The organism is Aphanothece sacrum FPU1 (genome assembly GCF_003864295.1).
Taxonomy (GTDB): domain Bacteria; phylum Cyanobacteriota; class Cyanobacteriia; order Cyanobacteriales; family Microcystaceae; genus Aphanothece_B; species Aphanothece_B sacrum.
Window position 1 is genome coordinate 57,672 of record NZ_BDQK01000002.1, and the last position, 51,626, is coordinate 109,297.

Sequence of the window (51,626 nt, forward strand, 5' to 3'; positions counted from 1 at the left end):
AAAGGATGGTTATTCTTATGCGACATAGACCTTGCCCCTCATTTCCTCTCATCGCTAATCGGAGTACCGATGTAGCGAGAGTCTCCATGAGGGCGGAAAGATGAAAAAACATTATTTGAAAAAACTGGAAGTGGAGGAACTCCTCTAGAAAAAGCGGAAGCTTCCCCTGAAAATGAAGTAACTTGGCTGGAGGGTTATCGAGACAGCACGGAAGATAATACTATTATCGTGGCTCGTAAGGGTTCAGATGTGGTGGAGATTTTAACCATAGAAAGCCCCGAAAAAGAAGATTTAATTACCGTTCTACGCCAATATCCTAACGCTAAAAATTTCCTCCTCGCCCCCCCTGGAAAGGCAGTTCCTTCGGGAGAGCGACTCCTCATCCAAAAGAGAGCAACCGCTACCATCACAAAAGTTGATGGGCCTCCTACTTTGGATAATCCTCTCTTAATCATTGGGATGGGGGCCGAAGATGATACACCCCCTAGTCTTAATCAGGATATTGAGGAACTACAAACCCGTCTGAAAGCTTTGGGGTATTATCAAGGAGAAATTGATGCAAACTTCGGTTTTAATACTGATCTAGCTGTTAAAGCTTTCCAAGCTAAGGAGTTTGGAGAAAGTGAAGCGGACGGCAAAGTAGGCCGGAAAACTTGGGACAAACTCTGGGGGAAAGATAGACCAGAAACTACCATCACTGCTTCCTCTTCTCCTGCTATTCGTGGGAAAAATTATCTTAAATTAAACAAGACCAGCAAAAAAGATGAGTTCGGATGCTTTGTTCTCAAAATGGAATACTTTAAAGATGGTAATCTGAAAGATTCTATGAGCGTATGTTCTGGTACTCGTGGCGCACAGTTTTTCAAAACGGGGCCTAATAGCGTACCCAAAAGCTTTCAACCTCTACCCGAAGGAAAATGGCGCATCGAGAACATTAAATGGGCAGGAGGGCCGCAACACAAGGATGATTACTCAGGAAAATTTGTATTCCCTGATCCTGGAGTTGGGCCTGTTTCGACTCCACTAACCTATGTGAGTCCCGGTTTCACAAGGCGAAGTGCGATCGAAATTCATATTGACTGGAATCGTCGCCCAAAATCGCCAGGAACTGCTGGTTGTGTGGGACTATATAATATTGCCGATTATCAACGATTTGTCCGTTGGTTAAGGGAGACAGACCCACGAGACTTCTATGTTGATTGGGGTTTAGGTACTTGTCCAAAACCTTAGAATTGGGCAACCTAAGCTTTGCGGTTTAAATGCACAACAGCTTAATCCTAATTCACGCGCATTAGACTATGAATAATTTTAAATCTCACCCTCCCATTGAACTTAATAATTGTAGTAAAGAAACCATCCTTAATTACTTTGAAAATGCTTGGAAATTAGAAGATATTCTGATGCAAAGTATTATTGAAGAAAAGACATTTTATGTTAATCCCGATGATTTAAGGAATCCTCTAATTTTTTATTTAGGTCATTGTCCTGCATTCTATATTAACAAATTATTTCAGGTTAATCTATTAGAAAAATCTTTAAATTCAAATTATGAAATCTTATTTGGATTTGGAGTAGACCCGGAAACACCGGATGAATTAAAGGCTGCTATTGCTGATATTAAATGGCCCGAAGTTTCTCAGGTTTGGGAATATCGTAACCAAGCATATCAAATCATTTTAGAGTTTATTAAAAATGCCCTGTTTACTTTTCCTATTAGGCAAAATGATCCTCTTTGGGCGTTAATAATGGGTATGGAACATCAGCGTATTCATATTGAAACTTCTTCTATGTTAATTAGACAACTTCCTGTTGAGAAAGTTGAACGCCCCCAAGGTTGGGAATATGCCCCTTCTCACAGTAAGATTTCTCATAATGAAATGATTGAAGTTTCTGGGGGAATAGTTGACATTGGTAAACCTGAAGATTCTCCTATTTATGGTTGGGATAATGAATACGGTTATCGTCAAGTTGAAGTTAATATTTTTCTGGTTAGTAAGTATATGATAACCAATGGAGAATTTAAAGAATTTGTTGATAATGGTGGTTACGAAAATAAAGCTTACTGGGATGATGAATCTTGGCAATGGAAGAATCATTATCAAGTCAAATATCCTAAATTTTGGTTAGTTGATAATCAGGGTAATTATCAATATCGAGCTATGTTTGATGTGATGGAATTACCTTTAGATTGGCCCGTAGAAGTTAATCATTATGAAGCAATGGCCTATTGTCGCGCTCAAAATCAACCAACCCGTTTAATGAGTGAAGCTGAGTATAATTTAGCAACTTATGGAAGTCATAAAAATGATAATTATGATCCGAAAAAAGATAATTTTGATAATTACAATCTTAATTTAAAATTTGGCTCACCTAGTCCAGTAGGAATGTTAGAAACAGCAAAAAATAGCTTTGGAATTTATGATTTGCGGGGGAATGTTTGGGAGTGGTTAGAGGATGATTTTAATCCATTACCAGGATTTAAAGCTCATTTTCTCTATGAAGATAATTCTACTCCCTTTTTTAATAGCCAACATAAAATGATGTTAGGGGGATGTTGGATAACGAATGGAACAGAAGTGTTACAATATTACCGCAATTGGTTCCGTTCCAATTTTTATCAACACGCTGGTTTTAGAATTGTTAAAGATGTTAAAAAACTGTTTTAATACCGTGAGGTATTTTGTTACTCTAGAGTTAGGGAAAACATTAATAATCAAATCAAATTCACCTGCGACCCAAGAGGAGATTTCTGTAAATGGCTTCGACTGACTTTAAAGATTACTATGCCCTATTAGGAGTGAGTAAAAGTGCTACTGTGGAGGAAATTAAAAAAGCCTTCCGCAAATTAGCCGTTAAACATCACCCAGACAGAAACCCTGGAGACAAAGCAGCCGAAGAACGTTTTAAAGAAATTAGTGAAGCTTACGAGGTGCTGTCAGATAAGGAAAAACGCCAAAAATATGACCAATTTGGCCAATATTGGAAACAAGCTGGCGCAGGTGCAACAGGAGGATGGCCTCAAGGCAATGGGGGCGTAAATGTGGGGGATTTTGATTTTAGTCAATATGGTAATTTTGACGAATTTATCAATGAATTATTAGGCCGTTTCTCTACTCCTGGAGGCCCCAGAGGAGGAAATTATACTTATCGCACTAATACGGGCAACCCTGGTTATGGAGAAGGTTTTGCCCAACAACCTTCAGGGGGCGACCAAACGGCTAACCTGCGTTTAAGCTTGTTAGAAGCGTTTCGCGGAGTACAAAAAAGGCTGAATTTAGGTAATGAAATCATCGATGTTCGTATTCCTGCCGGGGCAAAAACGGGCAGTAAAGTGCGTATAAAAGGAAAAGGGAGTGCTAACCCCTATAATCAACAACGGGGGGATTTATACCTCAATATTGAACTTGAACCCCATTCATTTTTCCAGTTTGAGGATGATAATTTGGTTTGTGAGGTTCCTATTACTCCTGATGAGGCGGTATTAGGGGCATCTATAGAGGTTCCTACCCCTGATGGACAGGTGACGGTTAAGGTTCCTCCTGGTATTCGTTCGGGGCAAACTTTACGGTTACGGGGGAAAGGTTGGGTTCATCCCAAGGATGGACGAGGGGATCAATTAGTTAAAATTGTGATAGATACGCCTCAAAGTTTAACTCAAGCAGAACGGGAATATTACGAGAAAATTCGTGATATTCGCACTTATAATCCCCGTAATCACTTACAACGGATTAGTCTCTGATATCCTGATGATGCTAATTACTATTGCAATATATAAAGTAATAGGAATTAGATTCATACTAGTAAAATAATTGGCAAAGGTTTGTTAAATAAAATTCTACGAGATGCCGAATTAACTAAAGAAGATTTGATCAAACTTTTAGAATAAATATATACCAATGCTATTTGATTTGTCAGAAAATGGGGTTCTACGGGACAAACTATGCTAAACTAATAATTAATAAAAGGCTAAAGCCTTATCCTATAGAAACAAAGTCCATCTTCGTGAACTAAATTATAGGTGTGGAACGCCACCTCTTGCCTGTTTTGTATAGCTTAACTATGAACGAGTTAAAGTCTATTATTTGTGATAATTTAGCATAACTTGTCCGGTAGAACCATTCTACAAACAACGGAAATTAGTCTTAGGTTCATAGTAATTATGTACAGATAAAACTTCTAGTAAGAATATTTCGATCAAGTGATTGTGTTACCTTAGTCAATAGTTTTGCTGACTAAGGCTTAGGCGTTTATGACTAATTCCCCTCCTGAACCCCCTGAAAACCCTACTCCCATACCGAGTTTACTAAACTTTCTTAGGCGACCTTCAACCCTCATGGTTGGCGGTATATTGTTAACATTAGGCATCGGTGTTTATGGAGGTATTAATTATTTTGTTTATCAGAAGTTATCTCCTCTAGTTTCGACTCAATTAAGTGAACTGCTACAACGAAAAGTCAGCATTGGAGAAGTAAAAAATTTCTCCTTTAATTCTATTCGCTTTGGTATTTCTGAGATTCCTACGACACAAACTGATCCAGATTATTTAAAGATTAAAGAGATCAATATTGGTTTTAATCCGTTACCTTTATTATTAGGACAACCTCTTAAATTAGATATTACTGTTGATAATCCTAATCTTTATGTGGCAGAAGATAAAACAGGTCAATGGATAAAATTACCAGAGATGGAGAAAGGAGAAGAAGTTGAGCTTCCTATTGATATTGAGGCAAGTTTTAAGCTTAATAAGGCTGATATCAGGGTTCATCCTTATGGGATAAAAAAACCGCTTAATTTAGCTATTAATGGTCAAGGGGGATATGTTTATAAGGCTAAAGATGATCAACAAATTAGTTATGATGTGATTGCTAATTTATTGGATAGTGAGATTATTCTTAAGGGAGAAACTGCTTTAAATAATGGAAAAACTGCAGCTAATTTACAGGTTAATCAGTTAAATTTACCTCAGTTGGTAGCTTTAATTCCTAATTCACCGCTAATGTTAAAAAGTGGAAAATTTAATAGTAATGTAAATCTATCACTTCCATCTTTAGAGAAAATAGAAGGGACTCAAGGGTCAGGTAAAGTTGATATTTCGGGTCTTGTTGCTAATATTAAACCTCTTAAAGTTCCTCTTAAAGTTAATGTTAATTTAGATTTTCTGGGTCAAACTGTTCAATTTAAACAGACAGAAATTAGTTTAGGTAATCTTGTCACTCAAATTAGTGGGGGGGTTAATTGGAAAGAAGGTTATAACTTAAATGTTAATGTCAAACCGATTACTATAAAAAATATTCTTAAATTAATTCCGAGTCAATTACCTATTAATATTGGGGGAGAAATTCAAGGCAATATTAAAGTCAATGGTTTGATTAAAAATCCTATTGTTACAGGCAGTATTAATAATACAAAATCTTTGATCATTGATCAAGTCCCTATTAAAACTATTAATGCTAATTTTCAGGCTAATTTGCATCAATTTATTCTCAAAAAAGTAGAAATAAATCCAACTGTTGGGGGACAAATTATTGCTAAAGGTAAAGTTGAAACTGGTATTCTGAAAGCTATTGAGAAAAAACAACCGATTGATTGGCAAAAAATGCCTTTAGAATTAGGATTAAAAGTTAACTTACCAACTCAAAAGTTACTAACTCCTTATTATAAATCATCTCAAGCAGTTAGTTTAGGAAATATTTCAGCCAGTGGAATAGTAAAAGGAACATTAGGAAAACCATTAGGTAAATTTCAATGGCGATCGCCTAATTTATTAACAGTATCAAATCGGTCAATTTCAGGGAAAGGAGATCTTCTTTTAGCAGGAGAAACTGTCTTATTACGGGATGTTACTTTACAAGGTGAGGGAGGAAATATTACTCTAAATGGAGTCGGTAACTTAGCAAAAAGACAATGGCAAACAGTTATAAAATCGGAGACATTTTCTTTAGTTCCTTTAGTTAAAGTAGTCTGTTCTTTTAATCGTTGTCCTGATCAACTTTTAGCAAATTCTATCACTTTAAGAAACGGAGATATTCGCTTAACAGGTAACTTTGATAAGATTAATTTAGAAACAGTAAACGCCTTGGCTAATTTAACATTGATAGTAGATAATGGAGCAATTGCTATTAATAGTAATCTCTCTCAAGGTAATTTAACAGCAAGAACATTTTTAACAGGTATTTCTCTTGCTTATTATGTGCCTAATTTATCAGTTCCGGTAAAAATAGACAATACCAATATTAATTTTTCAGGTAATATTGCTCAACTGTTTAAAAATGATACTTTTAATATTAATCCTCTTACAGCAGAAGGTAATATTAAATTAACGGTTGCTGGCAGTCCAGTTAATGCTAATTTACAATTAAATCAGGGTATTTTACAAACAGTTACTAACATTGGTCAACTTGAACTTAATCCTATTATTCCTAATTTACCCCTAACATCAAATTTAGTTAGAAGTAATATTAATCTGACTGGTAATGTCAATTCTTTGTTAGCTTCTTTAGGTAAAACACCTGATTTTAGTAGTTTTCGAGGCGATGCAGAGATACAACTTGCTATAGAAAATAGTCTAGTTAATGTCAGAGGAAATTTACAGAATGGGATAGTAAAAGGTCTAGTTAACTTAGGTTCATTATCCCTGAATAAAATTATTCCTAGTTTACCGATTTCCACTCAATTAGTTAGGGGAAATATTGAAGCATCAAGTCAACTAAATTCCTTACTCTCTACCACTCCAAATTTAAACAGTATACAAGCAAATATTAATTTACAATTAGCGGCAGCAAAAGGCATAATTAATACCAATACTCGTTTAATCAACAATCAATGGAATAGTGACATTAGTGCATCTCGTCTCAATATTGCCACCATTCTCAATCAAATTGTTCCTAAAGCTCCTCAAATTGACTTGGATAACTTAAATGCTAAAATGAAGCTTTCAGGCAGTTTAAACAGTATTTTTGAGGAAACAGGAACTATTCCTATACAAGCTAAAACTATTACTTTAAACAGTAATGGACAAACTGTAAATGCTAACGGAACGATTATTATTTCTAATCTAAATACAAGACCAGATGCTCAAGTTAATCTCTCTGTTGATGCTAATTCTCAACTGAATAAGTTACCACTAAATCAATTGATTTCTTTAATTCCAGTTGAACGAAACTTGCTACCAGAAAGCGTAAAATTAGAAGGAATAGTAGACTTTAAAGGTCGCTTTATAGGTAAACAATTATTGACTAATGCTAATACTCCAGGAAATATCAAATTATTAGGAGATGTAAAACTAACTAATTTTGCTATTAATAATCGCAAATTTGAAAATAGTTTAACCGGATACTTAAAAGCTATCATAGGCGAAAAAATTGCTTTAAACTTAAAGGGTTCAGAAGATATTATTGCTGCTAGTGTAATACCTTGTACCCGTGCTGAATGTCTCTTTCCTTATCTTCCTAATTCTTTTGAATTACGACAAACCACAGGGAAAGAACTCCCTATTATTGCTCAGGGAAACTTACAAGGTGATCGCTTTATTGCCAAAATAGAACAATTTCCCTTAGAATTATTTAAACTAGAACCAACGAAAAATAATGGCATTCCTGGATTTATTTCTGGTGCTGTTAATAGTCGTATTGATATTAATCTGTTTACCTTAGAAGGAACAGGAAATATAAGAATTGATAACCCCAGATTAGGGTTTATTGAAGCTAATGAAATAACAGCAAATCTCAGTTATAAAGATAATTTAGCCCGATTAGAATCAGGAAATCTAAAACTAGGAAGAAGTAACTATGATTTACAAGGATATCTTAACTTAAAATCAGGAGCATTGCAAGGCAATTTGAATGTAGATAAAGGTCGAGTAGAAGATATTTTAACTGCTTTAAAAATATCTAGTGTTGATCGATTTTTAGATTTATTACAACTGAAACCAATTGATTATGCTAAAGCAAAGCAAATTCCTCCTCAATCTGTTGGAGATGCTAATAGTACTATCGCTGAGCAAGTCAATTTATTAGCGGTAATTGATCAAACAATTCGTGAATTAGCGGCTCAAAATCAAGCAGGAGGTATACCCACAGAATTAGATATTAGAGGATATTTTAACACGAAAGTCGCCTTAACTGGAACAATTTATAAACCAATTTTTAACTTAAAGTTAACAGGTCAAAATTGGCAATGGAATCCACAAAAAGCTTTTCCTGATATTGTAGAACCATTAGGATTAGTAATTCGAGATCAACAAATTATTCCGATTAATAATATTAAAATTGCCACCAGGTTAGAATATGGAAAACTCACCATTGAACAAGCTCAAATTCAAATCAAAGAAAGCTTAGTCGGACTTCAAGGAAACTTTTCATTACAAGAAATTAACGCTAATTGGAACGTGGAAAATCTATCCTTTGATACTATCAATAACTTTTTCAAAATGCCGCCTGATGTTTCTGGTTCCCTCAATTCGACAGGAACAGTTCAAGGGACAATTTTTGCTCCTAAAATACAAGGACAATTTGCTTTTGTTGATAGTTCATTTCGCGGAAGATCTTTAAATGAAACCATTGAAGGACAATTTAGTTATCAAAATGCTCGTTTTAAACTATTAACAAATGAACCCTCTATTGTTTATGCGTCTATTGATATTCCTTTTCCTATTTATCCAGGAAATGATTCCTTTAATGTTGATGTTCGTTTAGATACGGACGCGTTTACATTAGTCAGAATTTTTAGTCAAGATAAAGTAGCATTAGTGAATGGAGAAGCAGGATTTACTTTGCAAGCACAAGGACGACTTGACTTAACAGAAGGATTCCGACTTTATGAATTCAATACTGATAATAAACTTATCCTAAATCAAGCTGTTTTTGCAAGTGCTGCTTTTCCTCAACCATTAACAGTAACTGGACAAATTGATATTGATGATAAACTAATAAAGGTTGAGCAATTACAAGGAACATTTGCTGATAGTAAACTAACCATTGCAGGGGTTTTACCCTTATTTATTCCTGAATCTAAAGCAAATAATCCACTAACCGTTGCCATTGAAAAAGGAGAAATTAATCTTGAAGGGTTGTATCGTGGAGAAGTAGATGGCCAAATTAACGTAACGGGGGCCGCTATTCAACCTATTCTTGGAGGTCAAATTCAATTAGCAAATGGACAAGTTTTTATTCCTAAAAATGAAACTGAAACGCAAGAAAGAACGGTGGTAAACTTTAATCAATGGGTTAAACCTATTCGTCAAATTCCCAGAAATAATGAACCGATTCCTCTTCTTCCTCAGTTAAATAATTTTCAAGTTAGTTTACAAGGATTATATATAGAACAAATACCATTATTTCGCTTTGAATTTGGAGGTAATTTAATTGTTAATGGTTCCTTAAATAATTTTGATTCCTTACAACCACAAGGTAATATTCTTGTTAGTCGAGGTTTTGTTAATTTCTTAGAAACTCGCTTTTTTATAGAACGTCGTCGTCTTAATCAAATTAGTTTTAATCCTCAACAGGGTTTATTAAATCCTGATCTTGATCTTATGATGAGAACCATTGTTTCAGAAGTTCCTAGTACCAGTAGAGAATTAAGGGGTGCAGAAACCACAGAAATTCCTGATGATAGTCTCAATAAAGTGCAACGGGTTGATATTAATTTAGGTTTGAAGGGTTCTCTTGCTCAGTTAATTCCTAGTTTGAGTAAAAATGAATCTCAAGTATGTCAAATTCAAGATGCTTTACAACCAATTCGTACCTCTGCTACATTATCTGATGAAGAGTTAGAAAAAGTTGCAAATTGTTTACAAATTCTCGCTGCTCAAGGTAATGGTAATCAAAAATTACTCAGTAATCCAGTCATACAATTAAGTAGCAGTCCTCCTCGTAGTCAAGGAGAAATTGTTCGTTTATTAGGGGAACAATTATTTATTTTAACAGAAACGTTACAAGGACAAAGCACGGAACAATTGATTCAATTTGGAGTTGTTCAATTAGCTTTACCTATGGTGTTTCAAAATGTACTTTATGATATTGAAAGTGCAGTTAGTGATACTATAGGTAGCACTGATTTTAGGATAGTTCCGTTTTTAGAAACTATTTATGAGGTAGAAGATAAAGGATTTGTTCGTCTCTCCTACGATTATGGTTTTAATGAGTTTCGGGTACGGTATGAAAAACGATTTTAAATGATTCACTAATATTGAAAAAAGGAGAACTGTAACCGATGAAAAAGCAAATATTAGAAACTATCAATAAACTTAAAGAGCAATTGGACGAGAATTTGCTAAAACTGAAAGAGTTCCTAAAGAATTTCATCGCTACCTTAAAGAATCTCAAGACTTGCGTAACTTAGGAAAGCACGGTTTAGCCGTTGCTTGTCCACTGCTTGCCATGCCTGAAAATATTCTAGAGATACAACTTTGTCCCAAACCCCCTAAACGACTTGACAGCTTGATAGGGGTAAAGTTAGGTAATAAATGGGACTTTATGAAGAAAACAGGAAAAGCCAAGGGGAAAGACGCGATCATCCGAGTTTGCTTCTATGCCACGCGGTTGCTGTTTCAAAGACTCAGAGACTACATAGTCTTCTAAGACCCTCCTAAAAAAGCCCCTGACTCCCACCAGGGGTTTTTGCTTATGATAAAGTTTTATGTATAGAGATGATTGCTTACCAGTTTTTAACTGTAACTCTTTTTTTGTTCCCTTTAGGGTCAAAATGTAAAGAATCTTTACTCAGATACAAAAATTAATGAACTTTTTTAACGTTAAAGCAAAATTTAACATTGCCTTGCGCCTTCTTCCCTAAAATATAATCTTACAAGTCAAGCCATCCTATTCACAAAAAAGCAGGAGGACTCAAGCAAAATGGCAGAAACTGGATACACCCAGATGGTCAAGGCATACAATGATGACCCCTTTACTGGTCATTTATCAACCCCTATTTCTGACTCAGGGTTTACAAGAGCTTTAATTAACAATCTTCCCATCTATCGCAAAGGACTCTCTCCCCTAGCGCGGGGTTTGGAAGTAGGACTTGCTCACGGTTATTTCTTAATTGGGCCTGAAGTTGTTTTAGGACCTGGCCGTGATTTTTCGGCTGACCCCTATCTCTCCGCTTTATTAACTGCTGTAGTGATTGTGGTCATCGGTACTATTGGACTCAATGCTCATGGTCTAGTATCTCTCAAGAGTGCCACTGAATGTGAGCCTGGAACAGATGCAATGCAAACCTCTGAAGGTTGGAGTTTATTTGCCAGTGGTTTCTTCCTTGGTGGCGCAGGCAGTGCATTTATGGCCTATTTCTTACTTGAGAAGTTTTCCACCATTGATGCAATTTTCCGTGGCTTCGTTAACTAAATGCCCGAAACCTTATATAACTCAGTTTTTAGGGTTTCCAATTTTTGAAAAAGTCCTTGACCAAATTCACAAGAAAACTCACAGGAGAATAATCACATGACTGGTGCTTATGCAGCGTCTTACTTACCTTGGATTTTGATTCCCGCCATCACCTGGTTAATGCCATTGGTTGTGATGGGACTTTTGTTTATCTACATTGAACAGGATGCTTAACTCAACAGAATATGGAGAATTAGGATTTTTTATCCTCTAACATAGTTTTCTCTATTCCTTAGAAGGCTTCACTTAATTTTAGGTGGAGCCTTATTTTTTGAAAAACTGGCATTATAATTAATAATTAACAATTATTTCGGAAAAATTGTGTTAAAAAGAAAACACATGAAACATTAATTTATTGGGGTCAAACTAATCATGTGTTTAGCCGTTCCGGGAAAAGTGGTTAATATTACTGGGGATGAACCCATGATGAGGAAGGGAAAAGTTAGTTTTGGGGGAGTTATCAAAGAAGTGAGTTTAGCCTATGTTCCTGATGTAAAAATAGGTGATTATGTCATTGTCCATGTGGGGTTTGCTCTAAGTATTTTAGATGAAGACGCGGCTCAAAAAACTTTAGCAGATTTTCAAGAAATGGAAGCACTCATGTTAAACTTGTCTACCGTTAACTGAGGGTTAATTAACCCGCTAAAAGTCACTTAAACTCACCTTAATCGAAAAATAACCCCAGAACTGACTAAGCTGTCACGCATCTAAATTGGTAGTTGAGATTGCAAGGGAGCGCCGGAGCAAGGGAGCGCCGGAGAAAGATTTTAACCTTTGTACCAAAACCCTCTATAACCATTTTAAATGCGTCTTAGCTTATTAACCCAATACTAAAAGTTTGGGTTGTACTCGGATGTTAAACCGTCATTAATCTTTAAGGTTATTTGTCCCAATTCAGGTTAAAATTAGCAAATAAGTCAAGTCATCTTGATAAAAAATAACAAAGGAATACAGAGTTAGTCCGAAAAGTCAACTCTTACTCCGTCAGAAAATAGGGCTTATTTCCCAAAAATAAGGACAAAAATGACTATTGTCTTGCAGATAGGCGACCAAAATATATCAGAACAAGAGCTTTATCCCATATTGGCCCAGTATAGGTTATTACCTCAATTAGCCAAAGAGATTATCGTTGAACAAGCGATCGCCGAAATAGAATGTAGCCCAGAAGAAGCAACCTTAGCCAAAGAGCAATTTTATCAAAGACAGCAACTAACCAATGAAAATGAACTCCAGTTATGGTTAGAACATCATGGTATGACCCGCCAACAATTAGAGAATCTTAGTGTTAGAGATATAAAAATAGAAAAATTTAAACAAATAAAATGGGGCGAACAATTAGAAAGTTATTTCATCAAATGTAAAGGACAATTAGATCGGGTAGTCTATTCTTTGATTCGGACAAAAGAAGCCGGAATCGCCCAAGAACTTTATTTTCGCCTCGAAGAAGGAGAAAGCGATTTTGTTGATTTGGCCAGACAATATTCAGAAGGTTCAGAAGCTCAAACAGGTGGATTAATTGGCCCAGTTGAACTCAATGTTCCTCACCCCAGAATTGGTCAGATTTTATCATCAAGTAAGTCAGGGCAAATATCCCCCCCAACAAAAGTAGGAGATTGGTGGATTATTGTCCGCTTAGAAAAATATATGTCGGCCCAACTTGATGATCCCACTCGACAGCGACTACTCAATGAACTATTTCAAGGGTGGTTAATAGCACAAATTCAACAAAATGTTTCCTTTTCTCCTCAAAGTGAATTATTAGAATTGAAAACAAGTTAAAACAATAAAAAAAATTGATTGAACTAGATTCACTAATGACTTTAGACTTATGACCCAAAAAAAAGGTTTCAAGCATCCTATTAGCAAGGGGAGAGAAATAAAAATATTCGTTGCTTCAAGCTACCGTCTTGTTTGCGGTAGTAAGTGATAACTGATAACTGATAACTGATAACTGATAACTGAAATGACCTCTACCAATATCGACGCACAAGAATTTTTAAGTAATTTAGCCCCCTTTGACCAACTGCCCCCATCACTTAGGGTTGACATCGCTAATCAATGTCAATCATGGCGTTATAAAATGGGTCAAGTAATTGCTATGCGGGGCAAAATATCCCCTAATATTACGATTTTATTAGAAGGAAAAGCCCGACTCTTAGGCTATGATCCCCGCACCCAAATGCCGAGTACCCTCGCTTTACTCGAACCTGGGGCCATTATCGGTGGGGTCAACTTAGTCAGAGGGGTTCCCAGTGAAACCGCGATCGCCTCAACAGAAGCCATCGGCCTCACCCTAAGTCAACAAACCTTTCAGACCTTATTAGACGAATATCCCATCTTTAGAGAAACTTTTGTTGAACAATGTAGTCTGCTCGAATTATTTGAGTTGGTGGCGACTCAACTGGAAAAAGAAGCCCAAGCAGAAGGAAATATTAAAGAAATTGCCAGTGATCTCCTAGAATATACTCAAGTTTACTCCCTGTCCCCCGGAAAAATCTCACAAGAAGATCGGTTAACTCTAGAAGATCGTGAAACCATGTGGTTAGTGAGTGGGGGGAATATGCCTGAGTTTCCTGTGGGCAGTCGTTTAGACATATCAGGCAACTCTCGCTTCCAAATTACCGGGACTCAACCAGTCCGTTTAATTGGCATTCAGGCTAATAAATGGCTCACATCTTCTCCTGGAAGTATACTCCTTGTTGAAGATCAGCCAGACCCAGATAATCATCAGTTAAGCTTCGTCAAATCTGAACCTAACAACATTCCCTATGCGGACTCGTCCCTAGTGGGAATGGATGCCATGCCCATTTCCCCTGAAGAACGCCAAAAACGCAAAAATTTTCCGTTTATCAAGGGAAAAACCCCTTTGGGAGTGGGATCAGCCTGTTTTCAAATGCTAAGTCAATATTTCGGGATGCCCTTCCGTCGAGATGTGATTCGTCGTATCTTGAAAGAACAAATAGAACGCACTGGAAGTTTATCTTTGCCTTTATGTGGTGCAATTACGGAATTAATGGGACTTAATGCCCAATTAATTACCCTTCCGGCTTCTTCTTTTACCCAACTCAAGACCCCCGCCTTGATCGTCTGGCAAGATAGTCTAGCTGTTCTCTACGATGTGAGCGCTCAAGAAATAATTATCGCTGTTCCCGAATTAGGAATATTGCGTCGTCGTCCCCAAGATTTTCTGGAAACTTGGGGAGAAAAAGGAGAAGTTCTTCTATTACAACAGACAAAAGAAACCCCTCAAGAAAGATTTGGACTTAATTGGTTTATTCCCTCCTTAAAAAAATATCGTCGTGTTTTAATTGAAGTCTTTATTGCTTCTTTTTTCGTGCAAATATTTGGATTAGTGAATCCTCTGATGATTCAAGTCATCATTGACAAAGTAATTGTCCAAAATAGCGCGGATACTTTGCAAGTATTGGGAACATTTCTCTTAATTATTGCTATTTTTGAAGCCGTTTTGACGACCTTGAGAACTTATTTATTTGTGGATACAACTAACCGCATTGATATGAGTTTGGGTTCAGAAATTATCGATCATTTATTACGATTACCTCTACGTTATTTTGAAAAACGACCCGTTGGGGAAATTTCAACTAGGATCAATGAATTAGAAAATATCCGTCAATTCCTTACTGGAACTGCTCTTACTGTAGTATTAGATGCGGTTTTTTCCGTTGTCTATATCGCCGTCATGGTTGTTTATAGTCCCATTTTAACCTTAGTGGCTTTAGCAATTGTACCAATTTTTATTGCCATGACTTTGTTCTTTTCCCCGACTATTCGTAATCAAATACGGATTAAAGCAGAACGAAACGCCGAAACCCAATCTTTTTTAGTGGAGATAATGTCGGGTATTCAAACTGTTAAAGCTCAAAATATAGAACTGCGATCGCGTTGGCAATGGCAAGATAAATACGCTCGTTATGTGTCAGCAGGGTTTAATACGGTAATTACTTCGACTTTGGCAGGTTCTACCAGTAGCTTCCTCAATAAACTCTCAGGATTGTTAGTATTGTGGGTAGGAGCTTATTTAGTATTAGAAGGAAAATTATCTCTCGGACAATTGATCGCTTTTCGTATTATTGCCGGTTATGTGACATCTCCCATTTTACGCCTAACTCAATTATGGCAAAATTTCCAAGAAACTGCCCTATCCTTAGAAAGATTAGCCGATATTGTCGATACACCCCAAGAAGCTGAACGCGATCGAGAAAATATACCTATGCCTGCCGTTCAGGGAGGGGTTAAATTTGAAAACGTTTGTTTTCGCTTTAAACCTCATGGCCCTTTACAACTAAATAACGTTAATATTGATTTTCCGGCCGGAACCTTTATTGCTGTAGTCGGACAAAGTGGGGCCGGTAAAAGTACCCTAACTAAATTAATTTCCCGTTTGTATGAGGTAGAGTCAGGACGCATTTTAATCGATGGTTATGATGTGTCCAAAGTAGAACTCTATTCTCTACGTCGTCAGGTAGGAGTAGTTCCCCAAGATACCCTACTATTTGATGGATCAGTACAAGAAAATATTGCCTTAACTAACTCCGATGCTTCCACAGAAGAAATTATTGAGGCCGCAAAAGTTGCCGCGGCCCATGAGTTTATTATGGGACTGCCAAATGGGTACAATACTAAAGTGGGGGAAAGAGGTTCCGCACTGTCAGGGGGACAACGACAACGGATAGCGATCGCACGTTCGGTGTTGCAAAATCCCATGATTTTGGTGCTTGATGAGGCCACCAGTGCTTTAGACTATACCACCGAACAACAGGTATGTACGAACCTGTTATCTGCGTTTGGTGATCGCACCGTTTTCTTTATTACTCACCGTCTCGGTTCCATTAGAGGTGCGGATGTAATTTTGATGATGGACGCGGGGTCTGTGGTGGAACAAGGAACCCATGAGGAATTAATGGCCATGAAAGGCCGATATTACTATCTTTATCAGCAACAAGAAGCAAATATGTAAAACAATTTGCAGTGATTTTTTCGAGTTAATTTTCGTCAGTTAAGAAGGGAAAAAAACGATGAATGGTATTAATGGGAAAGAGAATAACGTGAAACAAGATGAGTTAGTGCAAACCTCTAATAATGGCAATTCAGCCGCCCTTAAAGCGAGTGGGAATAATGATCCTTTTAGTCAAAATGCCTTAGCTCCTATTACCTCTGAACAAGCCGTTGTTTTACGTCAATCTCCCAGTTGGTCAAGAGCGATAGTTTGGACAATTATAGGGGTAACAACTGCTTCTGTTCTTTGGGCGGCTTTGGCCTCTATTGAACAAGTAGTAGCAGCTAAGGGGCAACTAAAACCTCAAGCAGCAGTTAAAGATATTCAACCTCCTATTAATGGGGTGGTGGATAAAGTTTTAATTAAAGATGGAGATCATGTTAAAGAAGGACAAATTTTATTGACTTTAGATTCAGAAGCAACTGCCGCCGAATTACGCTCATTAAAGACTGTTAAACAATCTTTAAAACAAGAGAATGAATTTTATAAAACTTTAATGTCTCAATCCCTTGATACTCATCAAGTAGAACGGGAAATTATTAAACTAAAATTACCCCAAGAAGTAGCTTCTTTGACTCGTAATCGGACTGGTTTAGTTGCTGAAAATCAATTGTATCAAATTCAATTAGGAGAAAATGTACCAGGAATTAATTTAAACATTGGGCAAGTCCAACGACTGCGAGCATCTCAAGGAGAGTCATCTTCTCGTGCGATGGCGGCTCAATTGGAAACAGAACAATTGCAAAAACAACTAAAACAAGCACAACTTCAGTTAGCAGATGCACAAAAACAATTAATAGATGATCAAAAAGTTCTGGCTGAGATTAAATCCCGTAATGAAAAAGCCCTACAAGAAGCTAAATCAGCATTAGTGATTGAAGAAGGAATTCTTCAAGATATTGAACCTTTACAAGAAGAAGGAGGGGTGGCCAGATTACAAGTAGAAAGACAAAAACAATCGATTTCTGAACGGAAACAAAAACTAACCGAACAAATCAGTAATGGAACCATTGAATACGATAAACAACGTCAGCAAATTCAACAACGTTTGGGGGATATTGGTCGTTTCACTCAAGAAGAACGACGGTTAGAATTAGCCATTGAACAGGGTGATGCTAGATTAACTAATACGGTTGATTTAACAGAAAAAGACATTAGAGATAAAATATCAGTTAATCAACAAAAAATTGCGGAAATTGATAGTCAATTAACCAAAATTATTGTCGAAAATGATAAACGAATTGCCGAAATAGGTAGCCAAATGAGTCGGGCAACTGTTACCTTAAAATATCAAGCTATTAAAGCTCCTGTAACTGGAACCGTATTTGATTTAAAAGCTACTCCTGGCTATGTACCACCCCCTAATCAAACCGAACCTCTTTTAAAGATTGTTCCTGATGATAATCTTATCGCTGAAGTCGATATTACTAACGAAGATATTGGCTTTGTTAGCACCGGTCAAAAAGCAGATGTCAGAATTGATTCTTTCCCTTTTAGCGAATTTGGCGATATTAAAGGAAAAGTACTTTCCATTGGCTCTGATGCCCTAGAACCCAATGAAATCCAACGTTTCTATCGATTTCCAGCAAAAATCAAATTAGATCAACAATTTTTAAAAGTTGAAGGTCGAGAGATTCCGTTACAATCAGGAATGTCTGTCAGCGTTAATATTAAAGTACGAGAAAACCGGACAGTGCTGAGTTTATTTACAGAACTCTTTACCAATAAAGTAGAAAGTCTCAAAAAAGTTCGATGATAGATTTTTATGGATTTACTAGAATATCAAGCCAAAGAACTCTTTCATCAAGTGGGCATTCCTATTTTGCCCTCCCAACCCATCGCTAATCTCAGTGAACTCAAACACCTCCAGATTCCCTATCCGGTGGTCTTAAAATCTCAAGTTCACTCAGGGGGACGAGGAAGGGCGGGGGGCATACGTTTTGTACAAAATACCATTGATGCAGTAGCGGCCGCTCAAGCTATTTTTAGCTTACCTATCTTGGGAGAATATCCTCAAGTAATCTTAGCGGAAGCCCGTTATGATGCTCAATCGGAATTTTTTCTCTGCGTTGTCCTTGATTATCATTTACAACGTCCTGTTTTACTCGGTTCTGCTAAAGGGGGTATCGATGTCGATACTTTACTTAATCATATGGAGCAAGTCGTTCTCGATCAAGAATTTTCCCCTTTTTATGCCCGTCGTCTGGCCACTAAAATGGGACTCAGTGGTAGCTTGATTAATGTGGTCAGTGTCATTGTTGAAAAAATGTATCAACTGTTTGTTGAGAAAGATCTCGACTTAATAGAAATTAATCCCCTGGCAGTAAGTCCAGGGGGAGAAGTGATGGCCCTGGATGGAAAAATTACGGTTAATAATACGGCTTTATGTCGTCATTTGGATCTGTTAAGCCTTATTACCTCAAGAAAAGACACCGAGGCAACTGCTCTTAACCCTATCAAGTATGGGGGAAATTATCCACTTCCGAGTAAAAAACCCAGTTTAATCGGTACACAAAGCGGTAATATCGGTATTATTGGCAATAGTTGGGGACTCACTCTAGCCACTTGGGATCTGTTGGTACAGCAAAAGGGAAAACCCGCTTGTGCTTTTATTCTTGAGGAAAAAGGAACGACTAAATCTTTAAGCCAACAGTTACAGACTGCTTTAGGACAAATGATAGGAAATCCTAATCTAAGAGTGATTTTAATTAATATTTTAGGCAGTCCTGAAACTTCTGAGGCTATGGCCGAGGTGATCGCTAATTACGGGATAAGTAACTCTGGAGTCAGTTCACCGTTACTAAAAAGTCGCAGCGAAGATCGTTTACCAAGGGCAACGGCCGCTAATGATGCATCACGTAAACGGGGTCAACCGGATACAGAAGGTCAACCCAAAAAAGTCCAGTCTTTGGAATTAGTTGTGCGTCTGGTAGGCAGAAATTTGACTTCTTTTCAAGAGATACTACCTGTTTTCCCCTTACATTGGCTGGATAATCTTGACAGTGCTATTGCTAAAACTATAGGCATAACTACCGCTAAGCCTTGATATTAATTAATACGCTAAGTTGAATATTTTATGAAATGGCAATCTGATAGCAAGGTTTTGATTCAAGGATTAAATGAACCTCTGGCTGCTTATTATGGGGCCCGCATGAAATCCTCTGGCACTAATATTGTAGGGGGAATTAGTTCTGATTATCAAACGGCCCCTATGGATGGAATTCCTGTTTTTAACTTAGTCGAGGAAGCGGTTAAACAGGTGGGTCAGATTGATATTAGTTTGATTTTTAGTCCGCCTTATCAGGTACTTGATGCCGCTTTAGAAGCCATAGCTGCCGGAATTGGTCAGATTGTCATTATTTCTTCTGGTGTTCCCCCTCTGGATATGGTAAAGTTGCTCAGATTGGCTCAAGGAACTAATACCTTTATTTTAGGTTCAGGTAGTCAAGGGTTACTCGTTCCTGAACAGTTTTTTTTGGGCATGATGGAAAGTTCTTTTTATGTTCCTGGCCCGGTAGGTATTATTAGTCGTTGCGATCGCCTAATTGATGAAGTAGCCAGAGAATTAACTCAAGCTAAGTTTGGTCAATCTTTAGCTATCAGTTTAGGTAGTGATGGCATTATTGGCTCAAATTTTGAACAATGGTTACAAATTATGGAAGAAGATGATAATACTCAAGTAATTATTCTCTTAGGACAGCCTCATAGTAGTGCTGAAATTTCGGCAGCAGAATATATTGTTTCGGCTATTGAAAAGCCTGTAATCACTTATATTTCAGGAATTTATGCCCCAGTTGAGCGCAATTTTGGGGATGCTACTACTATTATTGCTAATCAACTTTTTCATCGGGTTCCGACTAAACAAACAGAACAAAAAACTATTAGTGCTTTTAAGAAAGCGGGAATTAAATTAGCTCAATCTCCCTCAGAAATTGTTAAATTAGTCAAAGGGGTTCTCTCTCCAAAAAAGAGCAAATAAATTAGGTTTTTAACTTCATAACCCATGTCTAATCAATCTATTCCTCCCCAAAATATTGAAGCTGAAGAATCTATTCTAGGTGGTATTTTACTTGATCCTGAAGCAATGGGACGGGTCATAGATTTAATAAGTATAGAAGCTTTTTATGTGAAAGCACATCAACAGATTTATGAAGCAGCTTTAAAACTTCATGGTCAAGGACAACCAACGGATTTTTTGACCGTTACATCTAGACTTAATGATGATCATTTACTCGAACAAGTAGGAGGGATAGAAAAGTTATCTCAATTATTAGATCGTACCGTATCGGCTGTCAATATTGATCGTTACTCCGCTTTGGTGATGGATAAATATTTACGCCGTCAATTAATTGCTGCGGGTCATGAAATTGTAGAGTTAGGTTTTGAAACAACAAAAGAGTTAGAACAGGTCTTAGATGAATCAGAAAAGAAAATTTTTGGACTAACTCAAAAACGTCCCCAAGAAGGGTTAATTTCTCTTGGTGAAACAGTTATTAAAACCTTTAATCAATTAGAAGAACTTCATCAACAAACGGCACTTCCTGGTATTGAAACAGATTTTTATGATTTAGATGCAATGACTAGCGGTTTACAGCGTTCTGATTTAATTATTGTTGCTGGTCGGCCGTCCATGGGCAAATGTTTAGCAGCTAATTCAGAAATTGTTTTAGCGGATGGCAGTTTAGTAACAATTGAAGAAATTTATCACCGTCGTCAAGCTCAATTATTAACTTTAAAGAATGACTGGAAATTTGCTTTAACTGAGCCTTCTAATTTTATAGATGATGGAATTAAACCAGTTTTCCGGGTTACAACTAAATTAGGCCGTTATATTGAAACAACCTTGACTCATCCTTATTTAACTATTAAGGGATGGCAGCAACTTTCCACACTAAAACCAGGTGATAAAATTGCTATTCCTCGTCAAATTAATATTTTTGGAACTGAAATAATTCCTGAGTATCAAGTTAAATTATTAGCCTATTTAATAGGGGATGGTTGTTTAACAAAAACTTCTCCACTATTTACTAATAGAAATCCTTATGGACTGACTGCTATTAGTAAAAACAGTAAAAATACCTTTAGAATTTGGTTACAAGAATTAGATCTTTGGGGTAAAGATGCTCATCATAAAACGATTCCATCAATTATTTTTAAATTGCAGCGTTCACTATTAGCATTATTTCTGAATCGATTATTTGCTACTGATGGATGGATTTCTGTTCTCACCAGTGGTCAAGTTCAATTAGGTTATGCTACAGTCAGTGAAAAACTAGCCCATCAAATTCAACATTTTTTACTAAGATTTGGCGTGATTGCTAATCTAAAAAAACCCTCTCTAAAATATAATAATAATCGTAGACAAGCGTGGCAGCTTGATATTACTGATGCTCAATCAATTAAAACATTTATTGAAGAAATCGGAATATTCGGGAAAGAGAAAGCCATTAATTTAGCAAAAGAAGCTTTAATAAATAAACGATATCAAACTAATTGTGATCTTATTCCTATAGAAATATGGGAACAAATAGCCTTAGCTAAAGGCCATGAAACTTGGACAAGTTTAGGAAAAAGAGCAGGAATTAAAAACTATAGTAATCTTCATGTTGGTAAGCGAGCATTATCACGAAATAGACTCTTTCAGTTAGCTTTAGCTTTAGATAATTTATCATTACAACAACTAGCAACCAGTGAAGTTTATTGGGATAAAATTGTCTCAATTGAATATATTGGTGAACAACAAGTGTACGATTTAACAATTCCTGAAAATCATAATTTTGTTGCTAATGATATTTGTGTTCATAACACGGCTTTTGGATTAGGAATTGCTATTAATATTGCTAAACAAAAAAATCTACCTGTTGCTATTTTTAGTTTAGAAATGTCTGCCGAACAATTATCCATGAGATTATTAGCAGCAGAAGCAGGGATTGAAGGTAATCGGTTACGTTCTGGCAGGTTTGTTCAAAATGAATATGATAAATTGATGATTGCTTTAGGAAATTTATCAAGTTTACCTATTTATATTGATGATGCAGCTAATATAACAATGATGCAAATTCGCTCTCAAGTTCGGCGTTTACAAGCAGAAAAAAAGGGAGAGTTAGGATTAGTTTTAATTGATTATTTACAATTAATGGAGGGAGGTGGAGATAATCGAGTTCAAGAATTATCAAAAATTACTCGTTCTCTTAAAGGTTTGGCCAGAGAAGTTAATGCACCGGTGATTGCTTTATCTCAGTTAAGTCGTGCGGTTGAGTCTAGAAATAATAAACGACCGATGATGTCAGATTTGAGAGAAAGTGGTTGTTTAATCGGTGATAGTTTAATTGAATTAGCAGATATTAGAAAAAAAGTTCCCATCAGAGATTTAGTCGGAAAATCTGGATTCAAGATTTTAGCGTTAAATGAGTCAACAATGAAGCGAGAAAAAGCTATTGTTACTAAGGCATTTTGCACAGGAATTAAACCTACTTTTTGCTTAAAAACTAGCTTAGGAAGAACAATTAGTGCAACAGCTAATCATAAATTTTTAACCATTCGAGGTTGGAAAAGGTTAGATGAGTTAAACATTAAAGAATCTATTGCTTTACCTCGATTTTCATGTAGTTCATCTTTAGCTGATAGTGATATTTATTGGGATGAGATTGTGTCAATCGAACCTGATGAAGAAGCAGAGGTTTATGATTTAACAGTTGATAAATTTCATAATTTTATTGCTAATAATATAGTCGTTCATAATAGTATTGAACAAGATGCTGATTTAATTATGATGTTATATCGGGATGAATATTATAATCCTGATACAGTAGATAGAGGAATTGCTGAAATTCTTATTACTAAACATAGAAATGGGCCAACAGGAACAGTTAAGCTATTATTTCAACCGGAATTAACGAAATTTCTCAATATGCAAAGAAGCAGTAATTATTAAATGATGCTATTAACTAACTTTAAAAATCCTTTCTATAAATTAATTCTGCTTATCCTGATTATTGGTATTTTTCTTCGTTTTATTAATTTAGATAAAAAAATTTATTGGCATGATGAAATTTATACAAGTTTACATATAACAGGATACTTGAGTAATGAGTGGAAATCTAAATTATTTAATGGTCAGATAATAGGAATCAATGATTTACAATATTATCTCCATATTAATCCTCAAAAAACATTAAATGATACCTTAAATGTTTTAGCTATTGATGACCCTCATCATCCCCCATTATACTATATCTTAGTAAGATATTGGCGACACTTATTCGGTGATTCTATCATCGTTATTAGAAGCTTTTCTACGGTGATGAGTTTATTCGTTTTTCCTGCTATTTATTGGTTTTGTTGGGAACTCTTTCAAAATTCAATAATTGGGTTAATCACAATCGCTTTAGTTGCTATTTCACCTTTTTATATTCTTTATGCTCAAGAAGCGCGAGAATATGCTTTATGGACTGTAATTATTCTTATCTCTAATTCCTGGTTATTAAAAGCAATAAAAGTAACACAAAACCATCATAATATTGAACCTAAAATTATTAGATGTTGGTTAATATATTCAGGGTTAAATGCTATTAGTTTATACATTTCTTTTGTTAGTGTATTTATTATCATTCCTCAGACTATATATACAATAATCCTAGAAAATTTCAGACTAACTAAAATAACCATTTTACAAGGAATCTCAATTTTAATATCTGTGATTTTATTTATTCCTTGGATAGTTGTATTTATTTGTAATTATGAACAATATCAACGGAGTACGAGTTGGACTAAATTGAAAATACCTTCTTGGGAAATATTGAAAATATTTGCTTTAAATATTACTCGTATTTTTTTTGCTATTGATCAAGAGTTTGAAACATTATTAAATTATTTATCAGTAATAATTTGCTTAATATTAGTCGGATATGCAATCTTTTTTCTGATCAAAAATACTTCTATAATGTGTTGGGGATTAATTCTATGTTTAATTATTACTCCCATTGTCTTATTAGTTCTTCCAGATTTAATTATAGGAGGAATACGTTCCCTTTCACCTCGCTATCTTATCCCTTGTTTTATTGCGATTGATATTTCTATTGCTTATTTATTAGGAAGTAAATTAATTGATAAAAATACTAAAAACATCAAAATTTGGTCAATTATAATAGCAATTATTATCTCTGGTGGTATGATTTCTTCTGCAGTTAATTCTCAAAATGATACTGCTTGGACTAAGGTAATTAGTTATAGTTTACCTGAAGTTGCGCGTATTATTAATAAAACCCAATCTCCTCTGTTAATTAGTGATGGAAACGGTTATAATTCAGGTAACATTATGTCTTTAAGTTATTTACTTAATCCTGATGTTAAGCTTCAATTACTCTCAAACACAAAAGATTATCAACTTCCCCCAGGGTTTAAGCATATCTTTTTATTGAGTCCTTCGGATGAATTTAGACTACAATTAGAAAAACAAAAAGGTTTAAAAGCTAATTTTGTCTTTCAAGATATTCATCTTAATCTTTGGGAAATTGAGCATTAATTTAATTAACGTCTACCATTAATTATTGATTTAGCATAGTAAGTCCGGTAGAAGCAGAAACGCTATATTTATAACTAAAAAGGGCTGCAATAATTTGCCCTAATGCGATTCCGCCATCATTAGGAGGAACTTTTTGATGCCAAATGGGAGTAAAATTTTCTTGTCTTAAACGAATAATACTCCGTTCTGTTAAATATTTATTTTGCCAACAACCTCCGGTTAATACTACATTTTTTTGACCGATTTTGTGTGCTATTTTAACGATAATTTCTACCAAAGTATTATGAAATTTAGCAGCAATTTCTGCATGAGTAACCTGATTTGCAATATCGTCTAAAATTCCTCTTATAATTAATTCCCAATCAATAATTAAGGGAAAATTTGAACCCACTATTTTATAATTATAAATACTATCTGTTTTAGTTTGGGCCATGGCATATTCTAATCCCATGGCCCCTTGTCCTTCAAAACTGACTTGTTGACAGATTCCCAATAAAGCAGCGACTCCATCAAATAATCGCCCCACACTTGAAGTTAATGGGGCATTCAAATTACGAGATAACATTTGCTCAACTAAAGTTAATTCTTGCGGAGAAAATGTTGCGAATAAAGGTAATTTATCTGATATTTTTAATGAGCCAAATAATTCATAAATAAGTCCTAAAGCAATTTTTCTAAGGTCTTTAACTGCTTGATTTCCTCCAGGTAATTTAAAATGTCTAAAATGAGCAATTCTTTGATAATTATCAGTAGTTACTAAAAGAAATTCCCCACCCCAAATAGTACCATCATCTCCGTATCCTGTGCCATCCCAAGCTACTCCCAATACAGGCAGATTGACTTGATTTTCTGCCATACAAGATAGAACATGAGCATAATGATGTTGTACCTTAACTAACGGTAAATTTTGACTATTAGCGAACTGACTAGAAAGATAATCAGGATGAGTATCACAAGCAATTATTTCCGGTTTAAACTCATAAATATCTGTTAAACTTTCCATAACTTGATAAAAAGATTGTAAGGCTTCTTTGGTTCCTAAATCTCCTATATGTTGACTGATAAAAACTTGATTATTTTGTAAAATAGCAACGGTATTTTTTAAATGTCCACCTACTGCCAAAATAGATTGATTACAGGGCAATTTATCACTAATTTTAAGAGGAAAAGGTGCATATCCTCTAGCACGACGGATACTCATTTCTCTGTCCCCCATTACTCTAACTACGGAATCATCAACAGGGCGAATAATTGGGCGATTATGGACTAAAAATAAATCAGCAATATGGCCTAATCTTTGTAATGCTTCTTCATTATCAATACAAATAGGTTCATCAGCAATATTTCCACTCGTAGCGATTACTGGAACTCCCAAATCTTTGAGTAATAAATGATGTAAAGGTGTTCCTGGTAACATAACTCCTAAATAGGGATTATTCGGAGCAATAGATTCCCATAAATCATTGGTTTCTTTTTTCTTTTTTAGTAAAACAATTGGATTTTCAGGAGAGGTTAATAGTTGTTCTTCCAAGTAACTAACCTCACAATCATTTTTAATTAATTCTAATGAAGGGTACATCAAAGCAAATGGTTTATGAGGACGGACTTTACGTTGTCTTAATTGATTAATTGCTGTTAAATTATTAGCATCTACAATTAAATGAAATCCTCCTAATCCTTTAATCGCTATAATTTTACCATCTTTAATAGCATTTACTGTATTTTTTAACGCTTCATTTTTAATGCCTAATACGCTTCTTTTTTTATCCCATAATGCTAATTGAGGGCCACAAGATGGACAAGCATTAGGTTGAGCATGAAATCGTCTATCAAAAGGGTTTTGATATTCATTTTCACACTGAGAACAGAGGCTAAAATGTTTCATCGTTGTGTGAAGACGATCATAGGGTAAAGCTTTAATAATTGTATAACGGGGGCCGCAATTTGTACAATTAGTAAAAGGATAATAATAACGTCGATTATGAGGAGCGAAAATATCTTTTAAACAATCAGAACAAGTGGCTAAATCTGGTAAAATAATAACCGTTTTTTCTCCACTAATACTATGACGAATTTCAAAAGTTGTATATCCGAGATAGTCTAACCAAGTTTTTTCAAGGCTTTGAATTTGCGATCGCGGCGGTTTTTCTAAGGTAATACGAGTTAAAAAAGTGTCAAGTATTGCTGGTTTTCCTTCTACTTCAATGAATACTCCAGAAGCAGAATTATTGACCCATCCGACTAACTGTAATTCGGTAGCAAGTCGATAGATAAAGGGACGAAATCCGACTCCTTGGACGGCTCCTTTAATGATTAATTTTAAACGCTTTTTGGTCATTTTTATTGATATTTATTTAGGGTTGAATTGAATAATTTTCAGCAATAAACTTTTGAATTAATTGACTTAAAGCTTCCGAAGAGTATTGACTAATAAGATAAGCTTTAAATGGTTCTTTTTGACTCAAATATGTAGTATAAGATGCTTGAAGATAAGGACGATAATCGGAATTTTTACTAATATAATTTTCAAAAAAAGCTAACATTAAAGCATTACTATATTGATAAAGTAATTCAGGATTAGGAAGAGTAAGATTAGAGATAGATTCAATTATATTAGTCATTCCTGCATCTAAGTTAGAAAAATCAAGGTGAGCTTGTCCTTCTACTAATAATAAATATTTATCAGGTGTTCTTAACCAAGGAAAAGAACGAATTTGTTCAAAAATAGCAGGAGTAGCAGCATCATAATTTCCTGCTCCAATAAAAACAGGAATTTTAATCTGACTTAAACCTTGAGAACCAAAAATACTACTATTAACTGGATTCGCTGCAAAAATTGCTTTGACTCGTTCATCTCTAAAATTATAAGATTTTTTTTCTAATTTTAAAGCTCGACATTGAAGCAATAAGGATAGATTTAGATAACTAAATTTTTTGTTACATTCTCGTTCTAAATTTTCAAAATGAAGGGTAGCACCAGCTAACGCTAAAGCGGTATAACCCCCTAAAGAATGACCTAATACTCCTACATTTTTCAGATCAAGTTTACCTTTAAATTCTGTTTGATTTCGTCGTTCTAATTCATCAATAACATAACTAATATCTTGAGGACGATCCTTAAATTCATTAATATCAAAAATCTCCCCAGTATACCCACCTAAAAGGTCTTGAATTTTTTGATAATCACTACCAGGATGTTGAGGAATAACAACAACATAACCATAAGAAGTTAGATATTCTGCGTGTTTATAAAAATCTTCAGGACGAGATGCTAAACCATGAGACATAATAATTACAGGTGTTTTTTCTTGTCTCCATTTTTTAGGTTTATAAAGATCAACATAAAAGCGACGGTTACGATTTTTATCAGTTAATAACCATCTTTTTTTAGGAGCGATTCCTAAAGTACCTGGTTGCCGTAAATCACGTAAATTAGAAAAATTAACAGGTTTTTCTTTTTTGGCTTCTATTGTTGACAATTGAGCAATTTCAACAGAAAATAATTGAGTAGCTTTAACAACAATTTTTATAGCGTCAGATAAAGCGAAGGTTTGTTCTAAGTCTATTTGTAGATTGGTTGGTAGTTTACGCAAAACATTAATTAGGGTTAAACCTTCTGGTTCAAATGCAGCTTGTACTAAAGCTCCTCTTAACGCATATTTTCCATTTCTTCCTCCTTGAATTTTCATAAATTTACCGAAATTAGTTAGAATTTCTTCCCCGATTTGTGTCTTTAGAAATCGGGATAATTGTACAGGATTAATTTTATGAGGTTGAAATAAAGCTTCTCTAAACTTATTTTTTTCAGATTCATTAAGCCCACCTATATTAAAATAAAATTCTAGATTTTTGTCAACAATTCCTGTTTGAGCAAATTTTTCTAAAGAACTAATTCTGACAGATAAATTTAAGCCGCCATAGATTAAATATACTTGTTCTGCTGCCAGAATAGGAAAAGCAGTTAAAACCGTGAAAAAGGTAGCAATAATTAAGGAAAGAAACCGCATCGAATTAAAATTATCAACAAAAATCATAGCTAAATAGATAATTATGTCAAGGGTTAAAATTTCGTCTATGATAGCAAAATAATCACTTTTCTTTAATTATGCTCTTCCTGATGTCTAAAAAATCATCTTACTGGTTTTTCGGGTTACTACTAATGTTTATGGTCATCCTGACAACCTACTATTTTAAAGCAGGAATGATGGGGTTGACTGTCTTTATTTTAGCTTATTTAACCAAAGGAATGCGACGTAGGAAAATTAAAAGTCACATTGCATCAAATGATCTATAAAAAAGTTAGCTAATTTAAGGTTTAATTTAAAAGACGAAAAGAATCAAAAAAGCTGAGAATATTGGCAGAAATTGTCTCAGTATTCTTTTGTCCAGCCGCTAGAATGTAAATTCTTTGGTTGATCAAATAAAGATGAAAACTAATCAATTCATTATTCTGTTTCATTGTTAATTCCTTGCCAAAATATTGTTGCCACGTAATATTATTTTCTGTCAATAAAGTAAACTTTGTTTCTTGAATAATACCATTTTTTATGGATAATAGTAATTGATTAGGATCACCTAATTGACTCGGATTCAATGGTTCAGAATAAGCAGCTACAAAGCGATAAATTTGGGGTTGAGTAGCGAATACTTCAAAAGATAATTCACTGGTTCCTAAATTAAGTTTAACTGTTTCTTGACTTTGAATTCCTTGGGGCATCCAGACAGAAAAACCTCCATCCCTAAAGAGATATTTTTGCCAGATTAGTTGTCCTTGATCAATGGTTAAAAGTTGGGAAGGATGTTCAACTGTTGTTGATGGTTGTTGTTGGTCTTGTTGTAGTCTTTGGATTTCCTGATCCATGATCATTTGTCCATCCCTAAAAAACGTAGGACGATCTAATCTTCCTTGAGCAAAACTAGGATTAATCGGTTGTAATATTAGACTAATTAATATTATGATAAACTTTGGATCAACCTTCATATAATTAATGGACTTCATAGGGATATTTTTAATTAAGATATGTCACAATTAATCAATCTGATAAAACAAAAAGTTGCCATCTTAAAACCATAGGGAGACTTCCACCAAATCGCAGGAAAACAACCCACCGGAGCGGATAAGCTAAAATCCCAGTTATCATAGTTATTACCTTGCCATTTTCCCTCTTTTCGCCAACCAACCTGATCGCCATATTTTTCTAGAACCTGAGTATTTTGCGCCCTGAGAGTATCTAGACTACCACCTACTTCTTGATAAATGGTTAATTGTTTACTAAAACCAAAGCGATTATCACTATAATCTTGCCAAAGACGATCAATTACTTTTAAAATATTACAAGGAAATTTTGTCATATCATCTGGGGTTAAATCATCTCGACTTTTGTTCACTGCATCGAGAATAACAACAGTAGTTTCTAGATCTGCTTCCTTAAATTTTCCTGCCATTAATAAACTTTGTAATTTACCATATCGATCCAAATCAGATACGAGTTTCAGCTTTTCTTCTAAATAAGTCACACGGTTATTCAGAGATTGTAATTGACCGAGAATTTCTGTCCATTGAGTGTTATTATCGATTTCGGGTAAGGGTTCAGACATAATTAAATTTGTGTCGCCAATTAATGGTATCTTGGGAAAGTTTAGACAAATCTCAGGAAAAATTCAGCTATCCTCGTTTTAATATTCTTATATTCGCGGAAGTGGAGATTTTTCCTAAAAGAGGTACTATTACCCTGTCTAGTGTTTTATACTGCTCATTATCTTAGTTTACACAATTTTGGCATCTGTTACCTACTTTATGACTTCTATGGCTAATTCTCAATCATCAGTTAATTCCTCTTCAATCGCTAATTATAATATTGAACAAACTGTTCTTGAACGTTATCAAGCGGGGGCAAAAGTACAACAACCTAGCTTATGTTGTCCTACTGATTATGATGGCAATTATTTAACAATTTTACCCCAAGAAATTGTAGAAAAAGACTATGGTTGTGGTGATCCCACTCGTTATGTTTCTGAAGGAGAAACGGTTCTAGATTTGGGATCAGGTACGGGTAAAAATTGTTATATTTTAGCACAAAAAGTTGGGGCAACTGGACAAATCATTGGGGTAGATTTTAATGATGAAATGTTAAAAATTGCCCGTAAATATCAACAAGACATTGCTGACAAAATTGGCTACTATAATACTAAATTTGTCAAGGGAAAAATTCAAGATTTAACCTTAGATTTAGATCTGGTAGAGACTTGGTTAAAAGAATACCCAGTTAACTCTATTGAGCGGTTAAGTCAGTTGGAAACTGAATGTGATCGTCTACGTCAACAGTCCCCTTTAATTGCAGATAATAGCATTGATGTGGTCATTTCTAATTGTGTTTTAAATTTAGTGCGTCCCCAAGACAAGGGGCTGTTATTTAAAGAACTTTATCGAGTCTTAAAACGAGGGGGAAGGGCGGTTATTTCTGATATTGTTTGTGATGAAGATCCGACACCTACTATTATCAATGATCCGGATTTATGGAGTGGCTGTATTGCAGGAGCATTTCGGGAAGATCAGTTCATAAAAATGTTTGAAAATGCTGGATTTTATGGCATTGAAATACTCAAAAGAGAAGAAACTCCTTGGCAAGTTATTGATGGAATTGAGTTTCGTTCCGTAACTATTCGTGCATATAAAGGGAAAGATGGCCCCTGTTTAGAAAGAAAACAATCTATCATTTATAAAGGCCCTTGGAAACAAGTTCAAGATGATGATGGACATATCTTTTGTCGAGGGGAAAGAATGGCTGTTTGTGATAAAACTTACCAAATTTTAACCCGTTGTGATAGTCCCTATCAAACACATATTATTCCTGTTCCTCCTTATCAAGAAATTCCTCTAGAACAAGCAACAGAATTTAGCTGTAAAAATAAAGCAATTCGTCATCCTAAAGAGACTAAAGGATTAGACTATAAGTTAACAGTTACAACTCAAGATATAGACTGTTGTAGTCCTGGTGAATGTTGTTAATTTAAGATTAATCGTGGATGTGAAATGGGCATCTTGTCCATCACAGGCAAGATGCGGCTTGCCACAATTATTTATATTTCAAATGGAAACAATATATTCAATAAAAAACAGGAAAAATAAATTAATGATCACTCCCAATATTTTATCTATTACACCCTTTAGTAAAAAGCTAACTAAAACTTTAAATAAACAAAAAATAACGGTTTTACAAATTAATTTAGGTAAAAAATGTAACTTAGCTTGTAACCATTGTCATGTAGAAGCAGGGCCAAAACGAACTGAGGAATTATCCCCCGAAGTTTGTCAACAATTAATCGAAATTATCAACCGTTTTCCTCAATTAGAAACCGTTGATTTAACGGGAGGCGCACCCGAAATGAATTACGGATTTCGTCCCCTAGTAGAAGCAGCTAAAGCAGCAGGTAAAGATGTCATTGTTAGATCTAATTTAACCATCTATTTTGAATCTGGATTTGAAGATTTACCAGAATATTTTACTACAAATAAATTACATATTATTGCTTCTTTACCTTGCTATTTAGAGGATAATGTAAATCAACAAAGAGGAGTAGGTGTTTATGACAAATCTATTAAAGCTTTACAAATTTTAAATCAATTAGGCTATGGTACAAATCTTAACTTACAACTCGATTTAGTTTATAATCCTCCTGTACCAAGACATAATAAATTCTCCTTAACTCCGAATCAAGCACAATTAGAACAAGATTATAAAACCTTTCTGAAACAACAATTTAATATTGTTTTTAATAATCTTTTTACTATTCTTAATATTCCTGTTGGCAGGACTAAAAATTATTTACAAACTCAACACTTATATATTCCTTATCTTAAGTTTTTGGAATCCAATTATAATGAACAAACAGTTAATAATTTAATGTGTCGCAATGAACTATCAATTGATTATAATGGTAATATCTATGATTGTGATTTTAATCAAATGGAAAATTTACAAGCTATAGATTTTCAAGGAGAAAAATTAACTATTAAACACCTTTTAGAAGCCAATAGTCTAGATTTAATTGAACAAGTAAAAACTGCATCCTATTGCTACGGATGTACAGCCGGAAGTGGTTCAAGTTGCGGAGGTTCACTGTTATAAAATGTCAAAAAAATCCGTCAAATTTATCATAATTGCCTTATTATTAGTAGCCTTATTTATCCTCGCTAATAAATTAGGAATTAGTCAAGTAATTAACCAAACATTACAAACTGTTCTCCAATGGATAGATAGTTTAGGAACTTTAGGATATATTGTCTTTATTCTCATCTATATTTTAGCCACTGTATGTTTAATTTCAGGGGCAGTTTTAACTCTCGGTGCAGGCGTTATTTTTAGTGTAGTAAAAGGCTCAATTTTAGTCTCCATTGCCTCAACTTTAGCTGCAACTGTTGCCTTTATCATTGGAAGATATTTTGCTAGAGGATGGGTATCTCAAAAAATTCAACAATACCCTAAATTTACAAATATTGATGAGGAAGTAGCTAAAGAAGGTTGGAAAATTGTGGGATTAACTCGTTTATCTCCTGTCTTTCCTTTTGTCTTTTTGAATTATGCTTTTAGTATCACAAAAGTGTCTTTAAAAGACTATATATTAGCCTCTTGGATAGGTATGATGCCAGGAACTATAATGTATGTTTATCTAGGTTCTTTAATTGGTAATATTGCCACAATAGGGGCAGGAGTAAGAGAAAAAACAACCCTCGAATGGGGATTATATATTGTTGGTTTAATGGCTACAGTTGCTGTTAGTATTTATATAACAAAAATTGCTAAGAAGGCTTTAGATAGTCAAATTAAAGAAAACCCTACTGAAAAAAAAGAACCCGTTGAATCGTGAAAACTAAATGGCCTACTCCTACTAAACTGAATCAACCTACTAAAAAAACAAATATTATCAGAAGTTTTCCCGTTTTTAAAAACTTAAAACTTTGGTTGATTTTAAGCTTTATTTTAGTTGTTATTATCTGTATTTTTAGTCCAATTAACATTATCTTTGATCAACAATTTATCCTGACAATTCTGCAAAAATATCCTTCTTATAGTGTCATTTTCTTTATTTTTGGCTATATCATTTTAACAGTTATTGGTATTCCTGGTACTGTTTTAACAATTGCTGGTGGTATCCTATTTGGTATCTTTTGGGGAACATTTTGGTCAGTAATTGGAGCTAGTTTAGGAGCATTAGGAGCATTTTTAACCGCCCGTTATTTATTACGGGATTATGTGCAGAAAAAATTTGGTCATCATCAACTATTAGCTAACTTTCAGCAAGCTGTATTACGCCAACCTATAAAGTTTGTTTTAGCCGTTAGATTTGCTCCTATTTCTCCGTTTAATGTTGTTAATTTCCTCTTTGGATTAACTCCTATTAATTGGTTAACCTATACTTTAGGGACTTTTGTCGGAATTATTCCAGGAACTTTAGTTTATACTTGGTTAGGAGTCAGTGGAACTAATGCTGTACAAGGAAGCGATCGCTTATCATTTTTTGTCGCATTAGGATTTCTTTGTTTACTTTCTATTCTGCCGATGATTGCTCGTCAAAATCAACCTAAATCATCATCATAATTATCTCAGGATTGGGTGTTTAAACATTGCATTAATTGAGAGATTTGTTGTTGATTGAAAATTTGATGTAATACATTAGCAATTGCTTGGGGATCTAAACTGATAAGAATATGAGGAAGTTGGCTAGTGGCTAATTGTTGTAACTCTTGACTGGTGCTAATTTTTTCAGATTTTCCTAATTCTATATAATCGACTCCTTGCTTAAGTTCTTGAATAATTACAGTGGCTAAAGTACGATAGGAATGTTGAGGATTCCCTATAGCTTCAGATGCGGTTTTAGTTAAAGTTTGCCAGCCTTTTTCTTTGGGGGCTAATTGGGCTAATTGACTACACAATTTCTGAAGACTACGACGACTTTGTAAAGTGGCTTCTCCTTTAAATAAAGTTAACATTTCCTTGAGTAAACTACGAACTTGACTAGGGATATCTAAGTCGGTTACAGTAGTTAAATGCGGAGGATCTTGGGTAACAATTTGATTAAGATAGGCTTGTAATTCTACAAAGAAAGGGGCCGCATCTTTGACGATAACGTCTGCTTCATCAGCTTTGAGTCCAACACGACTTTGTAACTTTTCTACTAAATCGTGTAGAACATCGTACCCTTTTAAAAAGAGAGATTCTAATTTTTGATCCACTGGAACTGCATTTTCCCGCAGAATTTTAAACGCATCTTCTAAACGGTGAGCAATCTTTTGAATACTGCCATATCCTAACATGGCTGCCCCTCCTTTGATAGAATGGGCCGCGCGAAACATTTCATTGAGTCTTTCTTGATCTTTGACCACAGAAGATAGTTCTAAAAGCCCTTTTTCTAGAGTTTCTAAGTGTTCTTTTGCTTCTTCAATGAAATAACCGAGTATTTTTTGCTGATCCAAAATCGTTTTCTCCCATCAATTAGGCACTACAATTTTAGAATTCCCTAAAATTTGGGGAAAATAACAGGGAAGATAAAATAATGGAGAATAGGGGATTTGAACCCCTGGCCTCTGCGGTGCGATCGCAGCACTCTACCAACTGAGCTAATTCCCCATTGGTCTTGTACAATCTATAATTATAACATTGGATGTTAATTTTTGTCTTGGTTTTTAATCTACTATTGACGAGTTTTAATTGTTACTTGGCGTTACGTCTTTGGCAACTAACCCTTACATTAAAAAGGGTCACGAAAACTTTAACATGGCTTGAAAGTCGCATCCATCACATTTTCTCTGGGGCCCCAAACATAATTTTACAAGGACAACAAGGAACCTCTACTCTCAAACAAAGTTACCAAAAGTTAAATACCCAACTCCACCAAGTCCAGCAAGTAATAGGGTTAGTTAATTTAATTATCAAAATTTGGCAACGACAAAAACTTTAATGTCTTCTGTGAAAATTTGCTTCCAAATAAGTAATGATCATTTAATTATTCTTAAGTTTAAGCACAATTACGGCTGACAAGAGACTACTAACTGACGTTACAGTTGTTAGTATAAAAGTGTGATGGTATTTATCCAGAAAATTGAAACAACGGCGATCGCCAAGGAAATATTAAATTTAGACATTATCGGTCAAACCCGACAATCCCTGGTAAGATAAGGTTAAAGTTTTGTTAAGATTTGTTTAGTATTCTTATTCATCCCTTGGCTCATCCCATCCCGTGTAGTGCCTCTCTTATGGAGTTAAACCCCAGCATGACTGCCAATCATCCCCTTTGCGATACCGAACACTTAGTCCTTGAATCGACTGATATTGACGATCTTCCCTTAGATAAACCCGAAGAAGCTTGTGGCGTTTTTGGAATTTATGCCCCCGAAGAAGAAGTCGCTAAGTTAACTTATTTTGGATTATATGCCTTACAACACCGAGGACAAGAATCAGCCGGAATTGCGACTTTAGATGGTGATACTCTCCATGTTCATAAAGATATGGGGTTAGTCTCTCAAGTCTTTAAAGAGGACATTTTAAATCAATTAACGGGTAATATTGCAGTTGGCCATAATCGTTATTCTACTACCGGATCAAGTCATAAAGCTAATGCTCAACCGGTTGTCCTTCCTAGTCGTCTGGGACAGTTTGCCCTAGCACATAATGGCAATCTTGTCAATACATTACAGTTACGTCAAACCTTAGAAGAAAGGGGGTGTAATTTTCAGACTAGCACAGATTCAGAGATGATTGCTGTGGCGATCGCCCAAGAGGTGAATGAAGGGAAAGATTGGCTAGAAGGGGCGATCAGTGCCTTTCAATTGTGTTCTGGGGCTTATAGTTTAGTGATTGGAACTCCTATAGGATTAATGGGAGTCAGAGATCCTAATGGAATTCGACCTTTGGTCATAGGAATATTAAATAATAATCCCGTGCGTTATGTTTTGGCTTCTGAAACTTGTGGATTAGACATTATTGGGGCAGAATATTTACGAGACGTAGAACCTGGAGAATTAGTTTGGATCACGGAAGAAGGGTTAGCTTCGTTTCATTGGGCCCCAAAACCACAACGGAAATTATGTGTTTTTGAAATGATTTATTTTGCCCGTCCTGATAGTTTAATGCACGATGAAACTTTGTATAGTTATCGGTTACGTTTAGGGCAACAATTAGCTAAAGAATCCTTTGTTGATGCTGATTTAGTCATGGGAGTTCCTGACTCTGGAATTCCTGCTAGTATTGGTTTTTCTCAAGTATCCGGGATTACTTATGGGGAAGGATTAATTAAGAATCGTTATGTAGGAAGGACATTTATTCAACCGACACAACACATGAGGGAATCTGGCATAAAAATGAAATTAAATCCCCTCAAAGATGTGTTGAATGGTAAGCGAGTCATTATTGTGGATGATTCGATTGTGCGGGGAACTACTAGTCGTAAAATTGTTAAAGCATTACGGGATGCTGGGGCCACAGAAGTGCATATGAGAATCTCGTCTCCTCCTGTTACTCATCCTTGTTTTTATGGCATTGATACGGATAACCAAAATCAGTTAATTGCAGCGACAAAAACTGTTGCAGATATTGCCGAACAAATTGGAGTAGATTCTTTAGCTTATTTAAGTTGGAAGGGAATGTTAGAGGCAACTGGCGAAGATATTAATAGTTTTTGTTCTGCCTGTTTTACGGGGGATTATCCGGTAGCTATTCCTGAAAATGTAAAACGTTCTAAATTAATTTTAGAAAAAGCTAAAGTTTAATTTATCTATCGGTTGGGTTGAGGTTATTAAACCCAACCGATAGATAAATTAATAATTAATGACAGACTCAAGTCTGATCCTATAAAGACTAAGTCCGCCTGCGCGGACAGCCATTCTAGGTTGCGTAGGCAACCTTGGATGAAACCTAAATAATTATATTGCCATGCCCAAACCCATTATTAATAATTTTAATTGATTTATTGTGCTGAAATTAATCAATTATTAATTATAAATCGGTAATAAGTTGTCCCTAAACGTAACCTACCAACCAACAAAAGTGAGCGGGGATACTGTAAACTAGAAACTAGGCTCGAAAACAAAGACTTTTTCCAGTCAAATAGTTCTTAGACTAAAAAAGCACGATTAGTTCTATTAAACTATGTTTTTGGGCTGCTCAAATAACTAGATAGCATTAAATAACTATTAATGTTAAAGTAATGTCATTTAGGATTAGTTACCTTCTAAGGAGACACCTATGTTACACCGCAAGATTTATCAACTCTGTACAGAGGGTCGAGAAATATGTCTTTTCTTGCGAGATCAGCAGCGTTGGATCGAGGCGGCGACCATCGTTTCCCTAGAAGGAGATTTAGTGACTATTCGTTACGAAACGGAAGAAGATGACGAAATTAGTTCCTGGGAAGAAATGGTACGACTCGAAAGTATCGGTGCTGTAAGTCAAAAACTAGCCTCTGTGTCCAGGTTTAACACAGATATTGCCGTTTCTGATGATTGTCCCGAAGCAGAACAAATTTACCCTCATTCTCCTGACTCTAATCAGGATTAAATTAACCGATTAATTGCTATATGCGGGCGGGTTTATCAAATATATTGCTTAAATAACCTAATTTTAGCGAAAAACCCGCCCCTACGAATTAATTGCTTATATGCGGACAGATTTATTTAATATATTGGTTAAATCACCTAATTTTGGTGGTAGTAACTGATAACTGATAACTGAAATGACCCCATCCCCCCACAAGATTTGTATTACCCTAGGAACCCGTCCCGAAGCCATTAAACTCGCTCCTGTGATTCAAAAATTTCGCTCTTGTCAGGAGTTCCAAACTCATGTGATCTTGACGGGACAACACAAGGAAATGGTAGAACAGGTGATGGATCTTTTTGGGTTAAAGGCAGATCGGGATCTCAAAATTATGCAGCCCCGTCAAACCCTTACAGAAATTACTTATCGTAGTTTACAAGGGTTAGAGGAGATTTTTCAAGATATACAACCCAAATTGGTGATAGTACAAGGCGATACTACTACCGCTTTTGCGGCCACATTAGCAGCATTTTATCAAAAAATTCCCATTGGCCATGTAGAAGCAGGGTTACGGACGGATAATATTTACAACCCCTATCCAGAAGAAGCGAACCGTCGTTTGATCTCTCAACTGACTCAACTCCATTTTGCCCCAACTCAACTAGCGTTAGAAAATTTACATCGTTCTGGGGTGACAGGGGAAGTCCATCTGACAGGAAATACTGTCATAGATGCTTTATTAAGCGTTGCTAAAAAACAGCCCGTTTGTGATGTTCCTGGATTAGACTGGAGTCAATACCGGGTACTTTTGGCAACAGTTCACCGACGAGAAAACTGGGGAGAACCTCTACAAGATATTCTCGCAGGTTTTAGTTTAATTTTAGACAAATTTCCCGATACTGCCTTATTATTGCCCATGCACCGTAACCCGACTGTGCGAGAACCTATACAAACTATCTTAGGAGAACATACTCGCGTATTCTTGACAGAACCGTTAGATTATGCTCAATTAGTCGGTGCTATTCAACGTTCTTATCTATTATTAACTGATTCGGGTGGACTTCAGGAGGAGGCCCCCAGTTTAGGTAAACCTGTTTTAGTTTTGCGGGAGACTACAGAACGTCCTGAAGCGATCGCGGCTGGAACTGCTAAATTAGTAGGAACCAATGTGGAGTCTATTGTCAGTGCTACGAGTGAGTTATTGAGTGATAAAATCGCTTATGAGCAGATGGCTAATGCAATCAACCCTTTTGGGGATGGGAAGGCTAGTGAGCGCATTTTAGAGATTGTACAGCGTTATTTAGGTAGGGATAATTCATGAATTATAGTTAAAATATTTAAGAGTTGGGTTAAGTCAATCTTGTCATTAAATCTTCAAAACTATAAGGACATTGATCCCGAAGGTTTAACTTATATTCACTTAAAACTAATCTTTTTGCTCTCTCGTATTCTTTGTCTATATCTATCTTATTTAAGAGAGTTTTTGTTAATCTTCTTTCAATTTCATCTTGAAAGTTATTAATTTCAGTTTTCCAGTGATTTCGAGGATAACTCTCAGGAGAATAGTCTAGTTTGAGTTTGTGTTCAATTAATCTTTTTAACCAACTACTGACAGCATGGAGTTGTTCTTTTCCTAAGTCTTCTATCTCCTCTTTTAAATTATCCCAATCAAGGGCTTTTATATTATGATCATTTAAAGCTTGAGCTTGTTGAATAGTCCACTCCACAAAGTCAGTTTCATAGAGATTAGTCATTTTAATTATCTCATGGGTTTGTGTTGTCTCATCAATAGAACTCATCAGTTAAACTCCTAATAAGTTATTTAATACCCGATCTGCTTTTATTGTATCAATTATCTACACCCTAAACCCAACCATGACACTAACTGTATATAACACCTTAACCCGTAAAAAAGAACCCTTTATCACCATTGAAACTGGCAAAGTGAGGATGTATTGTTGTGGTATTACGGTGTATGATTATTGTCATTTAGGACACGCACGGACTTGTATTGTCTGGGATGTGGTGCGTCGTTATTTACAATGGCGAGGCTATGAAGTTAAATATATTCAAAATTTCACCGATATTGACGATAAAATCTTAAATAGAGCCAGAAAAGAAGAAACTACTATGGAAGCCATCTCAGAACGGTTTATTGAGGCGTATTTTGAGGATATGGAACGTCTTAAAGTAAAACGGGCTGATGCTTATCCCCGTGCGACTCATAGTTTAGACGGAATTAAACGGTTAGTAGCCGAATTAGAGGAAAAAGGCTATGCTTATGGGTCTGATGGCGATGTTTACTATAGCGTGCGTCGTTTTAAAGACTATGGTAAACTATCAGGGCGAAAATTAGAGGATTTGCAAGCAGGAGCGAGCGGTAGAGTAGATTTAGCTGATACAGAGCCAATTAAGAAGAAAGATCCCTTTGATTTTGCCGTTTGGAAAGGGGCTAAACCTGGAGAACCTGCTTGGGAGTCCCCCTGGGGAAAAGGGCGGCCAGGATGGCATATTGAATGTTCTGCTATGGTACGAGAACGGTTAGGAGAAACTATTGATCTTCATGTGGGGGGGAGTGACCTAATTTTTCCCCATCATGAGAATGAAATTGCTCAGTCAGAAGCCGCTACTGGTCAACCTTTAGCCCGTTATTGGTTACATAATGGAATGGTTAAGGTTGGTGGGGAAAAAATGTCTAAATCTTTAGGAAATTTTACCACAATTCGGGACTTATTAGCTAAAATTGACCCGATGGCGGTACGATTATTTATTTTACAAGCTCATTATCGCAAACCTGTAGACTTTACAGATGAAGCATTAGAAGCGGCAACAAATGGCTGGCATACTATCAAAGAAGGGTTATTATTTGGTTATGAGTATGGTGCAAAATTAGGGTTTACTGTTTGTTCATCTTCCGAGACATTAACGCAAAGATTTCAAGAGGCAGTTGATGATGATTTTAACTTTGCGGAAGGGTTAGCGGTATTATTTGAAATTGCTAAAGAATTACGCAAAGAAGGCAATATTTTAGTTCATCAGGGACAGACAGAAACTGCACCTAAAATATTAGAAGAACAGTGGGTGACATTAGTAGACTTATGTCAAGTTTTAGGGTTAAAAACTGATAGTAATGAAGTCAAAGAAGAAGTAAGTAATGGGTTAAGTGATGAAGATATTGAAGGGTTAATTGAACAACGAAAAATGGCTCGTAAAAATAAAAATTATGCTGAGGGCGATCGCCTTCGGGATGAGTTAAAAGAGCAAGGAATTATTTTAGTTGATCAACCAGGAGGGGTGACAACTTGGCATCGAGGTTAAAAGAAATAATAGGGATTTTTTGCTAAAGGAATAAGACCATGAAGATTAAAATAAAAAATCTGGGTGTTTTTAAAGAAGCTGAATTTACCCTTGGTGACTTGACAATTATTTGTGGTCAAAATAATACTGGCAAAACTTATGCTACTTATGCACTTTTTGGCTTTTTATCTACTTGGAAGTCAATATTTTCTGTGGAAATTAACGATAATAAAATAGAAGAACTCTTAGCTAATGGTGTCACTCATATTGATATACAAGAATACGTTAAACAAGTAAATCAGATTGTTGCTAAAGGATGTAAAATTTATAGTAAAGAAATATCAAATATTTTTGCTGCAAAAGAAATACTATTTAAAGATGCAGAATTCTCTGTCACTCTGGACAATAAAGACATTCGTTTAAACACAATAATTAAACAGACAGTTGGTTCTGAAAATATATCTCTTTTTTCCATTTCTAATGAGGAAGCAATTACAGAATTAGTCGTTACTTTACTTGTTGATAAAAAAGAGGCAAAAATTCCTAGAGAGATTATTAAGCGTATGATAAATGATGGAATCAAAGATATTATTTTTAAGTATATTTTTTGCCGTCCTTTTATTGCTAGTGCAGAAAGAACTGGTGCTGCAATTTTTCGTAAAGAATTGAATTTTGCCCGTAATCGCTTGCTTGAAGAACTTGGCCAATCTGATCATAAATTTGATAGAGTTGAGCTTCTATTTAAAGAGTATCAAGATTATGCGCTGCCGATAAAAATCAACGTTGAATTTACTCGCAAACTTGAAAGTATAGTTAAGCAAAATAGTTTTATAACTGAAAAATATCCTGAAGTTTTAACAGATTTTGCAGATATTATCGGGGGTGAATATACAGTTACACGCAACGATGAATTATATTATGTACCGAAAGGGAAAAAAGTCAGACTTTCGATGGATGAGAGTTCTAGTGCTGTGCGTTCTTTACTAGATATTGGGTTTTATTTAAGACATGAAGCGCAACCTAATGATTTATTAATGGTAGATGAACCCGAATTAAATCTACACCCGGAAAATCAGCGACGGATGGCGCGACTTTTTGCTCGTTTAGTGAATCTTGGTATTAAGGTTTTTATTACTACTCACAGTGATTATATTGTCAAAGAATTGAACACTTTAATTATGCTGAATGGTGATAAACCTCACCTTAAACAAATTGAAGAAAAAGAAGGTTATCGGACTGAAGAACTTCTATCTTATGAAAAAGTTAAAGTCTATATTGCAGAAGAAGTATCAAAAAAACTCGATGGGAAAAGTAGAAAAAGTAAGTGTCATACTCTCACAGAAGCAAATATTAACCCAGAATTAGGAATTGAAGCGCGTAGCTTTGATATTACAATTAATGAGATGAACCGCATTCAGGAAGAAATTGTCTGGGGTTGCGAGTAATGTCTGATATTGCTATTCTTAAGGAAATAATCAAAACCTCGGCAACAGAAAGTATAGAAAATAATAATTATAATAAAAAGACAGTTATCCTTAAAGAATCTTCTAAAATTATATTAATTTAATTGGTTTTTTAGTACTGTATCTTTGACATTTTGTCAAATTTTAAGTTATGCAAAGTTAAAGGAGAAAGGGATACCTCTATGCTCTATCATCAAACCTAAAGTATGCCGAACAAGGATTAAAGTCAATATTAGGAGTAAATTCCAAAATGCTCAAAGGTTTAAAAATAGCGTTACAAGCAGACACGGGAAAATGGTTTTCTCGCTGCAATAACTGTCAGCAAACGGTGAATAACGTTTCTGATACCATAACAGTCCATATTGATAGTCCTGTCGCTAATCATCCCTATGCACATTTTGACGTGATTGACGTAGGTGGTGGTAAAATTGCGCTTAAGGCAGACACGGGTAAGTATGTAGCGCGGTGTAACGGTTGTATTGTTAATGGGGCCTATCCCGACTTCGTTACCGTTCATATTGATGATCCTTCTTTACCCTACGCCCAATTTACTCCTGAACGCTTAGCAAATGGTAAATACGCCTTAAAAGCAGATACAGGTAAGTATGTATCGCGTTGTAACGGTTGCTCTCCCACCTCTGCTTATCCCGATACTGTAACCATTCATGTTGACGACCCGAATAATGCACCTTGGGCCCAGTGGACAGTTAGTTATATTCCTTTTTCTTATTTAGAAAGGTATGACAGGATTCCTGCTGAGAATGTAGCGGATAAAGTTGCAGTTGTTAATCAAGGAGTGTGGACAGATTGGACAGGATTATTTAAAGAATTGAGAGCAAATCGCCCCATTTTTATCACACCAAAATTTACATTAGTTAGTTTATTTCCTGACGTGCAAGAAGTTTTATCTCGCTCAGAAGTATTTACGGTGAGAACTTTTGCGCCCAAAATGGACCCAGTTTTTGGACCTTGTATGTTGGCAAGAGATAACTCAGAATATAACTGGCGAGATAAGTCTGTTCTGAGAACCATGTTGCAATTGGAGGATTTACCAAGGGTGAGAAAAATGGCGGGAGAAATTGCTAAATCTGCTTTAGATAAAGCGACTCCCACCTCAAAAATTGAAGTGCTTCAGGACTTAGCTAAATTCGTTCCTATCAGACTTTGTGGCGACTATTTTGGCTTTCCTGGCCCTGATTTAGCCACCATGTATCGTTGGTCAAAAGCAACTCAAGACGATATGTTTAGAAATTTGACCAACGACCCTAAAATTCATGAAGCGTCGGTGCAAGCGGGTAATGAAATGCGTGCTTATCTGACTGAACTTCTCAAACAAAAAAAAGCGCAATCAGTTAATACTAATGCACCTGCCGATGTTTTTACGCGGTTTGCTACTACAAAATTTGCGAGTGATATTTCCTTTGATGAAAACAAAATCATCAGCCATATGATCATTTTGCTAGTTGGTAGCATAGAAGGTACTGGACAGGTAATAACTCAGGCGATCGAACAACTGCTTAAACGTCCTGAAGTTTTCCAAAAAGCCTTAGCCGCAGCTAAAGCTAACGATGACACAACTTTTGATAAGTATGTTTGGGAGTCCATTCGTTTTAATCCTTTTAGTCCCTTTCTGGTGCGTTTTTGTGAAGCTGATTATACTTTAGCGGCGGGAACCCCCAGAGAAACCCGTATACCTGCTAAAAGCGTCGTTTTAGCGGGTGTTGGTTCAGCTATGTTTGATCCTGGTGTAGTGAAAAATCCTGATCAGTTTTCTATCGACCGACCTAAGTATCACTATATGCACTTTGGTTATGGTAGTCATACCTGTGGTGGTGAACATATTGCCGGGGTTGTTGTTCCTGAAGTGGTCAAACAAATCATGCTACGGCCAGGCATAAGATTTCTACCTGGGGATGAAGGCAAAGTTCAATATCAAGGTTATATACCCACCCGTTTTGTGGTTGGTTACGACAAGTAAAATCATGTTTTTCCTCGTTAAAACCTAGATCCATTAAAGATCAATTTCACAGGATATTCTTATGCCAGATCAAGTAGAGCAAGTAAGAAAAACAATTGAAGAATATAATGAGGCATTTGCTAAGCTTAAACCTAGTATATTGTTTCCTTTTTATCATTATCCATCAATCCTCATTACCCAGGAAACAGCCGTAAGCATTAACAATAAATTAAAGCTGTGGATTGTTTTTACCAAGATTGTAGGTGATTTGAAGAAACAGAACTATGGCAAAAGTCAAACGAGTCCTCTAAACATCAAATTACTTAGTGATAATTTAGCAGTTGTTAGTGCTGTGGCTACTCGTTACACAAAAGATAATCAACTGCTAACCAGCTTTGGTTTTACTTACACAATGCGTAAAGTAGAGGATCGTTGGAAAATCATTGTTGGAACTATTCATGATGTAGATGCTGTTTCTTCCTGAAATCTAAATCCGTAGGGGTCAAAGTCCTTTGAACCCTACACATAAACGACTAAATCCATTAAATCCATTCACAAGGAGTCATGATTATGTCAGATAAAATTAACCAAATTGTCGGTGAATTTAAGCAAGTTTTAGGCATTAAAGTCGCCGATAGTGCATTAGGTAAAAAGAAAGCTGAAAAGGCAGCTAAAAAAAGTATTGTTCAACTCAAAGAACAGAAATTTAACAAACCCCTTGATCAATTATCAAAAGTCAAGGGAAAGCTGGTTTTTAGTGATAGTAATAAGCCCTTACACAATATTCAATTAGAATTGTGGGATCGGGATATTGGGACTCCTGGAGATTATTTAGGAACAGGTATTACTGATTATAATGGTCAGTTTACTATCTATTATGATCCTGCCAGTGCGGGGTTTCTAGACTTACCAGATTTAGAATTGAGACTGCTAGATAATCGGATTCATTTTGATAAAGAAAATCAACCAGTTTCTACCTATCGTATTGCTTACATTATCAAAGGGCCAGACAATGTAAAGCAAAAAGAATATGATTTAGGCACTTGTACTATTCCTTACTGGTTGTATAAACCTGATAGTCATTTTGCTCGTTTATTTTTCAGTGAATTAGAAGGCACACCGGATGATTATTCCGTTGGTCGTACCCTTGCCGGTTATGATGCAGCTAGTGGTTTAGTGCCAATTAAAGCTAAGCACGTTATCACTAATACACTACATCCTGATCAACCAAGTTTACCAGAAATTCAAGCGGCTTATCCTCCTAATTTGACCATGAAATTGGATCAAAAAACGCCAGGTTATAGCCGTAGTGATGAATACTTTGTTGATCGGATTATTAATGGGATGAACCCCTGTTTATTGAAGCGCAATAAAAGCAATCCTAATCTATTTAAGACTGCATTCATCTGGAATGACTACGAAAAAGATGATGACCACGACCTCAATAATGTGGAAGTCTTTTTTGAGTTAAAAGGAGATAAATTAGTCGCCACTTCGATAACAGTTCAAAGTCGTTATTCTGACTCTTATGCTCCTCATTCTCTCCTAAAAGCTCCCGTTACTTTTACCCCTAAAGATGGGGATAAATGGTCACAAGCAAAACGTATTTTTCGGACTAATAGTTTCTTTGCAGCAGAAATGATTGAGCATTATATTAAGGCTCATTTACAGATGGAACAATATACCATTGCTGCTTTCCGCAACTTACGCAAAAATCCTGTCCGTTTGATCTTATCTCCTCACGTAAAAAGTTTGGTTAATATTAATCAACGGGCTGATGAAGTATTAGTATCACCGACAATTGGTTTAGTGACAACTAATGGACCTTTAACCCCTGCTTCAGTGGTACAAATATGTAAAGAAAGTATTGCCACTTATGATTGGAAAGGTTGGAAACCCCGTCAACCTTTATGTGAAAGCCATACTTTTGCTAAGATAGCTAATCTTTACTGGCAGGTTTTAACTGAATACCTCGACATCTTTTTTGAAGATTATAAAGACGAAATCGTCAAAGAATGGGTAGAAATTCGTCGTTTATCTGATGATATTGTCGAACATAGTGTTGCTTATGAACCTCATATACCCTGTGGTTCTGCTCCTGATAGTGACTACGACTGGTATGATTACAATGAGCTTGATAAACCCGATATTCCCAGGGTGACAATTAATGGGAAAGTCAAGGCAACTCGACCAATTACTAATTCAGATCAACCCAATGAGACAGATATCCAAAATTTAAAAGAGTTTTGCCGTTATGTTGTCTTTGTTCTCACTTTCTGGCATTCTTGGGTCAATGATGCTCAGGCTAATGAAGGTGGAGAACTTTACTATAGTTCACTCGCTTTACGCAATGGAAGTTTTGGCAGTGAAAACGATCCAAATATTGCACCAAATATTTTAGAATCCACCAATCTAATCTATATGGTCAATGTTTTGACTGCTATTAAATATGGTTATATTCTCAAAAATGAGGATGACGATATTCCTGAAGAACTCAGAACAACTTTGGCAAGTTATAAAGATAAATTTGCTAGTTTGAACTACGATATTGGCAATATTCGAGCCTTGATCAATGTCTAGATTGTAGGGTGGGCAATGCCCACCCTACGATTTATTAGTAATCTTTAGGCAATGGGTTTCTTATCTATATTTTTTTCAATTCCTTTAAGATACAAACCCATATCGTGATCTTTGATACCATCAATACCCGGTTTGCCTAAATCTTCGATTGAGGCTTTGACTCTATCTTTAAATTCATTCCACCAACGGATATCAAAGTGAAGGATGTTGAGTGCGTCAATATACAAGAATGTTCCCATATGTTTATATCCAAAGGCACTGGGAGCAACACGAGTAACAATATCGTTGTTATGAACAAATCGGAAACTGCATGATTTGTATTTGAGATCAAAATTTTTGGCAAAGTTACTATCTCCGGTGCGAGGTTGCCCAAAGGTATATAATCCATGAACAGGTTTATTAAGATCAATCATTTTAGCTACACCTAATGTGGCTAAAGCCGCACCAAGACTATGACCTGTAAACCAAATAGTTTGCCCTTTAGTTTGAAACTCTTGAATCGTTTTGATTGTATCATCCCAAGCAAAATTAATAGCTTTTAAAAATCCACAATGAACTTTTCCTAAAGGATGAACTGTGAATTTCAGATTGACATCACTCATCACATCTTGCATTTTGCTGGGTTCTGTACCTCGAAAAGAGATAATAATTTTTTCATCATCTCCAGCAACAAAACATTGGGTTTCATTTATGTCGATAAAGCGACAATTGGGCATTTTCCAATCATTTTTTAAGGTATTTTCAACAACTTCCTTTGGTTTATAAGCAAGTTGGGCGGCTTTTCCTAATAGATAGGCATTCTTTCCGCTATATTTAGTTGCTAAGGGATCAAAATTTACATCTGTCATGGCTTTAGTATTAGTAAGGTGTGCTAGAAGCGACAATTTTTGCTATGACGAGGATTTAACAATCCGTCGTAACTCACCAATTTTAATGTGTCAATATTTGCTGTTAATTTCTAATTATACCGTATCAGTACCAGATTATCAAATTTGTGAGTTTAATTTGTTAACTCAAGGCTTGTATTTATGATTAGACTAGAGAGTATATTCATGTATTCTTGCCCTATGCCTGAAGTTATTAAAATCCCCATCGAACTCACCCGCTTCCAACTTCCTGTCGCAGTTCAAGATAGATTACACTGTTTACTAAATCAGCAAGATCAAGGAAATATTCTCTCTCGATCTGAACAACAAGAAGCCGAAGGATTAGTCGAATTAGCCGAATTTCTATCTCTGTTGCATTTACATTCTCAACGAGTAATGAAACAAGAGTAGATCACGACAGTGCCACAGTGTTAGCAATTCGGACAGAAGAAGCCTTTTTGGGTCGTCATCCCCCTCCCTAAAAAAATATATTTCCTCTTAACTTTTAAGTCAAATTATAACATTTTGACCCACACGTAAGAACAGTGGCCAATTAATTGTCATAATTTGGGTTGTCAATGACCACTTATTTGAGATCTCTGTCATTAAAGTTAATAAATTATCCTCACCATGAATTTTTATGTATTTTTGGGTGGCTGACCAAGTAGTGAAGTAACCAATTAATTGCTTTACTGTCCAATCATGAGTCATAGAATAATTTGGAGTAGGGATATCACTAAAAGGAAAAGAAATGGTTTGATATTGAGTATCGATGAGTTGTCTTTCTGGAGGCCAACAGGATTCTATCTGATCATAAAACTCCTGTAAAGCAACATTTAAGGAATCAGAAGCATGGGGAATTTCTAATAATCCATAACACCAGATAGCAATAATTCCTTTAGGTTTAAGAACTCGTTTAACTTCCCTGTAGAAGCTTTTACCTCTTAACAATAAACCCCTGGACACACTAAGTCTAGGGGTTTATTATTTAAGACATTAAGTGCATAACTCCAAGACTAAATGATCGAACAGCATCCGAACGCCTTTAGATGCTGTTTTTAGTCTTAACAACCTGATGGGTGTTCCTTTCCTTTGCGGGTCGTGCATCCACTCATAAAGGTCTTTTAAGACATCATTATTCCTTCTTCCTTTTGTGGTTTCAACTCTAGTAAATATCCATTGCCACAACGTCTTACGGCACAAGTCAGAACCAAACCTAACCTTTTTTTCTTGCTTCTTGCCGCTTGATGACTCAGTAGGCGCAACCCCTAACATTTTCTCAAATCTACGTCTTGATAAATACCTTTTAGTGTATTTATTCTTGCTGCGTTTGGTCGCTGGTTTAAAGACTACAATCGGCTTGTTATCTTCATCTAAGAAATTCTCAAACGGATAAATCTGACTGATTAAAATTGCTTGTTGTCTTTTTCCAAATCCAAACTTAATTAACACTTTTAGATAAGGTTTAAACCGTTCATGCTGCATTAATTCGGTTAACTCTTGCTCTATCTCAATTTCTTCTGATTGAAGGTCAATTAATCGTTTAGCGTGCTTTCTGACCGTATCAGTTAACCCTAACCCTATCGTCTTTTCGTATAAGTTATCGTACCGTTTCCAAGGTCTTAAACCCGCGAGCCATCGATAGAAAATAGGCACAGTATAACCGCTACGACGGATAGCTTGATGGCTAATTTCTGGGAATTGCCATGATAAATCTTGACGCATTCGATTGATAATCGGATTTTGTACCCGATTAAGATGCTCAAGTCTTAAACTTAATTCCCTAACTCGTTGAGTGACTTTATCTCGAATGATCAAGAATTTTTTAGGACGATCAATGTTACTTAATCCATAATGCGCGAGGGCAAAACTATCTGTCTCATCTTCCTTATCGGGTAAACCCAGATGATCTCGATGAGTCGCTAGGGCATTATGTCCTATAAGTCTAACCTCAATGCCGTGATCAATCAAAACCGTTGACCATATTTTAGAGTAATTAACTCCTGTAGGTTCTAAGACCGCGATATCTGGCTTGAGTGCGAGTAACGCTTTAACATCGGAGGAATTAGCCTCAAAATGATGATAAAGACTTCGATCTATATAAAATTGTCTAGGTTCGTTCGGCAGCACGTCAAGTAGACAACAGACTGCCGTTCCGTTGCCGATGTCCATACCAACGACTCTCATAGTTTTAATCAGGTGATAGTGAATTTTCCAAACACCCCAAACCAAAAGCCGATGAATCACCCAAAAGCCCGAACAAAAAGTGAGCCTATTTCCCTGTTACAGCCGTTTTAGCTCAAGCATGACTCAAGCTAACTGATTTGAGCATTCCGTTAAAACTGTCCGAGCCGACGAAGATGTAAAAGCCGAAGCCTGTTTCCTCCTTACAGCCCTAAAACAGTCCTAAACAGAAAGACGGGAAGGTTTGGAAGCTTCCCATGATGTCCCCAAAAGTTAGGGAACATTTCAACTGGTAGCTAACCAGTCTCATCAGATGGGAGAGCGATCGCACTCAACTTTATCAGTAAGTTTGTCCCTAGTGAATTGTTTCAAATTGTAACAATCACTTAGTTAGTAATTACTTATTGTTATTGATGTGAAACTTCATCAATTGTTCAATAACAATTTGACGTTCTTTGTCAGAAAAGATGCGAGGGGAACCATTTCTTAATTTAAGTCGTATAAATTCCCCATCATCGTTAACTTCTGCTATCTCAAAGGTGTTAATCATAGTGAAGCATTCCTTCTCTTTAACTGTGTAAGGAATTAGAACAAATTGAGGTATGGATAGATTAATATCAGTCATTTTGTGTTATCATCAAAATAGGTTTAAACAATTAAACGAAAGGACGTTTGAGTATCCCTCACTGTAACTTGCAAAATTAATTCAGTGAGGGATTTATTATTCCTTATGTCTCGTTAAATTCTTGGTTAAAGTACCCTTTTTAATCTCCTCATAGAAAGTTTTTAACTCCTCACAATTTTCGGTCAAAAATTCTGTAA

Annotated in this window: 39 protein-coding genes and 1 tRNA gene (1 of these 40 only partly in view); 29 read left to right on the forward strand and 11 right to left on the reverse strand. The window is 35.7% G+C overall.

Annotated elements, in window-relative coordinates; translation table 11 throughout:
• The 15 genes from iscB to AsFPU1_RS04355 all read left to right on the forward strand — a co-directional run.
• Positions 1–28: the end of an RNA-guided endonuclease IscB gene (gene iscB, locus AsFPU1_RS04285; protein WP_124975186.1), read on the forward strand. Its footprint begins 1,250 nt before the window's first position; the window shows 28 of its 1,278 coding nt (coding positions 1,251–1,278); its start codon lies off the left edge, out of view; the stop codon is at positions 26–28.
• Positions 29–228: 200 nt separating this feature from the next.
• Entirely contained in the window at positions 229–1,230 is a 1,002-nt protein-coding gene (locus AsFPU1_RS04290; protein WP_227873576.1) for a peptidoglycan-binding protein, read from the forward strand.
• A 68-nt stretch (positions 1,231–1,298) separates the two neighbouring features.
• A complete protein-coding gene (gene ovoA / locus AsFPU1_RS04295) occupies positions 1,299–2,666 on the forward strand; it encodes a 5-histidylcysteine sulfoxide synthase (RefSeq protein WP_124976298.1) in 1,368 nt (455 codons plus the stop codon).
• 89 nt (positions 2,667–2,755) lie between these two features.
• Complete coding sequence (locus AsFPU1_RS04300) at positions 2,756–3,739, forward strand: DnaJ C-terminal domain-containing protein (RefSeq protein WP_124976296.1); 984 nt, start codon at positions 2,756–2,758, stop codon at positions 3,737–3,739.
• Between the two features lie 510 nt (positions 3,740–4,249).
• Complete coding sequence (locus AsFPU1_RS04305; protein ID WP_124976294.1) at positions 4,250–10,174, forward strand: translocation/assembly module TamB domain-containing protein; 5,925 nt, start codon at positions 4,250–4,252, stop codon at positions 10,172–10,174.
• A 679-nt stretch (positions 10,175–10,853) separates the two neighbouring features.
• Complete coding sequence (locus AsFPU1_RS04310; RefSeq protein ID WP_124976292.1) at positions 10,854–11,345, forward strand: photosystem I reaction center protein subunit XI; 492 nt, start codon at positions 10,854–10,856, stop codon at positions 11,343–11,345.
• A 96-nt stretch (positions 11,346–11,441) separates the two neighbouring features.
• Positions 11,442–11,558, forward strand: coding sequence for a photosystem I reaction center subunit VIII (locus tag AsFPU1_RS04315; RefSeq protein ID WP_124976290.1), 117 nt, complete (start codon positions 11,442–11,444; stop codon positions 11,556–11,558).
• A 198-nt stretch (positions 11,559–11,756) separates the two neighbouring features.
• Positions 11,757–12,011: a HypC/HybG/HupF family hydrogenase formation chaperone gene (locus tag AsFPU1_RS04320; RefSeq protein WP_124976288.1), complete on the forward strand. Its 255-nt coding sequence runs from the start codon at positions 11,757–11,759 to the stop codon at positions 12,009–12,011.
• 396 nt (positions 12,012–12,407) lie between these two features.
• Positions 12,408–13,163 (forward strand): peptidylprolyl isomerase, encoded by a 756-nt coding sequence (locus AsFPU1_RS04325; RefSeq protein WP_124976286.1) that lies wholly within the window; start codon positions 12,408–12,410, stop codon positions 13,161–13,163.
• Positions 13,164–13,347: 184 nt separating this feature from the next.
• Positions 13,348–16,362: a peptidase domain-containing ABC transporter gene (locus tag AsFPU1_RS04330; RefSeq protein WP_124976284.1), complete on the forward strand. Its 3,015-nt coding sequence runs from the start codon at positions 13,348–13,350 to the stop codon at positions 16,360–16,362.
• 58 nt (positions 16,363–16,420) lie between these two features.
• Positions 16,421–18,157: a beta-barrel domain-containing protein gene (locus tag AsFPU1_RS04335; protein WP_124976282.1), complete on the forward strand. Its 1,737-nt coding sequence runs from the start codon at positions 16,421–16,423 to the stop codon at positions 18,155–18,157.
• Between the two features lie 9 nt (positions 18,158–18,166).
• Positions 18,167–19,447: an ATP-grasp domain-containing protein gene (locus AsFPU1_RS04340; RefSeq protein WP_124976280.1), complete on the forward strand. Its 1,281-nt coding sequence runs from the start codon at positions 18,167–18,169 to the stop codon at positions 19,445–19,447.
• Between the two features lie 30 nt (positions 19,448–19,477).
• Positions 19,478–20,380, forward strand: a complete 903-nt coding sequence (locus AsFPU1_RS04345; protein WP_124976278.1) for a succinate--CoA ligase subunit alpha — start codon at positions 19,478–19,480, stop codon at positions 20,378–20,380.
• A gap of 24 nt (positions 20,381–20,404) precedes the next feature.
• Positions 20,405–23,335: a replicative DNA helicase gene (gene dnaB, locus AsFPU1_RS04350; RefSeq protein WP_124976276.1), complete on the forward strand. Its 2,931-nt coding sequence runs from the start codon at positions 20,405–20,407 to the stop codon at positions 23,333–23,335.
• Complete coding sequence (locus AsFPU1_RS04355; RefSeq protein ID WP_124976274.1) at positions 23,336–24,925, forward strand: glycosyltransferase family 39 protein; 1,590 nt, start codon at positions 23,336–23,338, stop codon at positions 24,923–24,925.
• Positions 24,926–24,947: 22 nt separating this feature from the next.
• Here AsFPU1_RS04355 and hypF read toward each other — a convergent pair whose 3' ends face one another.
• The 4 genes from hypF to AsFPU1_RS04375 all read right to left on the reverse strand — a co-directional run bounded on the left by hypF (position 24,948) and on the right by AsFPU1_RS04375 (position 30,523).
• Positions 24,948–27,263: a carbamoyltransferase HypF gene (gene hypF / locus AsFPU1_RS04360; RefSeq protein ID WP_124976272.1), complete on the reverse strand. Its 2,316-nt coding sequence runs from the start codon at positions 27,261–27,263 to the stop codon at positions 24,948–24,950.
• 16 nt (positions 27,264–27,279) lie between these two features.
• Positions 27,280–28,932 carry an alpha/beta hydrolase gene (locus AsFPU1_RS04365; RefSeq protein WP_125061052.1) on the reverse strand — a complete coding sequence of 551 codons (1,653 nt, stop codon included), beginning with the start codon at positions 28,930–28,932 and terminating at the stop codon, positions 27,280–27,282.
• Between the two features lie 308 nt (positions 28,933–29,240).
• Positions 29,241–29,924 (reverse strand): hypothetical protein, encoded by a 684-nt coding sequence (locus AsFPU1_RS04370; RefSeq protein ID WP_227873563.1) that lies wholly within the window; start codon positions 29,922–29,924, stop codon positions 29,241–29,243.
• A 14-nt stretch (positions 29,925–29,938) separates the two neighbouring features.
• Entirely contained in the window at positions 29,939–30,523 is a 585-nt protein-coding gene (locus AsFPU1_RS04375) for a GUN4 domain-containing protein (protein WP_124975934.1), read from the reverse strand.
• A gap of 208 nt (positions 30,524–30,731) precedes the next feature.
• Here AsFPU1_RS04375 and AsFPU1_RS04380 point away from each other — a divergent pair, with 208 nt between their 5' ends.
• The 4 genes from AsFPU1_RS04380 to AsFPU1_RS04395 all read left to right on the forward strand — a co-directional run bounded on the left by AsFPU1_RS04380 (position 30,732) and on the right by AsFPU1_RS04395 (position 34,524).
• On the forward strand, positions 30,732–31,934 hold the full coding sequence (locus tag AsFPU1_RS04380) for a DUF8838 domain-containing protein (RefSeq protein ID WP_124975970.1): 1,203 nt from the start codon (positions 30,732–30,734) through the stop codon (positions 31,932–31,934).
• 124 nt (positions 31,935–32,058) lie between these two features.
• Positions 32,059–33,054: an arsenosugar biosynthesis radical SAM (seleno)protein ArsS gene (gene arsS / locus AsFPU1_RS04385; RefSeq protein WP_124975936.1), complete on the forward strand. Its 996-nt coding sequence runs from the start codon at positions 32,059–32,061 to the stop codon at positions 33,052–33,054.
• Between the two features lies 1 nt (position 33,055).
• Positions 33,056–33,793: a TVP38/TMEM64 family protein gene (locus AsFPU1_RS04390; RefSeq protein WP_124975938.1), complete on the forward strand. Its 738-nt coding sequence runs from the start codon at positions 33,056–33,058 to the stop codon at positions 33,791–33,793.
• The gene (locus AsFPU1_RS04395) at positions 33,790–34,524 is read left to right on the forward strand and encodes a TVP38/TMEM64 family protein (RefSeq protein WP_227873564.1); all 735 of its coding nucleotides are present in this window, start codon (positions 33,790–33,792) and stop codon (positions 34,522–34,524) included. The genes AsFPU1_RS04390 and AsFPU1_RS04395 overlap by 4 nt, the downstream gene beginning before the upstream one ends.
• 5 nt (positions 34,525–34,529) lie before the next feature.
• On the opposite strand, the gene AsFPU1_RS04400 is transcribed toward AsFPU1_RS04395, so the two are convergent.
• Complete coding sequence (locus AsFPU1_RS04400; protein WP_124975940.1) at positions 34,530–35,399, reverse strand: Hpt domain-containing protein; 870 nt, start codon at positions 35,397–35,399, stop codon at positions 34,530–34,532.
• A gap of 81 nt (positions 35,400–35,480) precedes the next feature.
• Positions 35,481–35,553: transfer RNA gene (locus AsFPU1_RS04405), tRNA-Ala, on the reverse strand.
• Between the two features lie 67 nt (positions 35,554–35,620).
• On the opposite strand from AsFPU1_RS04405, the gene AsFPU1_RS04410 reads away from it, so the two are divergent.
• The 4 genes from AsFPU1_RS04410 (at position 35,621) to wecB (ending at position 39,778) form a co-directional block, all read left to right on the forward strand.
• Positions 35,621–35,884, forward strand: a complete 264-nt coding sequence (locus AsFPU1_RS04410; RefSeq protein WP_227873565.1) for a hypothetical protein — start codon at positions 35,621–35,623, stop codon at positions 35,882–35,884.
• Positions 35,885–36,197: 313 nt separating this feature from the next.
• Positions 36,198–37,691, forward strand: coding sequence for an amidophosphoribosyltransferase (gene purF / locus AsFPU1_RS04415; protein ID WP_124975944.1), 1,494 nt, complete (start codon positions 36,198–36,200; stop codon positions 37,689–37,691).
• 475 nt (positions 37,692–38,166) lie between these two features.
• Positions 38,167–38,478, forward strand: coding sequence for a DUF6679 family protein (locus AsFPU1_RS04420; RefSeq protein ID WP_124975946.1), 312 nt, complete (start codon positions 38,167–38,169; stop codon positions 38,476–38,478).
• A 175-nt stretch (positions 38,479–38,653) separates the two neighbouring features.
• The gene (gene wecB / locus AsFPU1_RS04425) at positions 38,654–39,778 is read left to right on the forward strand and encodes a non-hydrolyzing UDP-N-acetylglucosamine 2-epimerase (protein WP_124975948.1); all 1,125 of its coding nucleotides are present in this window, start codon (positions 38,654–38,656) and stop codon (positions 39,776–39,778) included.
• A gap of 28 nt (positions 39,779–39,806) precedes the next feature.
• Here the strand turns inward: wecB and AsFPU1_RS04430 are convergent, their stop codons facing one another.
• On the reverse strand, positions 39,807–40,256 hold the full coding sequence (locus AsFPU1_RS04430; protein ID WP_124975950.1) for a DUF29 domain-containing protein: 450 nt from the start codon (positions 40,254–40,256) through the stop codon (positions 39,807–39,809).
• A gap of 76 nt (positions 40,257–40,332) precedes the next feature.
• On the opposite strand from AsFPU1_RS04430, the gene cysS reads away from it, so the two are divergent.
• The 5 genes from cysS (at position 40,333) to AsFPU1_RS04455 (ending at position 47,754) form a co-directional block, all read left to right on the forward strand.
• On the forward strand, positions 40,333–41,775 hold the full coding sequence (gene cysS, locus AsFPU1_RS04435) for a cysteine--tRNA ligase (RefSeq protein ID WP_124975952.1): 1,443 nt from the start codon (positions 40,333–40,335) through the stop codon (positions 41,773–41,775).
• A 38-nt stretch (positions 41,776–41,813) separates the two neighbouring features.
• Positions 41,814–43,199 (forward strand): AAA family ATPase, encoded by a 1,386-nt coding sequence (locus AsFPU1_RS04440; RefSeq protein ID WP_124975954.1) that lies wholly within the window; start codon positions 41,814–41,816, stop codon positions 43,197–43,199.
• Positions 43,200–43,467: 268 nt separating this feature from the next.
• Positions 43,468–45,195 (forward strand): cytochrome P450, encoded by a 1,728-nt coding sequence (locus tag AsFPU1_RS04445; protein ID WP_124975956.1) that lies wholly within the window; start codon positions 43,468–43,470, stop codon positions 45,193–45,195.
• Between the two features lie 61 nt (positions 45,196–45,256).
• Positions 45,257–45,658 (forward strand): DUF6841 family protein, encoded by a 402-nt coding sequence (locus AsFPU1_RS04450; protein WP_124975958.1) that lies wholly within the window; start codon positions 45,257–45,259, stop codon positions 45,656–45,658.
• Positions 45,659–45,744: 86 nt separating this feature from the next.
• Entirely contained in the window at positions 45,745–47,754 is a 2,010-nt protein-coding gene (locus AsFPU1_RS04455) for a lipoxygenase family protein (RefSeq protein ID WP_124975960.1), read from the forward strand.
• Between the two features lie 44 nt (positions 47,755–47,798).
• Here the strand turns inward: AsFPU1_RS04455 and AsFPU1_RS04460 are convergent, their stop codons facing one another.
• Positions 47,799–48,602: a lipase family protein gene (locus AsFPU1_RS04460; protein WP_124975962.1), complete on the reverse strand. Its 804-nt coding sequence runs from the start codon at positions 48,600–48,602 to the stop codon at positions 47,799–47,801.
• A 204-nt stretch (positions 48,603–48,806) separates the two neighbouring features.
• Between AsFPU1_RS04460 and AsFPU1_RS04465 the strand changes: the two genes are divergently transcribed.
• Positions 48,807–49,031 carry a hypothetical protein gene (locus tag AsFPU1_RS04465; protein ID WP_227873566.1) on the forward strand — a complete coding sequence of 75 codons (225 nt, stop codon included), beginning with the start codon at positions 48,807–48,809 and terminating at the stop codon, positions 49,029–49,031.
• 99 nt (positions 49,032–49,130) lie between these two features.
• Here AsFPU1_RS04465 and AsFPU1_RS04470 read toward each other — a convergent pair whose 3' ends face one another.
• The 3 genes from AsFPU1_RS04470 to AsFPU1_RS22455 form a co-directional block, all read right to left on the reverse strand.
• The gene (locus AsFPU1_RS04470) at positions 49,131–49,571 is read right to left on the reverse strand and encodes a hypothetical protein (protein ID WP_124975964.1); all 441 of its coding nucleotides are present in this window, start codon (positions 49,569–49,571) and stop codon (positions 49,131–49,133) included.
• Positions 49,572–49,616: 45 nt separating this feature from the next.
• Positions 49,617–50,807 carry an IS110 family transposase gene (locus AsFPU1_RS04475; RefSeq protein WP_124974448.1) on the reverse strand — a complete coding sequence of 397 codons (1,191 nt, stop codon included), beginning with the start codon at positions 50,805–50,807 and terminating at the stop codon, positions 49,617–49,619.
• 394 nt (positions 50,808–51,201) lie between these two features.
• Positions 51,202–51,429, reverse strand: coding sequence for a hypothetical protein (locus tag AsFPU1_RS22455; RefSeq protein WP_124974450.1), 228 nt, complete (start codon positions 51,427–51,429; stop codon positions 51,202–51,204).
• Positions 51,430–51,626 lie beyond the last annotated feature (197 nt).

What these genes read in the sequence shown, in the direction of transcription:
- ovoA (WP_124976298.1), top strand. Translation starts at nt 1,299, where the DNA reads ATGAATAATTTTAAATCTCACCCTCCCATTGAACTTAATAATTGTAGT.
- AsFPU1_RS04300 (WP_124976296.1), top strand. Translation starts at nt 2,756, where the DNA reads ATGGCTTCGACTGACTTTAAAGATTACTATGCCCTATTAGGAGTGAGT.
- AsFPU1_RS04305 (WP_124976294.1), top strand. Translation starts at nt 4,250, where the DNA reads ATGACTAATTCCCCTCCTGAACCCCCTGAAAACCCTACTCCCATACCG.
- AsFPU1_RS04310 (WP_124976292.1), top strand. Translation starts at nt 10,854, where the DNA reads ATGGCAGAAACTGGATACACCCAGATGGTCAAGGCATACAATGATGAC.
- AsFPU1_RS04315 (WP_124976290.1), top strand. Translation starts at nt 11,442, where the DNA reads ATGACTGGTGCTTATGCAGCGTCTTACTTACCTTGGATTTTGATTCCC.
- AsFPU1_RS04320 (WP_124976288.1), top strand. Translation starts at nt 11,757, where the DNA reads ATGTGTTTAGCCGTTCCGGGAAAAGTGGTTAATATTACTGGGGATGAA.
- AsFPU1_RS04325 (WP_124976286.1), top strand. Translation starts at nt 12,408, where the DNA reads ATGACTATTGTCTTGCAGATAGGCGACCAAAATATATCAGAACAAGAG.
- AsFPU1_RS04330 (WP_124976284.1), top strand. Translation starts at nt 13,348, where the DNA reads ATGACCTCTACCAATATCGACGCACAAGAATTTTTAAGTAATTTAGCC.
- AsFPU1_RS04335 (WP_124976282.1), top strand. Translation starts at nt 16,421, where the DNA reads ATGAATGGTATTAATGGGAAAGAGAATAACGTGAAACAAGATGAGTTA.
- AsFPU1_RS04340 (WP_124976280.1), top strand. Translation starts at nt 18,167, where the DNA reads ATGGATTTACTAGAATATCAAGCCAAAGAACTCTTTCATCAAGTGGGC.
- AsFPU1_RS04345 (WP_124976278.1), top strand. Translation starts at nt 19,478, where the DNA reads ATGAAATGGCAATCTGATAGCAAGGTTTTGATTCAAGGATTAAATGAA.
- dnaB (WP_124976276.1), top strand. Translation starts at nt 20,405, where the DNA reads ATGTCTAATCAATCTATTCCTCCCCAAAATATTGAAGCTGAAGAATCT.
- AsFPU1_RS04355 (WP_124976274.1), top strand. Translation starts at nt 23,336, where the DNA reads ATGATGCTATTAACTAACTTTAAAAATCCTTTCTATAAATTAATTCTG.
- hypF (WP_124976272.1), bottom strand. Translation starts at nt 27,263, where the DNA reads ATGACCAAAAAGCGTTTAAAATTAATCATTAAAGGAGCCGTCCAAGGA.
- AsFPU1_RS04365 (WP_125061052.1), bottom strand. Translation starts at nt 28,932, where the DNA reads ATGCGGTTTCTTTCCTTAATTATTGCTACCTTTTTCACGGTTTTAACT.
- AsFPU1_RS04370 (WP_227873563.1), bottom strand. Translation starts at nt 29,924, where the DNA reads ATGAAGTCCATTAATTATATGAAGGTTGATCCAAAGTTTATCATAATA.
- AsFPU1_RS04375 (WP_124975934.1), bottom strand. Translation starts at nt 30,523, where the DNA reads ATGTCTGAACCCTTACCCGAAATCGATAATAACACTCAATGGACAGAA.
- AsFPU1_RS04380 (WP_124975970.1), top strand. Translation starts at nt 30,732, where the DNA reads ATGGCTAATTCTCAATCATCAGTTAATTCCTCTTCAATCGCTAATTAT.
- arsS (WP_124975936.1), top strand. Translation starts at nt 32,059, where the DNA reads ATGATCACTCCCAATATTTTATCTATTACACCCTTTAGTAAAAAGCTA.
- AsFPU1_RS04390 (WP_124975938.1), top strand. Translation starts at nt 33,056, where the DNA reads ATGTCAAAAAAATCCGTCAAATTTATCATAATTGCCTTATTATTAGTA.
- purF (WP_124975944.1), top strand. Translation starts at nt 36,198, where the DNA reads ATGACTGCCAATCATCCCCTTTGCGATACCGAACACTTAGTCCTTGAA.
- AsFPU1_RS04420 (WP_124975946.1), top strand. Translation starts at nt 38,167, where the DNA reads ATGTTACACCGCAAGATTTATCAACTCTGTACAGAGGGTCGAGAAATA.
- wecB (WP_124975948.1), top strand. Translation starts at nt 38,654, where the DNA reads ATGACCCCATCCCCCCACAAGATTTGTATTACCCTAGGAACCCGTCCC.
- AsFPU1_RS04430 (WP_124975950.1), bottom strand. Translation starts at nt 40,256, where the DNA reads ATGAGTTCTATTGATGAGACAACACAAACCCATGAGATAATTAAAATG.
- cysS (WP_124975952.1), top strand. Translation starts at nt 40,333, where the DNA reads ATGACACTAACTGTATATAACACCTTAACCCGTAAAAAAGAACCCTTT.
- AsFPU1_RS04440 (WP_124975954.1), top strand. Translation starts at nt 41,814, where the DNA reads ATGAAGATTAAAATAAAAAATCTGGGTGTTTTTAAAGAAGCTGAATTT.
- AsFPU1_RS04445 (WP_124975956.1), top strand. Translation starts at nt 43,468, where the DNA reads ATGCTCAAAGGTTTAAAAATAGCGTTACAAGCAGACACGGGAAAATGG.
- AsFPU1_RS04450 (WP_124975958.1), top strand. Translation starts at nt 45,257, where the DNA reads ATGCCAGATCAAGTAGAGCAAGTAAGAAAAACAATTGAAGAATATAAT.
- AsFPU1_RS04455 (WP_124975960.1), top strand. Translation starts at nt 45,745, where the DNA reads ATGTCAGATAAAATTAACCAAATTGTCGGTGAATTTAAGCAAGTTTTA.
- AsFPU1_RS04460 (WP_124975962.1), bottom strand. Translation starts at nt 48,602, where the DNA reads ATGACAGATGTAAATTTTGATCCCTTAGCAACTAAATATAGCGGAAAG.
- AsFPU1_RS04465 (WP_227873566.1), top strand. Translation starts at nt 48,807, where the DNA reads ATGTATTCTTGCCCTATGCCTGAAGTTATTAAAATCCCCATCGAACTC.
- AsFPU1_RS04475 (WP_124974448.1), bottom strand. Translation starts at nt 50,807, where the DNA reads ATGAGAGTCGTTGGTATGGACATCGGCAACGGAACGGCAGTCTGTTGT.
- AsFPU1_RS22455 (WP_124974450.1), bottom strand. Translation starts at nt 51,429, where the DNA reads ATGACTGATATTAATCTATCCATACCTCAATTTGTTCTAATTCCTTAC.